Here is a 46,186-nt window from a genome sequence, read left to right as displayed (position 1 = left end):
CTTGATCTCCGCCGTGGTGCCGGACTGCACGCCGACGCGGCGGCCGCACAGTTCGTGGACAGCCAGCTTCTGCGGGTTGCCCTTGGGGACCGCGACGCCGGTGCCGTTCTGGAAGTAGTTGATCATGTCGAGCACCTTGAGGCGTTCCTCGGTGGCGCCCATGGTGGTCGCGGTGAAGTCGAACCTGTTGCCCTGCAGGCCGGGGATGATGGTGTCGAACTTGACGTTGTCGATCTGCAGCTTCACCCCGAGCTTGGCCGCGATGAGTCGCGCCATGTCCGGGTTGAACCCGATCGGCGTCTTGTTGTCCGTCGCCATGAACGTGGTCGGTGGACTCGACAGGTCCATCGCCACCGAGATCCGGCCCTTGGCCTTCACCGCTTCGGGCAACAGCTTCACCGCCGCCGGATCCGGCTGCACGCCCGCCGAGATGTCGTCGGTGTGCTCGACCTGATCGGACTCCTTGGGCTGAGTGGCGTCGACCGACCCGCACGCGACCAGCGCGAGTGTCAGGGACGTCGCGGCGAACGCGGCACGCAGTGGTGTGGTGACTCGCATGGTGGCCGTCCTTCTTCAGACTGGGAACGTGGTGCGGGACGAGGCGGCGGCCCGCTTACTTCATGAGGTCCTTGAACTTGTAGTAGGCGCCTGCGAAAGGCAGGAACCAGGGCGGTCCGAAGTGCCCGGGGATGCGGGTGAACTTCAAGTCGCGCCAAGGGTTCGCGCTCATCGTCCCGGTCAGGTGCTCGGCCATCTGCTGACCCATGTGGGTGGCCATCTGGACGCCGTGACCGGAGTAGCCCAGCGAGTAGAACAACCCGTCGCGCTCACCGGCGTGCACCATGCGGTCCATGCTCATGTCGACCAGGCCGCCCCAGCAGTAGTCCACTCGCGCGTTCGCGAGCTGCGGGAAGACCTCGACCATCGACTTTTGCAGGATGCGCCCGCACTTCTCGTCCGACTGCGGGTTGGACATGGTGAACCGGGCGCGACCGCCGAACAGCAACCGGTGGTCCGGGGTGATCCTGAAGTAGTTCAACAGGTTCTTCGACGTCGACGCCATCCGCCTGGTCGGCAGCAGCTCGTCGCAGACGTCCTCGCCCAGCGGCTCGGTCACGATGATGAAGCTGCCGACGGGCGCGATCCTGACCTGCTGCCAGCGGAACGGCCGGCCGGTGTAGCCGCTGGTCGCGACGAGGACCTGGTCGGCCCGGACGGTGCCGCGCGCGGTGACCAGCTCGTGTTTGGTGCCGCCCAGCCGCCGGAACTGCTCGACCGGCGCCTTCTCGTGGATCGTGGCGCCTGCCCGCACGGCCGCCTCGGCGAGTCCCTTCGTGAACTTGCCGACGTGCAGCCCCGAGCTCTTGGTGTCGGTCACCGCACCGTGGAACCGGTCGGAGCCGATCTCCGCACGGAGCTCGTTCCTGCTCACCAGGCGGTGGTCGAAGCCGAGCCCGGCCAGCATCTCGGTCGTCTCGCGCATGCCGTCGAGGTGAGCGGGCTTGGACGCGAGGTTCAGCTTGCCGGTGCGGGCGAAGTCGCAGTCGATGCCCTCGTCGCCGACGAGCTTCTCCACCGTGTCGACCGCGTCGTGGTAGGCCAGGAGGTACGCCTTCGCGGTGTCGAGCCCATAGCGGCCGACCGCGTCGCGGAAGCCGATCGACAGTCCAGTCGTGGCCATACCGCCGTTGCGGCCAGACGCGCCCCAACCCACCGTCTCCTTCTCGAAGACGTGCGCGTTGACGCCCTTGCGGGCCAGGTGCAAAGCCGTTGACAGACCGGTGAGACCCGCTCCGACGATCGCGACGTCGACGTGGCCGCCGATGTCGGTGCGCGACCGGTCAGGGCCCTTCGGGGCGGTGTCGAGCCAGTACGGGGTGAACTTCATCGGTGCTCTCCTGCCTCGCGATCAGTCGTCAACGCATCAAGGGCGGGGCAGGCCGAAGAGGACGGGCAGGTCGGCGATGTCGGTGATCCGCCTGCAGCCGAGCCACGGGTGATCCGGCTCGAAGCCGCGGTCCATGTACACCTTCTTGTCGAAGCCCATGACCGTCGCGGAGCGGAGGTCGTACTTCGGGCTCGCCGAGACCCACGCGATCTCGTCGGGCGTCGCGCCGAGCTTGTCCAGCGTGTACTCCCACGCGTGCAGCCGCGGCTTGTAGCAGCCCATCTGCTCGGCGGTGATGACGACCTCGAACGGGGCCTTGAGGTTCTCCACGAGGCTCGGCGCGTGGACGTCGTCGGTGTTCGTCACGATGACCAGCGGAATCTCCTCGGCCAGGCGGTTCAGGGCCTCGGTGACACCGGGGTAGGGCGTGAACGTGGGGATCTGTTCGTACACCGCCTCAGCGTCACCGGCGCGGTACTCCAGGCCGAAGTGGCGCAGGGTGCGCTCCAGCGAGTTGGCGATGATCTGGTGAAACGGCTTGTAGTCGCCCAGGGTCTCGTCGTACCGGAACTCGTTGCCCGTCAGCCGGAACTTCTCGGCGATCTCGGCCGGGAGCCGGTCGCCCAGGACCTGGCGGATCACGTCGTTGATGCGGAAGTGGATCAGCGTCCCGTTCATGTCGAACGCGACGAACTTCGGCTTGCTCTCGAACTCCACTGGTCCTCCTCTGTTCGACCGTCGTTTGTCGATTGTCGACCATCTCTAGGTGGCTGTCAACGGCGGTGGTTGTGGTCATCTCATCTGCATCGTTCCGGATGACGACGTGCTGCCCGCGCGATGGCGGGCAGCACGCCTCGTCTCCCTCTCAGAGCCGCTGCAGCAGGAACCGCTGGTTCGTGCCGCTGCCCACCGTCCACTGCGAGATGCGGGCACCGTCGGCGGTCGACTGCTCCCACACGTCCATGGCCAGGCCGCTCTGCCGGTTCACCAGGCTGACCACGCCGAGCCCCTGGTCGACGACCTGCCACTGCTGAGCGGGCGAGTTGGTGTCGGCCTGCTGGGTGATGTCGGCGCCGGTGCTGGAGCTCGCGACCTGGAGCACGAGACCGCTGTGCCGGGCGCGGATCCGGTAGTGGCCGGCACCGGAGTCGAGGAAGTCGAACACCTGGTTCAGCCCTCCCGTGCCGGACCACTGGATCGCCGTGGCACCGGCCGAGGTGGACGCACCGTTGATGTCGACCATCTTGTTGCTGTGCTGGGCGACGAGCCGGTAGTCGATGCCCGGTTGCACCGGACCGGTGCCGCCGCCCGCCGTGCCGACCGGCTTGCGGGACAACGCGAGTGCCTGGCCGACATCGGGCAGTGGCTTCAGGCGGTACGTGTAGCTGTAGTCGCGGTTGGGGAACAGCTTGTAGGTGTCGAGCGGGTGCGCACCCCAGCTGTCGTTGCCGCCCACGCCGGTCTGCCGCAGGTTGAGCCGCAGCACCACGTCCTGCCGCCGGGTCAGCTGGTAGTCGTGCCGGACGCCCTTCGAGAGGTCCTCGGGGGTGAAGTAGGACGCGTTCACCTCCAGCAGCGGTTCGGCGGACGCGAGCAGGCCGCGGCCACTGCCGTTGACCAGGGCGACCCAGCGGACGTCGGTCTTGTTGCCGTTCTCCTGCGGCCGGAGGTAGCCGGTCCACTGCTCGGCGACGGTCGAGGAGTACAGGCCGACGTCCGAACCGGTCTTGCGGTCCCACTGGTTCTCGTGCGGGCCACGGCCGTAGTAGCGGAGCTGGGAGAGCTCGCCCGGCAGGAACAGCATCGTGCCGACCTCGGGGATGTAGGGCAGGCTCGACGATCCCGGGTGCAGGAAGTTGTCGACCTTGATCTCGCCGTTGCCGTAGATGGTGTACGTCGTCGAGAACGTCGACGCGGTGCTGGTCGGCAACGTGCCGCTGACGGTGATCCGCGCCGCGCGGTCGGACGGGCGGTCGAGGGCCACGCGCGAGATCGTCCGGTTCGAGCCGGCGTTGCGCCACGTGCCGTTGCGGTTCGGGTGGCCGTTGCCGACGTCGTTGTCGGTGGGCGCGCGCCAGAAGTTGGGCATCGGGCCCGAGTTCAGCAGCCGCATGCCCATCGCGTCGTAGGAGATGATCAGGCCCGTGGCCTTCGCGACGACCACGCTGAAGTCCTGGCCGGTGACGGTGAACCGGTCGCCGGTCTCGGTCACGGTCACCGCCGGCACCGACGTGACCGGCGTCGGCACGATCGGCGGGCTGCTGAAGTTGACCGGCAGCTGTTGCTTGGCCACCTCGAATCCCGCTGCGGCCCAAGGCGTTGCCGTCCGCAGCTTGAACGACAGCTGCAGGAAGTGCTCCTCACCGGGCGCCGGGTTGGCCGGACGCTCGACCGGCACCTGCACCGTCTTGTTCGACAGGGGCGCGATGTCGAGCTGCGCGGACGTGAGCTCTCCACTTTGGACGACCGCGCCGTCGGCGAGCAGCGCCCAGGTGCCGACGAACTCGTTGACGTTGGTGAACAGGTACTCGTTGGTGATCCGGACGGCTCCGGCGGCACCGGCGTTCGCGGCGTTGATCGCCTGGTAGACCTGCTTGACCTCGACGCCCTTGCCGCTGATCCGCCGGTCGGGCGTGACGATGCCGTCGCCGGAGAAGGCGCCGTCGTTCGGGTTGTCTCCCCAGTCGCCGCCGTAGGCGAGGAACGTCGCGCCGGTGGAGGACTTCCAGGTCAGGGCCTGGTCGACGAAGTCCCAGATCCAGCCGCCCTGCAGGATCGGGTTGGCGCGGATGATGTCCCAGTACTCCTTGAGGTTGCCGCCGGAGTTGCCCATGCAGTGGGTGTACTCGATCATCACGTACGGCCGGCTGTCCGAGGTGTTGCGCGCCCGGTTCTGCACCCCGGCGGGGCTTTCGTACATGGCGGAGCGGATGTCGCTCACCTCGGGGCGGTTGTCGCCCTCGTACTGGATGATGCGGGTGGGGTCGGCGGCCCGGATCCAGTTGCGCATCGTCACGAAGTTGCTGCCGCCGCCCGCCTCGTTGCCGAGCGACCACATGATCACCGACGGGTGGTTCTTGTCGCGGCCCACCATCTGGGCGGCGCGGTCGAGGACGTTCGAGGTCCAGTCCGACCGCGAAGCCGGGTAGTTGTCCCGGATGCCGTGCGTCTCCAGGTTGACCTCGTCCACGACGTAGATGCCGTACTCGTCGCACAGTTCGTAGAACACGGTGTTGTTGGGGTAGTGCGACGTGCGCACCGAGTTGATGTTGAGCTGCTTCATCACTGTGAGGTCGCGGATCTGGTCCGCGCGGGTCAGCGCTGTCCCGCGGTCCGGGTCCATCTCGTGGCGGTTGGTGCCGCGCAACGACACCGGCTGGCCGTTGATCCGCATGAGGCCGTTCTTGAGGGCGAACTCGCGGAAGCCGACCCGTGCCGACACCGTCTGGGTCACCGCGCCCGCCGGGTCGCGCAACGTGAGCACCGCGGTGTAGAGGTTGGGGTGCTCGGCCGACCAGAGTCGCGGTCCCTGCACCGCCTTCGAGCCGCGCGCGGTCGTCTCCTGACCCGGCGCCGGTGAGTTCACCGGGATCCGCAACGGTTCCGGCCACACGGGCTGGCGGTTGTGGTCGTACAGCTGGGTTTCCACGGTGAACGTGCCCGGCTGCTGGCCGCCGCTGTTGCGCACGACCACCGCCAGCGCGAGATCCGCGTTCATGTAGTTGTCCCGCAACGGCGTGGTGATCGTGAAGTCGCGCAGGTGCGCGGGCGGGAGCGAGTAGAGCCAGACCGGCCGGAAGATCCCGGACAGCCGGATCATGTCCTGGTCCTCGAGCCAGTCCCCGTCCGGGAACTTGAAGACCTCGACCGCGAGCAGGTTCGACCCCGCGCGGACGTGGTCGGTGATGTCGAACTCGGACGGCGTGTACGAGCCTTCGCGGTACCCGACCTTCGTGCCGTTGACCCACAGGTAGAACCCGGCTTTGACGCCCTCGAAGTGGATCTGCACCCGGCGCCCCTGCCACGTGGGCGGCAGCGTGAACGTCCTGCGGTACTGACCGACCGGGCTGACTCGTGACGGCGCGAACGGTGGCTGCGTGTTCTCGTTCTGGCCGTTGTTGCCCCACCACGGATACGTCACGTTGACGTAGATCGGGTTGTCGTAGCCGTGCAGCTGCCAGCTCGACGGCACCGGGAGGTTGGCCCAGGTGGTGTCGTTGTAGTCGGTGCGCCAGAAGTTCTGGTCGCGGTCCGCGTGCCGGTTGACGTGCTTGAACTTCCAGGTGCCGGTCAGGTCGAGCCGGAACGGCGAGTTCGTGCGGTCACCGGCCAGCGCCTGCTGGAGGTCGGCGTACGGCATGAACGTGGCGTGCGCCGGCTGGGAGTTGACCTGGAAGTAGGCGATGTTGTTGTTCCACTCGGGGTAGCCGTTGGGCGGGTCGACCCAGGCCGCGGCTTTGACTTCTCCTGGTGCGGCAGTGGTTTCTGCCGTCGCAGGCCTGCCGAGTGCGGGAGCGGCCAGCGCTGCCAGCCCGCTGCCGAGCAGCGTGCGCCGGCGGATGATGCGTCGGCGGGCCGGCTGAGGCGCGTCTGGTGTGCTGGACAACGTACGTCTCCTAGCCGGTCAGCGGGGGGAGTTGGTTTGCGTGGGGAGGTGGTGGTGACCACGGCACGCAGCACTCCACTGCCGCCACCACTGCCGCTGCCGTTCGGCGCGTCGAGCACTGCGGTGCACGCCTGCTTCTTGCTGTAGTTGCCGTCGGACGAGCACGGCGTCTGGTTCGGCGGATTCGCCGAGGTGCCGCTGGGCGACCGGCGTCGATCTGCGCCGCCGTCGCAGGGGTGGACTCCTGAACATCGCAACCCTCATTTCGTGAAGGCGAGTTCATCCGAGCTCTCCGGCGTGGGGGCACGCCGGCCGTGCGGGTACGCCCGGTGTGCCAGCGGCGGTGCGGCACCACGGTTGGTCCTCAGTGGACAGTCAGAGATTTCGCGCTCACGGCATTCCGGCACGTGTGCGACACATCACACCGAGCACCCGGAAGGTTGTAGCACACATCCGGAAGAGCGGTCCAGATCAGCCGAAGACGCGGCGCTGGATCTCCCGGCGGTAGTCCTCGAGGGTCCGGTCGACGTGCACGGCGGCGGCTGCGGCGGCCGCGTCCTCGTCGCCGTCGCGGATGGCCCGGTAGATCGCGGCGTGCTCCTGCACCGCCTCCGCGGCGTGGTCGCCGACGGAACCGTGCAGGCCGATGATGTTGGACTGGCGTTGCAGGCGACGGGCCTCGCGCACCGCCGCGACCAGGAACTGGTTGTGCGAGGCGGTGGCGATGGCCAGGTGGAAGTCGTCGTCGCCGCGGTCGAACAGCGGCGCCTGCTCCGTGACGTGGCCTTCCGCGCACAGGTCCGCGGCGACCTCGATGGCGCGCAGCTCGGCCGGGGTCGCGCGAGTCGCGGCGTACCGGGCCGCCGCGGTCTCCTGGACCCGGCGGAACTCGAAGAGCATGTAGACGTGATCGAGGTCGGTGGGCAGGAAGAAACCGCCCCACCGCGACGATCCGAGCATGCCCTCGTCGTCGGCCACGTAGAGGCCGCGGCCCTTGTGCGCGCGCACCCTGCCGAGCGCCGAGAGGATCTTCACCGCTTCCCGCACGACGGTCCGGCTGGTCCCCATCCGGCCGGCCAGCTCGTTCTCGGTCGGCATGCGGTCGCCGGGGCGCAGTTCGAGTTCGGCGATGAGCTGCAGGATCCGCTCGGCGACGAGTTCGTAGCCCGGCCGGTAGCCGGCGGGCGGCGCGTACGCGGCTTCGGCATCCACCGAGGCGGCTCCTTCATGAGTACGACTTTTGCGTCCGTCGAACCAGGATACATGCGCGTCGAACGAGCAGGACAAACCATCGAACGCCGAATCGAACCTGTCCAGGACGGTGATCAGGCCGGTGGGCGAACTGGCGGATAAGCATGCTCATCTGCTTGACGCCCGCTTTGCCCGGCTGCTCTCATGAACCGCCGGGCACGGCCCGCGTTCGACCGGTCACGATGAGCGACACACTGTAGTGGAGCATCCGATGAGTCGTCGATGGAAAGCGCTTACCGCGTTCATGGCCCCGGTGTTGCTCGTCGCCGGACTGATCACCGGCACCGCGCAGCCGGCACAGGCCTCCACCGCCCAGTTCCGGGGCGTGAACTGGGCCGACCAGCGGGACAACTTCGTCAACGGCGTGCTCTACCCGTCCGGGCTCACCGCGTCGGACACCTACTCGTCGGCGGCCGCCGTCGCGGACCGCGTGGTCGGCCAGCTGTACTCGATCACCGGCGCCAACACGGTGCGGATCCCGGTCAACGAGCCGACCGTGGCGAACTACTGGGGCACCTACACCGGCGCCATCGACACCGCGCTCGGCAAGGGCAACGTCATCTTCGCGTACTGGGCGCACACCGGTGGCAGGCCGCCGAACATGACCGCGTTCAACCAGATGTGGGACAAGGTCATCGCGAAGTACGGCGGACACCCGAACGCCTACTTCGAGGTCATCAACGAGCCGCACGGCTACAGCACGACCGACCTCAACAACATGTACTTCGGCTGGCTCAACAGGTACTCGACCGTGCCGCGCGGCAGGGTGATCCTCGACGGCGCCGGCCTCGCCCAGAACGTGCCGGCGGTCGGCAACGACAGCAGGCTGAACGGCACGCTGCTCGCGGTGCACGACTACTCGTTCTTCGCCGGCTACGAGAGCGAAACCGAGTGGGCGAACCACATCGCGAGCTACATCGGCAACCACGCCAGTCGCACGATCGCCACCGAGTGGGGCGGTGCCATGGGGCCGGGCACCAAGAACGGCGTGTACTTCGACGCGATCGACTACAGCATCCCGAGCGGGTCGTACATGGCCGACTACGTCCGGGGCGTGAGCGCGAAACTGCGCAGCCTCGGGATGGGCAGCGTGTACTGGCCCGGCCTGCGCGACGGCGACTGGTACAGCATGACGAGCAAGACGGGTACCGGAGCGAACATCGCGCTGTCACTGGTGAATCCGTCCGGCCTGCAGCAGTTGCGGTACGCGTGGGGCGTCGGCGACGGCGGCAGCACCGCGGTCGAGATCCGCAACATCGGCACCGGCTGGTACGTCGACGGCCTGGGCAGGACCACCGCCGCGCCGGCAGGCCAGGGCACCGGCGGCACCAGCACGAGCCAGCGGTGGCTCGTCGAGAACACCGGCTCCCACGTACGGCTCAAGAACGTGGTCACCGGCCTGTACCTCGACGGTCTCGGGAGCACGGCCAACGGCACCGACGTGGGCCAGCGCGCCGGCAGCGGGGCCACGAGCCAGCAGTGGATGGTCGTGACCGGCAAGAGCAGGGGCAACGACGTGCGCATCCGCAACCGCGCCACCGGCCTGTACCTGGACGGCATGGGCCGCACGTCGACGTCCGCGAACCTCGGTCAGTGGGGCGACAGCAACAGCGTCAACCAGCAGTGGCGGATCGTCGCGGCCGGCTGAGCCGCGTCAGCCGAGGGTCAGCCGAGCTTGCAGGCGTGTCCGTTGAGGCTGAAGGCGTTCGGGGCGGTGTTGGTGCCCGTGCTGGTGCCGGTGAACCCCATCAGCTGCGACTCGCCCTTGGCGATCGTCTGGTTGTACGGCATGGCGGTCGCGGAGATGTCCTGGCCGGACTGCTTCAGCGTCGCGTTCCACATCTCCGACACCTTCTGCCCGTTGGCGAACTTCCACTGCAACGTCCAGCCGGTGATCTCGGCGTCGCCGGTGTTGCGGATGGTGAGGTCGGTGCGGAACCCGCCCGGCCAGGTGTGCGTGACGCGGTAGTCGACGGAGCAGCCGGTGACCGGTTTCGGTGCAGGAGCGGGCGTCGGCGGCGCCGGGGTGGGGTTGGCCGGCTGCACGCAGGGTGGTCCCCAGCGGCCGAGCTTCTTGGCCGAGGCGGTCCGCTCGGCCTCCTGCAGCGCGCGGTCGTCGGCCGTTTCGCTGCGGACCATGCCGAGCTCGACGGCGAGCAGCGCGTAGTCGGTGCCGTCCGCGAGCCGCAGCGATCCCGCCGACGTGGGTTCCACCGGCTTCTCGAGCAGCATGGTCTTGGCGAACGCGGTGGCGGCTTCGGCCCAGCACCCGTCCGGTGCGGCAAGGCCTTTGACGGTCATGTCCGCGCCGTCGGAGAGCTGCACCGTTCGCACGTCGGTGACGCGTTGGACGGTGACGGGCTCCGTCTGGGCGGGAGGTTCGATGATCGGGACCTCGGGAGTTGACGTCGTCGGAGGTACCTGCGGTGGCCGGTCGTCGCCGGCGCACGAGCTCGCGGCACTGGCCACCACGACGACTGCGGCCACCAACCAGCTGACGGGTCTTGCACGTCTCATCGTTCCCCCGGCGGCGGCGATCGAACCAAGAGGTGTACGGCCGAACGGCTGATCTTGGTTTCGGCAGGCTACGACGCCGCGGAGCAATGCGGAAGCACTTTCGCGTAAACGTCACGGGGCGGCATTCGACGCCGTTCGAATCGAATGCAGTCGAACGCCGAGGGGAAATCGTTGTCAGCGGCGCGAGGTGCTGCCGCGATCGGTGAGCCGGGGCTGGAGCAACCGGACCTCCGGCGCGTGCTCCTCCGTCAGGCGGGCCATCACCATCTCGACGGCGATCGTCCCGAGCTCCTGCGCCGGCACGGCGATGGAGGTGAGGGGAACGGGCAGGCTCTCCGCCACGTCGTCCGGGCACAGCGTGATCACCGACAGGTCGGCGGGCACGTCGAGCGACCGGCGCCGCAGTTCGAGCAGCAGCGGGCCGAGGACGGCCTCGTTGTGCACGACCAGTCCGGTGGTGCCGTGCTCGGGAGCGAGCGCCTGGTCCAGGCACTTCGCGACCGCGTCGTAGCCGGGGGCGCACGGGTGCACCGAGGCGCGCACGTCCCGTTTGGCGGCCTCGCTGCGGAACCCCTCCAGCAGCCGGGCGGCGTAGCTGGTGCCGCGTTCGTACACGGCGGGCGGCGAGCCGATCAGCGCGATCGAACGGTGCCCGCGATCGGCGAGGTGACCCGCCATCTGCCGGCCGGCCGTGGCGAAGTCGAGGTCGACGCAGCTCAGTCCCTCGTGGTCGTCGGGCATGCCGAGCAGGACCACCGGCGCCTCGACCGTGCGCAGTTCGGGGATGCGCAGGTCGTCGCTCTCCACGTCCATCAGGATGATCGCGTCCGCCATGGACCTGGCGGTGACCCGGTGGGCCTCGCCGGGGCCGGCCTCCTTGGTCAGCAGCAGCACGTCGTAGTCGTAGTCGCGCGCGGCACTCACGATCGACGCCACGAACTGCATGATCACCGGCATGTTCACGCCGGAGCGCAGCGGTACGACCAGGCCGAGCACCTGCGATTTGCTGGAGGCGAGCGCACGCGCACCGGCGTTGGGGTGATAGCCGAGTGCGGCGATGCTCTGCTCGACGCGGCGTCTGGTCTCGCCCGAGATGCTGCGTTTTCCGCTGAGCACGTACGACACGGTGCTCATCGACACGCCGGCGTGGCGGGCGACCTCCTTGATTGTGATCATGCCCGCCCCTCGCGTCGCGCCTGCAGGTGGCGATCATCGTAGTGCGCGCGGGGTGCCTGAGAGTACGGCCAGATGAGCCTGGTCAGGGCACGGGCTCGTTGAAGCGTTTCGATTTCGATACTTCGGCGGCAAATGCGTCGAATTCCGGGCCCTGTTGCATTCGATTTGTTCGATGTTAGCTTCACTGTCAGCTTCATCAGGCGAACCGCTTCGACGCCGGGCGGCGCGGATTCCGTTCAACGACGTGCGGAAAGGGTGTGCAATGAACAGGTTCGTTCGTGCGCTGATTCTCGCGATGGCGGCCGTGCTGACGGTCTCGCTGGGAACCGGTCCGGCGCAGGCCGCGGCGTGGAGCTCCTCCGACAGGTGGGGTACCTGGTCGAACGGCGGCTACACGGTGCGCAACAACATCTGGGGCAACGGCTACGGCCCGCAGACGGTCTGGGCGAACTCCTACAGCAACTGGGGTGTCTGGGCGAACCACCCGAACACCGGCGGGATCAAGTCGTACCCGCACGCGGAGAAGATGGTGAACCGCAGGCTGAGCTCGATCGGCAGCCTGTCCAGCAGCTTCAACGTCTCCTACCCGAACGCCGGTGCCTACACGACCGCCTACGACATCTGGGCCGACAACAACGCCTACGAGATCATGCTGTGGATGAACAAGGTCGGCCCCGTCGGCCCGATCGGCCCCCAGGAGGCCACCGCGACCGTGGGCGGCCACACCTGGAACGTCCACCGCGGCTCCAACGGGCACAACGCGGTGTTCTCGTTCGTGCGCACGTCCAACACCGGGTCCGGCACCGTGGACATCAAGGCGGTGATGAACTGGATCCGCGCCCGCGGCTGGTTCGGTGACGTCACGGTGGGCGCGGTGCAGTTCGGCTACGAGATCACGTCGTCCAGTGGTGGCCTGAACTTCAACACCAACAGCTTCTCCGTCTCGGGCGGCTGACGTTTTGGGCACGCCGTCCGCCGGGGTCACCGGCGGGCGGCGCCGTTCGTCGGGCAAGGTGGAGGTGATCACCTACGACGAGAGGGCGTGACCGTGACGGTGCTGGACGGAATCCTGGCCGGTGTTCGCGAGGATCTGGCGCAAAGGCAGAGCGCGGTACCGCTCGCGGAACTGAAGGCACGCGCCGCGGACGCGCCGCCCGCACTGGATCCGGTGCCGGCGTTCCGCTCGCCCGGCGTATCGATCATCGCCGAGGTGAAGCGGAAGAGTCCCAGCAAGGGCGAGCTGGCCGCGATCGCCGACCCGGCCGCACTGGCCGCGGAGTACGCGGCCGGTGGCGCGGCGGCGATCAGTGTCCTCACCGAGCAGCGCCGGTTCGGCGGTTCGCTCGACGACCTGGCCGCCGTCCGCGCCCGAGTCGGCGTCCCGGTGCTGCGAAAGGACTTCATCGTCACGCCGTACCAGCTGTGGGAGGCACGGGCCTGGGGCGCCGATCTCGCGCTGCTGATGGTGGTCGCGCTGCCCGGCGGGCTGCTGGAGGAGCTGCACGGCCTGGCTCGCGAGCTCGGGCTCACCGCACTGGTCGAGGTGCACACCGAGGACGAGCTGGCCAGGGCGGCCGAGCTGGGCGCGGAGGTCATCGGGGTCAACGCCCGCGACCTGACCACGCTCGACGTCGACCGCGCGGTCTTCCAGAAGCTGGCTCCTCACCTGCCGGCTGGAGCTGTCCGGGTCGCCGAGTCGGGTGTGACAGGTCCGGAGGACGTCGCCGAGTACCGCGGGTGGGGCGCGGACGTCGTGCTCGTCGGTGAGGCGCTGGTCCGCTCCGGTGACCCGCGGTCGGCGATCGGCGAGTTCCTCAGGTGATCACCGCGCTTCCGGTGCCAGACCTCGCTCGCGCAGCCACTCCAGCTGCGCGACCGAGTTCGAACCGTGTCCGCCGCCGTGGTCGGCGAACGGCCACACCGTCATGGTCCGGTCCTCGCCCGCGTGGTGGTTGAAGGCTGCGTACACAGTGGACGGTGGGCAGATCGGGTCCATCAACCCGACGCTGTACAACGCGGGCGCGGTCGCCCGTTGCGCGAAGTGGACACCGTCGAAGTAGGACAGCGTGGCGAAGGCCGGTTCCACGCCGTGCCTGCTGTGCCAGCGCAGGTACTCCGCGAGCTCGACGTAGGGGCCTTCCCCGCACACCTCCGCCGCCCGCCGGAAGTGGCACAGGAACGGCACGTCCGGCAGGGCCGCCGCAACCCGCGTCAGTCCGGCGACGGCGATCGTCAGCCCGCCGCCCTGGCTGCCACCCGCGACGATCACCCGGTCCCGGTCGAGGCCGGGCAGTTCGGCGACCGCGTCCACGGCGCGGACGCAGTCGGTGATGAGCCGCCGGTAGTAGTAGTTCTCGGGGGAGTCGATGCCACGGGTCATGAAACCCTTGGCCCACTGCGTGCCGGCGCCCGCGTCCTGGTCCGGGGTGTCGTGGCCCTGGCCGCGGCTGTCGACGACGAGCTGGGCGTACCCGGCCGCGGACCAGAACAGGTGGTCGGTGGGCAGGCCGCGGCCGCCGGAGTAGCCGATGTAGGTGACGACGACGGGCAACGGGCCCTCGGCATCACGGGGCCGCAGCAGCCACGCGGCCACCGGTTCGCCGTTCCAGCCGGGGAAGCGGACGTCGTCCACCTCGACCGTGCGCAGCAGGTGCCGTTCGGTGACCCGGTCGGCCTTCACCGCACCGCCGGCGGCGCGGGACTCGGCGAGCGTCCGGTCCCAGAACGCGTCGAAGTCCTGCGGTGGCCGCAGGTCCGGGCGGTAGCCGGTGAGCTCGTCGAGGGGGAGGTCCGTCAGGGGCATCGAGGCGCTCCTTGGAGATGCGGGAGAAAGAGGTGGTGGCCCGCCTCCCGCCAGTGGCGGGCCACCGGTCTCAGCCAGACCCGGTGTGGCCTGGTGGCAAAGGTGGCGGCTCGTCCCCGCCGGTGGAGGGCTGCCGGTCTGAGCCAGGCGTGGTGCGGCTTGGCAGGAGGGTGGTGGCCCGTCTCCCGCCAGCGACGGGCCACCGGTCTCAGCCAGGCCGAACCAGGCCTGGCGGCAAAGGTGGTGGCCCGCCACCGCCGGAAGGCGGGCCACCGGTCTCAGACGGCCGACGAGAACCGGAAGGCGGTCAGCCGGAAACTGCCGTGCAAGGTCACCCGCAGGTCGTGCACCCCTGCGACCGGTGCCGCCAGCGCGGCTGACGCGGTCGTCCACGTGTAGCGGTGTCCGGTGACCGGTACCGGGATCGCGGCCAGCAGTTCCTCGCCGGTCCAGAACTCCAGTCGTGCCTCGGGATCAGCGCAGGCGAGGTCGGCCTCGACCTGAACCGCACCGGACAGGTCGACCGAGCGGAACCACAGCGTCGCCGGCGAGGCGGGGTCGGTCGGCGTGACCGCGTCACCGGTCGTGCGGGTGGCGTCGACGAGCGTCACGCCCTCGTAGTCGTCGAAGTCGACGGCGAGCACCTGGCGGTCGACACCGGCGCGTGGGGCCGGGGCCGGTCCGGTCACCGTCAGCGGTGCGGTGAGCACGACGTCTCCGGCGGACCGGCCGACGACCACCTCGTAGCCGCCGGGGTCGACGGTGAAGGCGCCGGTCGCGACGTCCCAGTGGGCGAGCTGGTCGGCAGTCAGCCGGAAGTCCAGCACCTGGCTCTCCCCGGCGGCGAGCCGGACCTTGCGGAAGTCCGCGAGCCGCAGCAGGGGCGCCTCGTAGCGGGCGTCCAGCGCGCGGACGTAGAGCTGGACGACCTCGCTGCCGCCGCGGGCTCCCGTGTTGGTCAGCGTCACCGACACGTCGACCGCGCCGTCCTGGGTCACGGTGGCCGAGGACAGGACGAGGTCGCGGCAGGCGAACTCGGTGTAGGACAGGCCGTGCCCGAACGGGTACAGCGGCGCGGCCCGGTGGTACTGGTACGTCCAGCCGGCCTTGATGACGTCGTAGTCGAGCGGGTGCGGCAGCTCGTCGTCGCCGCGGTACCACGTCTGCGGCAGCCGCCCGGCCGGTTCCGCCTCGCCGAACAGGACGGCGGCGACCGCCCTGCCTGTTTCCTGCCCGCCGTGGGAGGTCCACACCACGGCGGGCAGGTGCTCGTCGGCCCAGTCCAGGGCGTAGGGGTAGCTGCTCATGACGACCAGGGCGGTGTCCTTGCGGACGTTCGCGACGGCGCGCAGCAGCGACTCCTGGGCGTCGGGAAGCGCGATGCCGGCTCGGTCCTCGGTCTCGCGGCCGTGGATCAGCGGGTGGCTGCCGAGCACGACGACCGCGATGTCCGCCGAGATGGCGGCGGCCAGTGCCGCCTCGGTGCCGTCGCGCAGCAGTTCGCGCTCCCAGCGTTCGGCGGTCTCCGGCGTTTCCGCGGTGACGCTCACCCGGCCGTCGACGGGATCCACGACGGCGTACCGGCCCGTCAGCACGTTCTGGACCAGCACGGAGTCGCCCGCCGGCACCAGGCGGAACGTTTCGCAGACGTCCCAGCTCTTGATCTGCGCCTGGTCGGCGACCAGCGAGTCGTCCTCGCGCTTCAGGCTCAGGTACCGCCCGTTCTCGACCGACCGGAAGGTCAGCACGCTGTGACCCCAGTCGAAAACGTCGAACGGGGTCTTGCCCAGCAGCTCACCACTGGTGCGCGAGCGCAGTGCGATCCGGTCGGCGCCCTCCTCGACGATCACCTCGCCGTCGCGGTTGCCGAGCACCGCCTGCAACCCGTCGGCGACCGTGACCTGGTACGGCAGCGTGCCGCTGTACCAGTCCTCGCACAACGTGTCGGCGAGCGGGCCGATGACCGCGATCCGCCGGGTGCGTGCCGCGTCGAGCGGCAGCAGGCCGGTGTTGCGCAGCAGCACCACCGACTCGGTCGCGGACCGCAGCGCGAGCGCACGGTGCTCCGGGCAGTCGATGACCTCCTGGCCGATGCCGGCGTAGGGGTCGAGGTCGGGGTCGAACTCGCCGAGCCGGAACCGGATCTCGAGCTGCCTGCGCACCGCGCGGTCCACATCGGACTCGTCGATCAGGCCGCGGTCCAGTGCCTCGCGCAACCGGCCGACCGGGACGTCGCTGTCCTGGCCGTGGTCGGTGAAGCTGTCGATGCCGGCCTTCAAGGCGGTGGCGTGGGACTCGGCGTGGTCGTCGAAGTAGTGCTCCGGATCGACCAGGTTGGACGGTGCCTCGGCGTCGCTCACCACGAACAGCTCGTGGCCGGTCGCCTCGGCCCAGCGGCGCAGCTCCGTCTCGATGAGCGGACTGACGTGGCACGGACGCCCGTTGACCAGGTTGTAGCCGGCCATGGCGCCGGTGGCGGCACCCGACTCGACGACAGGCCGGAAGGCGGCGAGGTCGTACTCCTGGAGCACGCGCGGACGCAGCCCGGAGGAGGTGGTGCAGCGGTCGTCCTCGTTGTTGTAGGCCAGGAAGTGCTTGAGCACGGGGGCCGTGCGCAGGAAGCGGTCGTGCTCACCCATCAGACCGCGGCAGAACGCGACCCCGAGGCGCGCGGTGTGCACCGGGTCCTCGGAGTAGCCCTCCTCGTTGCGGCCCCAGCGCGGGTCGCGCAGCAGGTTCAGCACCGGCGCCCACGCCTGCAGGCTGTTGGTGCCCGTGCCGACGGCGGTCGGGCGGTGGTAGTGGAACGCCCGCAGCTCGACCGAGGTGGCCTCGGCGACCTCGCGGACCAGCTCCTCGTCCCAGGTCGCGCCCAGGCCGACCGCCTGGGGGAACACCGTGGCGACACCCAGCCACGAGACGCCGTGCAGCGCCTCGCTCCCGGTGCGGAACGCGGCGACGCCGAGCCGCGGCACGGCAGGGGAGTACTGGTGCAGCATCGCGACCCGCTCGTCGAGCGTGAGCCGCCCGAGCAGATCGTCGATGCGCTTCCGCAACGACAGCGCGGGGTCGCGGAACGGCAGCCGCTCGGCAGCGGACACGGACTCGGAAACCACGTGGTAACCCCTCAGGTCGGAGCTAGCGGCGAAGCGTTTCGACGGTGGCACGCCTGGGTTTCCGCTGTCAACGGTCTTGTTTCATGCGAGCTGCGTCACTAATCTGCCCGACATCTGTTTAAGCGCTTCGACACTTCGACGACGAAGGATCGGGTTCCGCCATGGGCAACGAGTTGAACCGCAGAAGCTTCCTGAACGCCGCCGTCTCGGCCGCAGGACTTGTCGCGATGGGGCCGCTGCTGTCGGCCTGCGGCGGGGGCGGTCCACAGCGGGCCGGCGTGAACTCGGAGTCCGGGCTGAAAGCCGTGCTGCCCGCCTACGTGCCGAACACCTCGATCAAGCCGGACATCCCCTCCGTGGCGGGTGGCCCCGACGTGCTGACGGACCCCGGCTTCCTCGGTTACCCGGCGAACAGGCCGGCCACCGTGTCCGGCGTGCCGGGCAAGGGCGGCAGGTACTCGGCGGTGACGCCGCTGTGGGGCACCATCCCGCCGGCCGACAACTCGTTCTACCAGGCCATGAACAAGGCCCTGGGTGTCACGCTCGACATGAAGCCCGCGGACGGCAACAACTACAACACGATCATCCCGACGATGACCGCGGCGAAGAAGCTGCCCGACTGGATCAATCTGCCGGGCTGGTGGAACCCGGCCTTCAACACCGCCGGCCTGGTCGGGAACCAGCTCGCGGACCTGACGCCCTACCTGTCCGGCGACAACATCAAGAAGTACCCCAACCTGGCGGCCATCCCGTCCGCCGCGTGGCGGGCCGGCGCGTGGGGCGACAAGCTGTATGGAATCCCGTCGTTCGCGACGGGCTGCGGGGTCGCCGGCGCCATCATGTACCGACGCGACATCCTCGACGCCAAGGGCATCACCGCCGACCAGGTGAAGTCCGCCGACGACCTGATGAACCTCGGCAAGGAGCTCACCGACGCCAAGGGCGGCGTCTGGGCGTTCGACGACGTGTACCGGTACTTCTACACCGCCTTCGGCGCACCGCTGAAGTGGAAGGTGGACAACGGGAAACTCATTCACTTGTTCGAGACGCAGGAGTTCCTGGACGCGGCCGACTGGCACCGCAAGCTCGCGGTCGCCGGCTACATCCACCCCGACGCGCTGGCGGGCGACAACGCCGGTGGCAACACCCGGTTCTACAGCGGCAAGACCCTGATCTCCGGCGGCGGACTGGGCGTGTGGAACCTCGCCGACCTCCAGTCGGGCCAGGCCGCGAACCCGAACTTCCGGCGCGGCGCGTTCAACTTCTTCGCCGCGGACGGGAAGAGCGCGCCTCGCGTCGACCTGAACCCGGCCACCAACATCGTCAGCTATCTCAACGCCAACCTGAAGCCCGAGCAGATCGAGGAACTGCTGTCCGTCGCCAACTACCTGGCCGCGCCGTTCGGCTCGGCCGAGTACACGATGGTCAACTTCGGCGTCGAGGGCACCCACTTCACGATGAAGGACGGCGTGCCGACGCCCACCGAGGCCGGCCAGAAGGAGGTCCAGGCGAAGACCTACCCGTTCCTGGCCTCGGCCCCTGCCGCCATCAACAACCCCAACGGGGACATCGTCACCAAGGACCTCGCCGCCTGGCAGGCCGCCAACGTGAAGGCGATGGCCAAGCCGGTCTTCTGGAGCATGAACATCAGCATGCCGTCGGCACAGGCCACGGCCGAGGCCGCGCAGCCCGTCGAGGACACGCTCAAGGACGTCATCCACGGCAAGAAGTCGATCCAGGACCTCAAGGACTCCGTCGCGAACTGGAAGTCCAGCGGCGGTGGTGACCGGCTGATCCAGTGGACGAACGACAACGTCCTGCAGAAGCACGGTACGGGACAGTGACCACCCTCCGATCAGATCGCGCGGGGCGACCGGCGAAGCTGAGCTGGCGGATCAGGCTGCGGCGTGACCGGTCGCTGATCCTGATGACGCTGCCCGCGGTCGTCCTCCTGGTGGTCTTCAACTACGTGCCGTTGTTCGGGCTCGCCACCGCGTTCCAGGAGTACGACCCGCTGGCCGGGGTCTGGCAGAGCACCTGGGCGGGCCTCTACCAGTTCGAGCGGCTGCTGGGCGACTCGCTGTTCTGGGGAGCGCTGAAGAACACGCTCTACCTGAGCTTCGTCCAGCTCATCCTGTTCTTCCCGGTCCCGATCGCGCTGGCGTTGCTGCTCAACTCGGTGCTGTCGCAGCGGATCCGCAACTTCTTCCAGTCGGTCGTGTACCTGCCGCACTTCTTCTCGTGGGTGCTGGCGATCACGATCTTCCAGCAGATGCTCGGCGGCGCCGGCGCTCTCAACCAGTTCCTGCGCAGCAACGACATCGGTACCTGGGACATCATGACCAACCCGGACACCTTCGCGTTGCTGGTCACCTCGCAGGTGATCTGGAAGGAAGCCGGTTGGGGGATCATCGTGTTCCTGGCGGCGCTCGCCGCCATCAACACCGACCTCTACGAGGCGGCGGCGGCCGACGGAGCGGGCCGGTGGCGACGGCTGTGGCACATCACGCTGCCCGGCCTGCGGGCCGTCATCGTGCTGATGCTGGTGCTGCGTCTGGGCAACGCGCTGACCGTCGGGTTCGAGCAGTTCCTCATCCAGCGCAACGCCGTCGGCCACGACACGGCCGAAGTGCTGGACACCTTCTCGTTCTACTACGGCATTGCCACCGGCGACTACAGCTACGGCGCGGCGGCAGGTCTGTTCAAGAGCGTCATCTCGTTGTTGCTCATCTGGGGTGCGAACAAGCTGGCGCACGCCTTCGGCGAAGACGGGTTGTACCGGAAATGACACTCGCAATCGAACGCACCAGTGGCGACACGGTCGCGAAACCTCTTGCGGTGCAAGCGGTTCGCCAGAAGCGGAAGAACGAGCGCCCGGCCTGGGAGGAACCACCGACTGTGGCCGGCCAGGCCGCCAAGGGCATCACCCTGGGCGGGGTCATGCTGGTCATGCTGGTGCCGTTGTGGATCATCGTGGTGACCAGCCTGTCCACCCAGGCCGCGATCAACCGTGCGGGCGGCCTCGTCATCTGGCCGACCGACATCACGTTCGAGGCTTACCGGGTGATGCTGGCGGACTCCACGGTGCGCAGCGCGTTGCTGGTGAGCCTCGGCATCACGGCGGTGGGCACGCTCGTGTCGATGGTGGTCTCGGTCATGTGCGCCTACGGCCTGTCGCGGTCGCGGTCGCTCGGCCACCGTTTCATCCTGATGCTGCTGATCATCACGATGTTCGTCAACGGCGGCCTCATCCCGACGTTCCTGGTGGTCACCGGGCTCGGTGGCTACGGGGAGTGGTGGGCGCTGATCCTGCCGACCGCGGTGTCGGTCTTCAACATCCTGATCCTGCGGGCGTTCTACTCGAGCACGTCGATCGACCTGATCGAGGCGGCGCGGATCGACGGCGCGGGGGACTGGCGGATCCTGTGGTCGATCGTGCTGCCGACCTCGCGGGCCGTGACCGCGGTGATGGCGCTGTTCTACGGCGTCGGCTACTGGAACTCGTTCTTCAACGTCATGTTGTACATGCCCACGGACAGCGAGAAGTGGCCGTTGCAGTACGTGCTCCTCACCTACGTCAACCGCGGCAACGGCATGCCGGGCTCGGTCAACAGCGGCTTCGGTGACCAGTTCTCGCAGACGGCACCGCTGGCGCTGCAGATGGCCGTGGTGGTGCTGACGCTCGTTCCGTTGCTCATCGTTTATCCGTTCGTGCAGAAGCATTTCCGCACGGGTGTCCTGACCGGCGCTATCAAGGGCTGAACATTCATGGTGACCATTGCCGACGTGGCCAGGCACGCGGGCGTGTCGTCCAGCACGGTGAGCTACGTGCTGAGCGGCAAGCGCGCGATCTCCGCCGAGACCAAGCGCCGGGTGGAGAGCTCCGTGCAGGAGCTCGGCTACCACCCCAACGCCGGCGCGCGGGCCCTGGCCGCGCGGCGATCGCACATCGTCGCGCTGATGGTGCCGCTGCGCACCGACGTGTACGTCCCGGTGATGATGGAGATCGCCATCGCGGTCACCACCGCCGCCCGGCAGCACGGCTACGACGTCCTGCTGATCACCAACGACGAGGGCCCTGCCGGGGTGCGCCGGATAGGAGCCAGCGGCCTGGCCGACGGCCTGATCCTGATGGACGTCGAGCTGGACGACCAGCGCATCCCGGTGTTGCAGTCGCGCGGGATCCAGGCCGCGCTCATCGGCCTGCCGGACGATCCCGGCGGACTGTCCTGTGTGGACCACGACTTCGCGGAGGCGGGCGCGTTGTGCGCGGACCACCTGGCCGATCTCGGCCACCGGGAGGTCGCGTTCATCGGCTACGGCACGGGTGTCTACACCCGGCACGCGGGCTACGCCGAACGCACGCTCACCGGCTTCGGCGAACGGGCGGAGCAGCGCGGCCTGCGGTTCGTGCACAGACCGTGCGACGGCACCTACGAAAGCACGGCGGGCACGCTCGCCCGCATCCTCGCCGACCGGCCGGAGACCACCGGGTTCGTGGTGCAGAACGAAGGCGCGATCGGCCCGTTGCTCACGCTGCTGCGCTCCAGCGGGCGGATCGTGCCCGAGGACGCGTCGGTGATCGCGCTCTGCCAGGCGCAGCTCGCCGAGCAGTTCGCGCCGCGGCTCACCTCGGTGACGGGGTCGGCGCAGGAGCTCGGCCGGGTCGCCGTCGAGCAGATCATGCGCCGGATCACGGCGGCCGGAGCCGGGGAGCGGCCGGTGGACGAGCGGGTCCTGCTCACGCCGGAGCTGACCGTGCGGGCCAGCACTGGACCCGCGCCGCGCACCGGTTCCCAGAACTGACCGCATCACGTTTTCGAGCCTTGCCATCTCCTGACCGCTGACAACCCGCGAGGAGCGGCCGCATGCCCACGTACTTCCGAGACCTCGGCACCGCGCTCGAATGGCGTGCCAAGGGCGAGACCCTGCGCGTCGAGCCGTGGGGCCCGGACGCCGTCCGGGTCCGAGCGAGTCCCGGTGGTCCGCTGCTCGAGGATCTGCCGGGCGCGTTGCTCGACGGTCCACCGGCCGGCGGCGACGCCGAGATCAAGATTGCCGAGCACCACGCGACGCTGGTCAACGGCAAGCTGACCGTGCGGATCGACGCGGGCACCGAAGGCCAGCTGACTCCCGAACTCGGGGCGTCCGCCGGCAGCCTGACGTTCCTGCGCACCGAGGACGGCACCGAGCTGCTGGCCGAGCAGCCCGCCCACTTCTGGTGGCCCGGACCGCGGCTCGCGACCGCCACCGGCAACGGCCATCACCGGCTGGAGCAGCGTTTCCGCGCCTACCCCGGCGAGCGGCTCTACGGCCTTGGTCAGCACACGCACGGCCTGCTGGACCAGAAGGGCGCGGTCATCGACCTCGTCCAGCGCAACGCCGAGGTCACCATCCCGTTGCTGATCTCCGACCGCGGCTACGGGTTGCTGTGGAACTCGCCCGCGATCGGCCGGGTCGAGCTGGCCGAGACCGGCACGCGCTGGGTCGCCGACAGTGCCCGCCAGATCGACTACTGGATCACCGCGGGCCAGCCGGCCGACGTGCTGCGCAACTACGCGGACGCGACGGGCCACGCGCCGGAACTGCCCGAGTGGGCCGCGGGGTTCTGGCAGTGCAAGCTTCGCTACCGCACCCAGGAGGAGCTGCTGGAGGTCGCCCGCGAGTACAAGAGGCGCGGGCTGCCGTTGTCCGTGATCGTCTGCGACTTCTTCCACTGGACGCACCTCGGCGAGTGGAAGTTCGACCCCGCCGAGTGGCCCGACCCGGCGGCGATGGTGCGCGAGCTGGACGAGCTGGGCGTCAAGCTGATGGTGTCGGTGTGGCCGTCGGTGAGCCCGGTCAGCGAGAACTACCACCCGATGCTGGACCAGGGCTTCTTCATCGGCACGGAGTTCGGGCCGATGGCGCACGCCGACTGGCCGGACAAGGGACTCGGCGCCTACTCCGCCCAGGTCGCGTTCTACGACGCCACCAACCCGGAGGCCCGCGAGTACGTGTGGGAACGCATCCGGCGCGGCTACCACGAGCTCGGCATCAAGGTCTTCTGGCTGGACGCCGGTGAACCCGAGCTCAAGCCGGGCCACCAGTACAACCTGCGCTACCACGCCGGTCCCGGGCTGGAGGTGGGCAACCTCTATCCCCGCGAGAACGCCCGGACCGTCCACGACGGACTGAAGGCGGCCGGCGAGACCGAGATCATCTCGCTCAACCGCTCCTCGTGGGCCGGCGCGCAGCGGTACGGCGCCGCGTTGTGGTCCGGTGACATCGCCACGGACTTCGCCTCGTTGCGCACGCAGATCAAGGCCGGCCTCAACGTGATGATGTCCGGCATCCCCTGGTGGACCACGGACATCGGCGGCTTCCACGGCGGTGACCCGGACGACCCCGCCTACCGCGAGGTCCTCGTGCGCTGGTTCCAGTACGGCACCTTCTGCCCGTTGTTCCGCCTGCACGGTTTCCGCGGCGACGAGCAGGTGCTGGAGCCCGCGATGACCGGGCTGGCCAACGAGGTCTGGTCGTACGGCGAGGAAGCCTACGAGATCCTCGCCGCGCACCTCCGCCTGCGAGAACGCCTGCGTCCGTACGTGCTGGAGCAGATGCGCACGACCGCCGAGACCGGTGTGCCGCCGATGCGGCCGGTGTTCCTGGAGTTCCCCGGCGACGCCGCGGCGTGGGAGGTCGAGGACGCGTTCCTGCTCGGCCCGGACCTGCTCGTGGCGCCGATCACCGAGACAGGTGCCCGTGAGCGCGAGGTCTACCTGCCCGCTGGTGCCCGGTGGACCGACGCGTGGACCGGTGAGGAGCACGAGGGCGGGCAGACCGTTGCCGTCGCGGCGCCGATCGAGCGCATCCCGCTCTTCCTGCGTGACGGCGTGACTCTGCCCGTGCGGGAGGAACCGTGATCGCAGACCGGTTGGGCGGCCTCGCGTTCGGCGGCGACTACAACCCCGAGCAATGGGACGAGCAGGTCTGGAAGGAGGACGACCAGCTGATGCGCGAGGCCGGGGTCAACCTGGCCACGGTCGGCGTGTTCTCCTGGGCACTGCTGGAGCCGGAGGAGGGCCGGTACGACTTCGCGTGGCTCGACGCGCACCTGGATCGCTTGCACGCCAACGGTGTCGCCGTCGACCTCGCCACGCCGACCGCGTCGCCGCCGCCGTGGTTCACCCTCGCGCACCCGGACGCCATGCCGGTCACGCCGCAGGGCACCAGGCTGATGCACGGCAGCCGGGACACCTACTGCATCAGCGCTCCTGCTTACCGCGCCGCGGCCAGGCGCATCGCGGCCGCGCTCGCGGAACGGTACGGCGACCACCCGGCGGTGGCGTTGTGGCACGTGCACAACGAGTACGTGACGTTGTGCTGGTGCGATCACACCGCCGCGGCGTTCCGGGTCTGGCTACGCGCGAAGTACGGCTCGCTGGACGCCCTCAACGAGTCGTGGGGCACCGCGTTCTGGAGCCAGCGGTACGGCAGCTGGGAGCAGATCCTGCCACCGCGCGCCACCCAGTGGCACCGCAACCCCGGCCTCACGGTGGACTTCAGCCGGTTCTGCTCCGACGAGGTGATCGCCGCCTACTCGGAGCAGCGGGACGCGATCCGCGCGCACAGCGACCGGCCCGTGACGACCAACATGATGCTGCCCGGCTACCAGAACATCGACCTGTGGGCGCTGGGACGCGAGGTCGACCTGGTCGCCATCGACTTCTACCCGTCCGCGCCCGGCCTGGACGCCGCCGCCCAGGCCGCCTTCACCGCCGACCGCGCCCGGTCGTTCGCGGGCGGCAGGCCGTGGCTGTTGATGGAACAGGGCACCAGCACCGTCTACGACCAGGGCCGGACGCTGGCCAAGGAACCGGGCGAGATCCTTCGTCACTCGATCGGCCACATCGCACGCGGCTCCGACGGGGCGCTGTTCTTCCAGTGGCGCCAGTCGAAAGCGGGTGCCGAGCAGTGGCATTCGGCGATGGTGCCGCACGCCGGGCCGGACAGCCGCGTCTTCCGCGAGGTGACCGCGACCGGCGAGGCCGTCGCCCGGCTCGCCGAGCTGGCGGGCTCGACCGTCACGGCGCACGTGGCCGTGCTGCACGACTCCGACGCGTGGTGGGCGTTGAACTCGGACGGCCTGCCATCGTCCGAACTGGACTATCACGCCGCACTGAGGGACGCACACCGTGCGCTGTGGGATGCGGGCGTGGTCGTGGACTTCGCGCATCCGGAAGAGGATCTGAGCAGGTTTCGGCTCGTCCTGGCACCGGCGCTGTACCTGCTGTCCGACCGCGGCGCGAAGAACCTGCGCCGCTACGTGACCGACGGCGGCACGTTGCTCGTCCAGCACTTCAGCGGCGTCGTGGACGACCGGCTGCACGCCAGGCTGGGTGGCTACCCGGCCGCGCCGCTGCGCGAGGCGCTGGGCATCAAGGTCGAGGAGTACCGGCCGTTGCGGCGCGACGAGCGGATCACGCTCTCCGACGGCTCGCACGGCACTGCCTGGAGCGAGTCGGTGCGGACGCTCGGTGCGGAAGCGGTCGTCGCCTACACCCACGGCGTGCTGGCCGGATCGCCTGCGCTCACCCGGTACGGCTTCGGCGGGGGAGAGGGCTGGTACCTGTCCACCAAGCTCGCCGAAGGTGACTACACCGCACTGGTCGCGCGGTTGCTGGACTCCGTCGGTGTGCGCCCGGTGCTGCCCGGACTGCCGGCCGGCGTTGAAGCCGTCACGCGCGAGGCGGCGGACGGCCGACGCTGGCACTTCGTGCTCAACCACCGCAGTGAACCCGTTTCCCTGTCCGGAGTCGACCTGCTCACGGGCGGGCCGCTGGAGGCACTGCCGGCCGGCGGGTGCGCCGTGCTGCGGGAAGGACCACGGTGACCACGATCCGTTGGGGCCACGACGCGCTGTCGTGGGAGTTCGACGTCGCTGACGGCAAGGTTCGCCGCCGCGGCAGCTCGTTGCCGCTGGCGGAGGTGACCGCCGCGAACCACGGCCGGCACTGGTCCAGCAACCGCCTCGTCGACACCATGATCGGCGCGCACTTGCGGTACCGGTCGCACCGGGCACTGTCCGAAAAGGACTGGCAGGTGCTCGTCATTGAGCTGCACGACGACGAGAGCGGCCTGGCCGTCGAGGTGACCTACCGTTCGCCGGACGGCATTCCCGTGGTGCGCGGCGAGGTCCTGGTGCGCAACGAGGGGAGTGGTCCGCTGCGGCTGGAGTCGGTCACCTCCCTCGTTCTGGGCGGTCTCACGGCGGGGCCGCCGGACAGCGCCGACGTGCTGTGGGCGGAGAACGACTGGAACGCCGAATGCCGATGGCGGCGTCAGCCGGTGCGGCTCAGCTCCCCGAACCGGGACGGACGGCTCGCCGACTATCGGCACAAGAGCGCGTTCACCGTCGCGGGACGAGGTGTGTGGTCCAGCTGCGGCCACCTGCCGATGGGCGGTCTGACAGACCGCGCGACCGGCCGGGCGTGGGCGTGGCAGATCGAGCACAACGGCGGTGGCTGGAGCTGGGAGTGCGGTGAGCTCGACGGCACGGGCTACGTGGCGCTGTCCGGGCCGGGCGACCTCGACCACGGCTGGAACCGCGTGCTGGCACCGGGTGCCGAGTTCCGCACCGTGCCCGTGGCGGTGGCGTTCAGCGCCGATGGCGGGCCGAACGACGCGTTCGCCGCGCTGACCCGCTACCGCCGCGCGAGCCGCAGGCCGCACCCGGACCACGAGGGCCTGCCGGTCATCTTCAACGACTACATGAACTGCCTGATGGGCGATCCCACCACGGCGAAGCTGCTGCCGTTGATCGACGCCGCGGCCGCCGCGGGCGCCGAGTACTTCGTCATCGACGCCGGCTGGTACGCCGAGGAGGGCGAGAGCTGGTGGGGCACCGTCGGCGCGTGGCAGCCGTCCCGCAGCCGCTTTCCCGGCGGTCTCGAGCAGGTGCTGGCGCGCATCCGGGAGCGCGGCATGGTTCCCGGTCTGTGGCTGGAGCCCGAGGTCATCGGCGTCGACAGCCCGCTCGCGCGGAGCCTGCCGGACGAGGCGTTCTTCCGCCGGGACGGGGTGCGGGTCTCCGACTGCGGACGGCACAACCTGGACCTGCGCCACCCGGCTGCCCGCGCCCACCTGGACGAGGTGGTGGACCGCCTGGTCGGGGAGTGGGGCGCCGGGTACCTGAAGCTCGACTACAACATCAACCCCGGCTCGGGCACGAGTGCTCATGACGGCGAGGCCCCGGCCGACGGCCTGCTCGGGCACAACCGGGCCCTGCTCGACTGGCTCGACGGCGTCCTGGACCGCTATCCGCACCTGGTGCTGGAGAGCTGCGCCTCCGGCGGCCTGCGCATGGACCACGCGATGCTGTCGCGGTTGCAGGTGCAGTCCACCAGCGACCAGCAGAACCTGGACCGCTACGCGGCGATCGCGGTCTCCGCGCCGGCCGCGGTCACCCCGGAACAGGGCGCGGTCTGGGCCTACCCGCAACCGGAGGACTCGCTCGACGAGGTCGCCTTCATCATGGCGAGCGCGTTGCTCGGCCGGATCCACCTGTCCGGGAAGATCGCGGATCTCCAATCGGAGGCGCGGGCGCTCGTGCACGAGGCTCTGGCCGTCTACAAGGAGATCCGCGCGGACCTGCCGCACGCGGTGCCCTCGTGGCCGCTCGGCCTGCCCGGCTGGGACGACCCGTGGCTCGCCCTAGCGATGAGCACCTCGTCCACCACCTATCTCACCGTCTGGCGCCGGGGCGGAGAGGACACCGTGACGCTGCCGTTGCCTGGTCTGTCCGATGTGGACGTCGAGGTGCTCTACCCGGCCGCCAGTCCCGCGGTCGCGCGGTGGGACGCCGGCGAACTGGTGGTGACCCTGCCGACGACGCCTTCTGCCGTGCTGTACCGCCTCACGACCAGAGGAGTTGCCCGGTGACCACCCCGGTGATCCCAGGAATGCACCCCGACCCGAGCGTGTGCCGGGTCGGGGAGGACTACTACCTGGTGTGCTCCAGTTTCGAGTACTTCCCCGGCATCCCCGTCTTCCACAGCAGGGACCTGGTGAACTGGACGCAGATCGGCAACGCGCTGGACCGCACCAGCCAGCTGCTGCTGACGGCGGAAACCCCGTCCTCGGCCGGGATCTACGCACCGACGCTGCGCCACCACGACGGCCGGTTCCACCTGATCGTCACGAGCGTCAGCCGCGGTGGCGGCAACATGGTGTTCACCGCCACCGACCCGGCCGGTGCGTGGTCCGACCCGGTCCTGCTGCCCGACGTGCACGGCATCGACCCCGACCTCGCCTGGGACGACGAGGGCAACTGCTGGTGCACGATGGCGGGGGTGCACCAGTACCGCGTCGACCTGGCCAGCGGTGAGGTTCTGCGTGAGTCGCAACGGCTCTGGTCCGGCTCGGACCGGGCCAAGGCGCCGGAGGCACCGCACCTGTACCACATCGGCGAGCACTGGTACCTGCTGATCGCGGAAGGCGGCACCGAACGCGGCCACGCGGTCTCGATCGCCCGCGGCCCGGCGCCGGACGGCCCGTTCGAACCGTGCCCGGCCAACCCGGTGCTGACCCACCGCAGCACCTACGAGCCCGTCCAGAACACCGGCCACGCCGACCTCGTGCAGGGTCCGGACGGGTCGTGGTGGATGGTGCTGCTCGGCGTGCGGCCCGGTGGCGGCACCCCCGGCTGGCACGTGCTCGGCCGGGAGACCTTTCTCGCGCCGGTGAGCTGGGTCGACGGCTGGCCGGTGGTCGGCCCGCTGACGGTCACGCCACCGTGGCCGCTGCAGCCCGGTCCCGTCGAGCCGCACCGGGACGACTTCGACGACAGCGAACTGCGGCCGAACTGGGTGTCCGTGCGCGACCGTGCCGAGGAGCACTGCACGACCAAGGAACGCTCCGGCTGGCTGACCCTGCACGCCCGCGGGCCGGGTCTGGACGACCCGGACGTCGTGTTCGCCGGCCGGCGTCAGCAGCACCTGTCGTGCCGGGCCCGCACGTTGCTCGACCCGTCGGCGGGCAGTGGCGGCCTGGCGGTCCGGTTCGACGAGGAACACCACTACGAGATCGAGGTCGCGTCCGGAACGGTGCGGGTGTTCGCCCGGATCGGTCCACTGCGGACGGTCGTGGCCTCCCGGCCGGCACCGGACGGACCGGTGGTCCTCGGTGTCCAGGTGGACGAGGCGAAGGAACTGAAGGACGCGCGTTCCGGCCCGGACACCATCTCCCTCGGCGTCGAGGAACCCGACGGCACGTTCACCGTCCTCGCCGCGCTCGACGGCCGCTACCTCTCGACCGAGGTCGCCGGCGGCTTCACCGGCCGGGTCATCGGCGTGTACGCCGCGACCGGCACCGTCCACTTCGACTGGTTCGACTACGAACCGCTCGGCGACTGATTGTGGGGCGCTTCATGCACAAGTCAATCGGCAGGGCAATCGCTGCGGCCGTGGCTCTCACGGCGAGCCTCGTGGTGCCGAACCAGGCCGTCGCCGCGGAGGCCGGCTGCCAGGTCACCTACACCGTGAGCGGACAGTGGGAGGGCGGCTTCAAGGCCGACGTCGCCGTCACCAACCTCGGCGCCGCCGTCGACGGGTGGAAACTGAGCTGGGAGTGGCCGACCGGTCAGCAGGCCGGGAACGCCTGGAACGCGAAGCTCACCGAGGCCGACGGCGTGGTCACCGCCGCGAACACCGGCAACAACGCCAAGATCGGCACGCAGGCGACCGCGAAGTTCGGCTTCATGGGCACCTGGGACCACGCCAACACGGCGCCGCTGGCGTTCTCGCTCAACGGTGTCACGTGCGTGCACGGCGGCCCGAGCCGCACCGCGATGGAACACACCGCGGCGATGCAGCCGGGCTGGAACCTCGGCAACACGCTCGACGCGACGGGCCCGGACGAGACGTCGTGGGGCAACCCGCGCGTCACGGAAGGGTTGCTGGACAACGTCAAGGCGCAGGGCTTCAAGAGCATCCGCGTCCCGGTCACGTGGAACGCGCACCTGGCACCGGACGGCACGATCGAGGCGGAGTACCTCGCGCGCGTCAAGGAGGTCGTGCGCTGGGCGCTGGCGCGTGATCTGTACGTCATGCTCAACATCCACCACGACTCGTGGCTGTGGATGTCGAAGATGCCGACCGAGCACGACAGCGTGCTCAACAGGTTCAACAAGATGTGGACGCAGCTTTCCGGCGCCTTCACCGAGTTCGGGCCCAAGCTGACGTTCGAGAGCTGGAACGAGCCGCAGTTCGCCGGGAGCACCGGCAAGCCCCAGGAGATCGCGCTCAACGCCGAGCTGAACGCGTCGTTCCACGGCATCGTGCGCAAGTCGGGCGGCAACAACGCCACCCGCCTGCTGGTCCTGCCGACTCTGCACACCTCGACCGAACAGCAGTACGTCGACCCGCTCGTGCAGCAGATCCAGGGGCTGAACGACCCCAACCTGATCGCGACCGTGCACTCCTACGGCTACTGGCCCTTCAGCGTGAACGTCGCGGGCGGCATGCGTTATGACGCCACCGCCCAGAAGTTCGACACCGACGCGTTCGACCGCGTGCACGACAGCTTCATCGCGAAGGGCATCCCGGTGATCCTCGGTGAGTACGGGCTGCTCGGGTTCGACCGGCACACCGGCACCGTCGAGCAGGGCGAGAAGCTGAAGTTCTTCGAGTACATCGGCCACTACGCCAAGGCCAAGAAGATCACCACCATGCTGTGGGACAACGGCCAGCACTTCGACCGCCTCATGTTCCAGTGGAAGGATCCCGAGCTCTACGCGCACGTCAAGTCGAGCTGGACGATCCGCTCCGGCACGGCCTACACCGACCAGGTGTTCAACGCGAAGTCCAGCCCGATCACCGCGAAGACGATCGAGCTGAACCTCAACGGCACGTCGTTCTCCGGGCTGTACAACGGAAACATCGCCCTGACCCGCGGCAGTGACTACACGATCGACGGCGACCAGCTGACGCTGACCGCCTCGGCGCTGACCAGGTTGAGCGGCTCGCGCACGTACGGCGTGAACGCGGTGCTGACGGCCCGGTTCTCGCAGGGCGTGCCGTGGCGGTTCTACGTGATCACTTACGACACGCCGGTGCTGTCCAACGTCACGGGCACGACCGACGAGTTCGAGATCCCGACGAACTACCGCGGCGACCAGCTCGCCATGATGGAGGCCAAGTACGACGACGGCACCTTCGCCGGGCCGCACGACTGGACGGCCTTCAAGGAGTTCGACCAGGCGTTCGCGCCCAACTACACCGACCGTTTCACCGCCTTGAAGCCCGCCTTCTTCGCCAATGTCAAGGACAACCAGCGAGTGACCCTCACGTTCCACTACTGGAGCGGCGCCAAGGTCAGCTACTACGTCACCAAGTCCGGCACCGCGGTCACCGGCACGACCGCCTGATTCGAGAGTCCATTTCGGACGAAACCGCCGAAGGCCTTTTCAGGCCCTCGGCGGTTTCGTTTTGCGGGCGTGGCCGCTGCGGTTCCCTCTGTGGCCGCGTCGGCCAGTTCCAGGGGCGTCGCGCTCAAATAACTTCGTGACAACGAGATGAACGGCCGTCACGAAGGGCACCCACCATGAGCTACGACTTCCGCGACAAGGTCATCGCCGTCACGGGAGGCGCGGGCGGCATCGGCAGCGCCATGTGCCACCGGTTCGCCTCCGGAGGCGCCCGGTGCGTCGTGGTCGACATCGACGAGGCCCGCGCGAAGAAGGTCGCGGGCGAGCTGCCGGGTGGCGGCCACGTCGGCATCGGGTGCGACCTGCTGGACTGGGGCCAGATCGAGCAGCTGTTCGAGCAGGTCGGCGAGGAGTTCGGCCGGCTCGACGTGCTGGTCAACAACGTCGGCATGACCAGCACCGAGCGGTTCGACGAGCGGGACATCCCCAGCATCGAGCGCGAGATCGCGCTCAACATGACCTCGCCGCTCGTCACCACGCGGCTCGCGATCGGGCTGCTGTGGAAGTCGCGCGACCCGCGGGTGATCAGCACCGTGTCACTCGCCGGCCTCTTCCCGCAGGGCGAGACGCCGGTGTACTGCGCGTCCAAGTTCGGCCTGCGCGGCGCGATGTTGTCGATCGGGCTCGACCTGCGGGAGAAGGGCATCCTGGCCGGCTCGGTGCTGCCGTCCGCGACCGACACGCCGATGCTGCGCCGCGAGGCCGTCGAGGGTGGCAACTCCATGCAGTTCCAGGAGCCGCCGCAGCAGCCGTCCGACGTCGTGGCCGCCGTGGTCAGCATGCTCGACAAGCCGCGGCTGGAGGCCTACGCCCGGCCGAGCGAGTCGCTGGGCGCACGACTGGCGATGCTCGTGCCCAACCTGCTGCCGAAGATCCTTCCCTTCTTCCGCAAGCGCGGCGACGCCGGAATGGTCCGCTACCTCGAGGACCTGGAGCGCCGCGGGCTCGCCCGTCGCAACGGCGGCAGCTGGGAGCTCGTGCACGAGCGCTGAGCCCCGCACGCCCTCACGAACCTGAACCACCACAGCGCGAAAGGCACAACCCGATGACGCACGTCCCCGCCACCGAGCCGATTCCCGAGCGTCCGTCCTGGCCACTGGTCGGCCATGCCCTCGACATCCCCAGTGGCGTCGACGGTCTGCTGCACGTCATGGAGGAGGCCAAGGAGCTCGGCCCGCTGTTCAAGCTCCGCGTGTTCGACCGGGAGATCAACTTCGTCTCCGGGCTCGACCTCGTCACCGAGCTGTCGGACGAGACCCGGTTCCGCAAGAACCTGCACCCCGATCTGGTGCTGCTGCGTGACATCGGCGGAGACGGGCTCTTCACCGCGTACAACGACGAGCCGAACTGGCAGAAGGCACACGACGTCCTGATGCCCGCCTTCTCGCTGGGCGCCATGCGCGGCTACCACTCGACGATGCTCGACGTGGCCAAGACGTTGATCGAGAAGTGGGACAACGCTCCTGACGCCGTCGACGTCGCCGAGGACATGACCCGGCTGACCTTCGACACGATCGGGCTGTGCGGCTTCGGCTACGACTTCGAGTCGTTCGCCCGCACCGAGCCGCACCCGTTCGTGACGGCGTTGACGCGGGCGCTCGACTTCGCCCAGGCCAAGGGCGAGGCACTGCCGTGGAGCGGGTTGTTCCAGTGGGGCAAGGCCGAGCAGTTCCGCGAGGACCTGGCCTGCATGCAGGACCTCGTGGACGACGTCATCCGCCGCCGCCGGGCCTCCGGTGACACCAGCACCGACGACCTGCTCGGCCGGATGCTGCACACGCGTGACGAGCGGACCGGTGAGCCGCTGGACGACGTGAACATCCGCCATCAGGCGATCACGTTCATCATCGCCGGTCACGAGACGACCAGTGGCGCGCTGTCGTTCGCGCTGCACTACCTGACCAAGCACCCGGAGGCACTGGCGCGGGCCCAGGCCGAGGTGGACGCGCTGTGGGGCGACGCCGAACCCGAGCCGGAGTACGGCGACATCGGCAAGCTGACCTACCTCCGGCAGGTGCTCAACGAGAGCCTGCGGCTGTGGCCGACCGCGCCGGTGTACGGCGTCGAACCGGTCGAGGACACGGTGATCGGCGGCAAGTACGCGGTGCGCAAGGGCGAGGGTCTGCTGGTGCTGATCCCGCAGCTGCACCGCGACCCGGCGTGGGGCGACAACGTCGAACTGTTCGACCCGGAGCGGTTCGCGCCGGAGCGCGAGGAGTCGCGGCCGGTGCACCTGTTCAAGCCGTTCGGCAGCGGTGAGCGTGCCTGCATCGGCCGTCAGTTCGCGCTGCACGAGGCGACGCTGGTGCTCGCGTTGCTGGTGCACCGCTACCGGTTCATCGACCACACCAACTACCAGCTGAAGATCAAGCAGTCGCTGACGCTCAAGCCGGACGCCTTGACGCTGCGCCTGGCCCGGCGTTCCCGCGCCGAGCGGCGCCGTCCCACCACCGTGAGCACCGACCGGACCGCGGCCGGTGCCACCACAGTCAGCCGTGCAGCAGGTACCGCGCTGGCCTTGCTGCACGGCTCCAACCTCGGCACCTGCACGGGCATCGCCGGGGACCTCGCCGTCGACGGTGACGAACGCGGTTTCGCCACGACGGTGGCGCCGTTGAACGACGTCGCGGGCGAGCTCGGTCCGGACAGCGGCCCGGTGGTGATCGTGGCCGCCTCCTACAACGGCCGTCCCACCGACGACGCCGCGCGGTTCCTCGCGTGGACCGAGTCGTTGGAACCCGGTTCGCTGCAAGGACTTCCTTACGCCGTGCTGGGTGTCGGCGACCGCAACTGGGCCGCCACCTACCAGCGGGTGCCGCAGCTGATCGACGAACGGCTGGCGGCGGCGGGTGCGGTCCGGCTGCTGGAACGCGGTGCCGCGGACGCCGCCGGTGACTTCGCCGGCACCGTCGACCGCTGGACCGCGGACCTGTGGGCCGCGCTGCTGGAGCGGTACGGCACCGCTCAAGCCGTTGCCGCGGTCGAGTCCAGCCCCGTGGGCTACGAGCTGGAGGACGCCTCCGAGTCGGTCACCGGTGAGCTCGCCGCGCGGCACGGGGTCCAGCCGATGCAGGTGCTGGAGGCCTACGAGCTGGTCGACGTGGACCACCCGCTCGGCCGGTCCAAGCGGTTCCTGCGCGTGCGGCTGCCCGAAGGCGTCACCTACCGCACCGGCGACCACTTCGCGGTGCTCCCGCACAACCCGGACGACCTGGTGCAGCGCGTCGCCGCCCGGTTCGGGCTCGACCTCGACCGCACGGTGCGGGTGAAGTCCGGCCGCCGCGGCCGCAGCAGCCTGCCGGTCGACCGTCCGCTGACGCTGCGCCGCCTGCTGACCGACCTCGTCGAGCTGCAGGATCCCGCCACTGCGGAGCAGATCGCGCTGCTGGCATCGCACACCGCGTGCCCGCCGGAACGCGCGCCGCTCGCCGCGACCCCGGCCGGCCACGACAGCGTGCTCGACCTGCTGGAGCGGTACCGCGCCTGCGAGCTGCCCTTCGAGCGCTACCTGGAACTGCTGCCGGTCATGCGCGCCCGGCACTACTCGATCTCGTCGTCCGCTGCCGCGTCGCCGGGGGAGGTGGACCTGATGGTGTCGCTGCTGTCCGCACCGCACCGAGGCGGTGACGGCACGTTCGAGGGCATCGCCTCGCGCTACCTGCAGACGGTTGACGCGGGCGACGTCATCCAGGCCAGGGTGCTCGCCGCCGGCGACTCGTTCCGCCTGCCGATCGACCCGTCGGTGCCGGTGATCCTGGTCAGCGCCGGCACGGGTGTCGCGCCGTTCCGCGGTGTGGTGCTCGACCGGATGCACACCGGCTCGCGCGGTCCGCTGCTGTCCTACTTCGGTTGCGACCACCCGGATGTCGACTACCTGCACCGCGCGGAGATGGAGGCGGCGCAGGAAGCCGGTGCGGTGAGCATGCGCCCGGCCTTCTCACAGGCACCCGTCGCCGGCGTCACGTTCGTGCAGGACCGCATCGCCGCCGAGGGTGAAGAGGTCTGGGACCTGCTGTCACGCGGCGGCCGGGTGTACGTCTGCGGTGACGGCCGCCGGATGGCACCGGCCGTGCGGGAGGCGTTCATGGAGCTCTACCGCAAGCACACCGGCGGCGACGAGCGCCAGGCCGCCCTGTGGCTCGCCGGCATGCAGGAGTCGGACCGCTACGTCGAAGACGTCTGGGCGGGCTGACCGATGTGGTCTTTCGGCGTCGCGGTGGCGTTGATCGCCGGGATCGCGATGGGCAGCGCGGGCACGAACGTGATGCCGGTGTTCATCGACGACTTCGCGTCCCGCGCCGGCTTGTCCGGCGCGGGCGCGGGCCTGGTGGGCGCGGCCCAGCTGACGGCGACCGCCGTCGTGACCCTCCTGCTGGCGTCCCGCGCGGCCAGTCCGGGCCGGGTCGCGATGGCCCGCCTCGGCCTGGCGCTGACGGCGTTCGCAGCGCTGTGGGTGGCCCTGGCCGGCGACCCGGTCACGCTGCTGCTGACCAACCTGCTGCTCGGTGCCGCACTCGGCATCGTCTACGCGGCGGCCACGGCGGCACTGGCGGCGACGGAGGACTCCGACCGCGCGTCCGCCGTCGCGGTGGCGGGCACGGTGGTGGTCGCGGCGCTGATGATCGTGGCGGTGCCGCTGGTGAACGAGCAGTGGGGCGGGGCCGGGTTCTTGCTGCTCGCGGTGTGCTGCGCGCCTGCCTGGTTCCTGGTGGGGAAGCTGCCGGAAAGCCCTGCCACGGCAACGAAAGCCGGTCGTTCAACGAAAGCCGCGACCAGCCGCCCCTCCGCCGTCCTCCTGATCGGGACCGCGTGTCTCTGGACGATCACCCAGGGCACCTGGGCCTACGCCTCCGTCCTCGGCCGCGAGCACACCGGCCTGGACGCCACCACGGTGTCGCTGATCCTCGCGGTGTCGAGCGTCGTGGCCCTGGCCGGCGCGGTGGCGGGCACACCGGCGGCCCGCCGGTTCGGGCGGCTCCGGTCGATGGTGGTGTTCGTCGTCGTGGAGGCCGTCGCGATGGCCGTGGTCGTGATCAGCGACGAACCGGTGCTCTTCACCGCGGCGGCGGTGGTCTGGCAGGCCTGTCAGCTGGCGGTGCTGGTGCAGATGGTGGCAGCCGCGGCGGTGCTCGACCCGTCCGGCCGGTGGGTCGCCTCGCTCAGCGGCGCCTCGGCGTTGGGCACCGGCGCTGGGCCGTTGGCCGTGGGGCTGCTGCTGGAGCACACGGGGCCGGAGGTGCTGGGCGTGCTGTTCGCGCTCGGCATGGTCGTCGCGTCGCTGCCGTTGCTGCGGATGACGACGGCGGCGGACAGCCGGTTGGCCGCTGGAGTCCCCATCCCGGCCGGTGACGCCAGTTCTCAGTAGGCGCGGCATCCCTACGTTCAGTCGCAGAGTCGAAGCAGAAAGGCGGGGTCCGTGGACATCAAACCCGACACGTGCGTCATCGGAGCCGGGCCGGCCGGACTCGCGGTGGCCCGCGCACTGGCCGACCGGGGGCTGCCGTACACCCACGTCGAGCGGCACACTGCCGCCGGCGGCATCTGGGACATCGACAACCCCGGCAGCCCGATGTACTCCTCGGCGCACTTCATCTCCAGCAAGACCCGGTCGGGCTTCGGCGGCTGGCCGATGCCGGACCACTTCCCCGACTACCCGTCACATCGGCAGGTGCTGAGCTACCTGCGGTCGTTCGCCGACGCGTACGGGCTGACCGAGCGCATCGAGTTCGGGGTTGAGGTGCGTGACGTCCGCAAGAACACCGACGGCACCTGGACGGTCACGCGGGCAGACGGCCGCGACACCGTGCACTCGCAGGTGGTGGTGTGCACCGGTTCCCAGTGGCACCCCAACATCCCCGAGTTGCCGGGTGCCTTCACCGGCGAGGTCCGCCACACGATGGGCTACCGCGACGCCGCCGAACTGCGCGGCAAGCGCGTGCTCGTCGTGGGCGCGGGCAACTCGGGCTGCGACATCGCCTGCGACGCGGCCCGCGCCGCCGACCACGCGGTGATCAGCATGCGGCGCGGCTACTGGTTCATCCCGAAGCACCTGTTCGGCCGCCCGGTCGACACGTTGTCCGACGGCGGACCCCACCTGCCGAAGTGGTTGGAGCAGAAGGTCTTCGGTGCGCTGCTGAGGATGTTCGACGGCGACCCCGCCCGGCTCGGCCTGCCCGCGCCGGACCACCGGCTGTTCGAGACGCACCCGGTCATCAACTCGATGCTGATCCACCACCTGCGGCACGGCGACATCACCGCCAAGCCCGGCATCGCGCACACCGACGGCACGACCGTGCACTTCGCCGACGGCACCTCGGACGACTTCGACCTCGTCCTGTTCGCGACCGGCTACCGGCACGCGGTACCGGTGGCGCAACGGTACTTCGGCGACGAGCAGCACCCGGACCTGTACCTGTCGGTGTTCTCCCGCGAGCACGAAGGGTTGTGCGGCGTCGGCTTCATCGAGACGAACTCGGGCGCCTACAAGCTCTTCGACCTGCAGGCGCAGCTGATCGCCGCGTACGTCCAAGATGGACCGGAACGGTTCGCGCGCATGATCCGCGAGGATCGGCCCGACCTCACCGCGGGGCTGAAGTTCGTCGCTTCGCCGCGGCACACCGGGTACGTCGACAGCGGCGCGTACCTCAAGTACGTCACGAAGCTCGCCAAGGAGATGGGGTGGCCCACCGAGGGCAGGGCTCCGGTGCCGGCCGTTTTCCGGTACGAGGAGGCGGTGTGAGCACAGCGTTGGAAGTCCGCAATCCCGCCACCGGCGAGCTGATCACCACCGTGCCGGCCGCAGACGAGGCTGAAGTCGCCGAAGCCGCCAGACGAGCCGCGAAGGTGTACGAGAGCGGCGTCTGGTCCCAACTGCCGCCAAGAGAACGAGCAGCGACCCTGCTCCGCCTGGCCGACCTGATGCAACGCGACGCCGAAATCCTGGCCCGCCTCGACAGCGAAGACGCGGGCAAGCCGATCACCGAGTGCCGCACCGGCGACGTGCCCGGCGCGATCGAGTCGCTGCGCTGGTTCGCCGAGGCGGCGGACAAGGTCTTCGGCCGCGTCGCACCCACCGGCCCCGGCCATCTCGGCGTGATCACCCGCGAACCCGTCGGCGTGGCCGCCGCCATCCTGCCGTGGAACTACCCGCTCGCCATGGCCGCGTGGAAGATCGGTCCCGCGCTCGCCGCCGGTAACTGCCTGCTGCTCAAACCCGCGGAGCAGACCCCGCGCTCGGTGCTGCACGTGGCGCGGCTGGCCGCAGAAGCAGGGTTGCCGCAAGGTGTGCTGACGGTGCTGACGGGACGAGGTGACGTCACCGGCGCCGCGCTCGCACGGGATCCGGTGGTCGGCGCGTTGTCGTTCACGGGTTCCACCGCCACTGGGCGCAAGGTGCTCGCCACGGCGGCACTCACCAACTTCAAGCGCGTGTCGCTGGAGATGGGTGGCAAGAGCCCACAGGTGCTGATGCCCGACGCGCTCGAGTTCGACGACCTGATCGACAACATGATCGAGGCTGCCTTCCTCACCTCGGGCCAGAACTGCACGGCGGGCTCCCGCATCCTGGTCCACCAGGACATCGCGGACGAAGTGACAAAGCGATTCACTGCCGCAGCACGCGAGCTCGTGATCGGCGACCCGTCCAATCCGGACACCAGGATCGGCCCGTTGATCAGCCACGCCGCAGTCGCCCGTGTCACGCAAGCGGTCGACGACGCGCAACGAACGGGAGCACACGTGCACGCCGCCGAACTGCCGGAAGGCCTGCACCCCAACGGTTCCTACTACCCGCCGACGGTCGTCACCGACGTGCCACCCGGAACCGGGCTGCTCACCACCGAGCTGTTCGGACCGGTGGTCAGCGTGCAGACCTTCGCCACCGAGCAGGAAGCGGTCAGCCTCGCCAACGCCACCGACTACGGCCTCGCCGCCTCGGTGTGGACACGGGGCATCGACGTCGCGTGGCGGCTGGCGCGCGGGATCCACGCGGGCGTCGTGTCCGTCAACTCCTACAGCGAAGGCGACCTCACCACGCCGTTCGGCGGCTGGAAGCAGTCGGGGTTCGGCGGCGCGGAGAAGTCCACCACCGCGTTCGACCAGTGGAGCAGGGAGAAGACCGTCTGGGTCCGCACCAGATGATCAGGAGTGGTGGACCGTCTCGCGCAGTTCCACCGCGGTCATGTCGTGCCAGCGGCGGATCGCCCGCCGCAGTGCGCGGACGTCGGAGAAGCCGGCCTGGCGGGCGATGTCGGTCAACGTCACGTCCGGGCGGCGCAGCAGCAGCTCGACCCGCTCCCGCCGCACGCCGTCGACGAGTGCCTCGTAGGTCGTCCCGCACTCGGCGAGGCGGCGGCGCAGCGTGCGTTCGCCCGTCGCGTGCTTCCGGGCCTGCTCGGCGAAGGTGGGCACGTCCGGCAGGCTCTGCGCGATCGAGATCTCCAGCACCTCCAACAGGTCCTGCCGGGTGCGCCGGGACGCCAGCTGTTCGTCCAGCAACGTCGTCAGCGACGCGAAGGTGACGGGGTCGCGGCCGGGCATCTCGGTGCGCACCCACGCGGCGGGGAACACCAGACCGTTGCGGTCAGCGGAGAAGCGGACCGGGCAGCCGAACAGCTCGGTGTACGGCGCGGGGTCGGGCGCGGCGAAGGTGAAGTCCACCTGGCGCGGGCGGAACTCGGCACCGAGCGCGTGCCGGGTGACCGTGACGACGCTCGCGAACGCCTCCTGGACCAGGAACGTGCCGACGCCCGCGTCCACCACCGGATCGGGCTGGTCGGCCCACAGCGTGAAACCCGCGTCCGCCTGCCCCGCCGACCACACCACCATCGCGCCGGACAGGTTCTGGAACCGCACCCCGGTCTCGACGGCGTCGCGCAACGTGCCGGCCGCCATGAGCGCGAACCCCATCAGGCCCCACGCCGTCGGGTGCTGCCGCGCGCCCACCCGCAGCCCCAGGTCGTCACTCCCGGTGAGCTGCAGGGCGCAGTGGATGACCTCGCTGCCCTGGCGGTAGGACACCCGCAGGTCGGCCGACTGCAGCATCTGCTCGTCGAGCCCGACTCCGGCCAGCGCCGGCCGCAGGTCGGCGCCGAGCTCGTCGGTCACCGCGGTGAGGTACCGCAGGATGTTCGGCGAGATCGTCGCGGACGTGCTGCGGCTGGTCGCGTCGGCGGACATCGAACAGGTCCTTTCTGGGGCAGGACGCCGATGATGCCCTTTCACCCGTTCGCAGTACCAGTTGAGTCACGTCGCGAGCGGTTTTTCCGCAGGCGGCGGAAAAACTTCGTCGCTTTGTGGACACCGTGTTGTCATGTCCAAGATATATGAAAGTTCTTCGTGTTGTCCTAACGTCGCCAGCGTCGTGCTCGTATCTGAACTTAGGAGCCGTGCGGTGCAAATGGTCAAGTTGACCAGATTTGTCGCTGTTGTCGCCTTGTCGGCCGGAACGACCGGGGCCGCGCTCCCCGCCGCAGCCGCACCGCCGGCCGCCGGGACGTTCTCCGTGCTGAGCTACAACGTCGCCGGGCTGCCGGAAGGGCTGTCCAGTGGCAACCCGAAGGCCAACACGCCGATCATCGGTCAGCGGATCAGGCCGTACGACATCGTGCACGTGCAGGAGGACTTCAACTTCCACGCGTCGCTCTACGCCAACAACACCCACCCGTTCCGCACGCCCACCAGCGGCGGCGTCCCGTTCGGTGACGGACTCAACACGCTGGCCAACCACCCGTACTCGGACCTCGTCCGAGACAAGTGGGACAAGTGCAACGGCACGGACTGCCTGACCCCCAAGGGGTTCACGTGGTCGCGGACCCGCGTCGCCGAGGGCGTGCTGATCGACTTCTACAACGTGCACGCCAACGCGGGCTCGAACGAGGCCGACCTCGCCGCCCGGCGCGCCAACATCAGCGAGCTCTCCCGGTTCATCGCCGCCAACTCGGCGGGCAACGCGGTGGTGGTCGCCGGCGACACCAACACCCGTTACACCCGCACCGGTGACAACATCCGGGAACTGGTCTCCGCCAACGGACTCACCGACGCCTGGGTACAGGAGGAGCGCGGTGGCGTGCCGCCCGCCGCGGGCGACCCCGCCCTGGTGTGCAACGACGCCGCCATCACCGACGCGTGCGAGGTCGTCGACAAGATCCTGTTCCGCGGCAACAGGTACATCACGCTGAACCTGACCCGGTACGCCAACGAGAACGCGGCGTTCCGCACGGCCGACAACAAGATGCTGTCCGACCACTACCCGATCGCGGCGGACTTCCGGTGGACGCTGAACCCGGCCCTGTCGCTCAGCGACACCTGGGGCGGACCGCACGGCAGCCCGTTCACCGACGTCGCCACGGTTCCGCTGGCGCAGCGGGTCACCAAGGTCTCGATGCGCGCCGGTTCGCGGGTCGACCAGGTCGGGCTCACCCTCGCCGACGGCACGTCCTTCACCCACGGCGGCAACGGCGGCTCGGCGCGCGAACTGACGCTGGCAGCGGGCGAGCACCTCACGTCGGTGACCCTGCACTCGGCCCAGCGCGACGGTCACACCAGAATCTTCTTCGCCCGCTTCACGACGAACACGGGCCGAACGCTGTCCGGTGGCTCCGAGACGCCGAACGCCGTCACCTACACCGCACCGGCGGGCTGGCAGATCGCGGGCTTCCACGGCCGTTCCGGTGACGAGGTCGACGCGCTCGGCGTCGTCTTCACCAGGGTCCCGTGATGGCGGGACAGACCGACCGGCGCGGATTTCTGATCGGCACCGGGCTGGTGGCCGGTGCCGCGCTCGGCAGCACACCCGCGCGTGCGGAGAGCAGCAGCGGTGGCTACACCTGGCTCGCCGGTGATCACCACACCCACAGCCAGTACAGCAACGACGCCATGTACCCGGTGGCCACACAGGTCGAGCGCGCGGCGCGACACGGCCTGAGCTGGCTGACGATCACGGACCACGGCAACGTCCCGTTCGCGAAGCACAGCGTGACGCCGTTGGTGGCGGACATCGTGGCGGCCCGGCAGAAGTACAGCGACATGCTCGTCTTCACCGGCCTGGAGTGGAACATCCCGGCCGGCGAGCACACCACGCTGATGCTCGCGCCCGGCCGCAACGAGGCGAGCCTGCTGCAGGAGTTCGTCACCCGGTTCGACGCACGCGTGAACGGCACCCGCGACGGCACCCCGGCCAACGAGGCGATCGCGGTGCAGGCGTTGAAGTTCCTGCAGAACGCGGTGGCGTCCGGCCGGATCGCCGACGCGCTGGTGCTGCCCAACCACCCGTCGCGGCTGGGCATCAACTCGCCGGGGGAGACCCGCACCTGGCGCGACACGGCGCCGGGCATCGTGATCGGCATGGAGGGCGCGCCCGGCCACCAGGCGGCCGGTCTGCCGGCACCGGGCATGGCGCGGGGCCGCGGCTTGTACGACTCGGCTCCGGGCAAGTTCTCCTTCCCCGGTTATCCGGCCGAGAGCTACCGCACGTGGGGCGGTTTCGACTGGACGACCGCCACGGTCGGCGGCTTCTGGGACAGCCTGCTCGCCGAGGGCAAACCGTGGTGGATCACCACCACCTCGGACGGCCACCAGGGTTGCGGGGACTGGATGAAGAACCCGGTGGACCGCCTCGACCAGCAAGGTTACGACGACATCCCGTACGACAGCGAGGGCCGCACCTTCAACAACACCGGCCGGTTCCCTGACCCGGTCAACGCGGGCCGCCCGGTCGTCGAGTACAGCTCGTTCCCGCCCGGCGCCTACAACAAGACCTGGGTCGGCGTCACCGGCCGCGGTCACCGCGAGGTGATGCGGGCGATGCGGGCCGGCCGGATGTGGGTCTGCCTCGGCGATCTCGTGGCAGGTCTGGACGTGCGGCTGCGCCCGCGCGGATCACGTGGGCCGGGGACGGCGATGGGCGGCACGCTGCGGGCGCGCCGCGGTGACGTGGTCGAGGTGGTGGTCCGGATCGACCTGGCCGACCGCCCGAACTTCGCCGGTTTCGTGCCGGAGCTGGCGCGGGTCGACCTGATCGTCGGCGCGGTCACCGGCCCGGCAGCCGACCGGTCGGTCCTGCGCGCCCCGCAGACGAAGGTCGCGCGGTCGTGGGACGTCCGGGCCCGCTCCGGCACCGTCGAACTGGTCCACCGGATCACCGTCGACGGACCGTTCTACGTGCGGGTCAGGGGCACCGACGGCAAGCGCACCGCACCCGGCTACCACGGCGCCGCCGTCGATCCGGCCGGTCCGGCGATCGACGTCGTCGGCAAGGCGGACCCGTGGGAAGACCTGTGGTGCTACTCGAACCCGGTGTTCGCCGCCGTACCGCGCTGAGAGGAGACGGGTACCGCGCCGAGGGTGGCGTGGCTTGGCACGGTACCCGTCCGTGCCGCGGTCGGTGCAGGGTTCCGGTCCCGCGGCGTCTGGCAGTCCCTTCGTCGCTTTAGGATCTGCGCGTCCAGCACACCGCAGCGGTCGCACCGGCCGCACTCCGCCGACTGTCGGGAACCACCCCGCCACCCGGCGGTGATCTCCGGGCCGGTCAGACAGGATGAACGAGCACATGAGCAGGTCCGAACTGGACGCGCGCAAGACAGAGCAGTGGTTTCGCCGCAGGGGACTGCCCGCCGTCGTGCGCGGGCTGGAGAAGAACCTCACGGTCCGCATCGTTCCCGCGGTGGTCTGGCTCGCGCTGGCCGAGCTGCTGTACAAGGTGGTGACCATCATCGACGGGGACGCGGCGTTCTCCGAGCGGATCGAGAACGGTCTCTTCCTGCTGCTCTACACCGTCACGTTGGTCGGAACGGTGGTCTTTCCCGCCATCGCCGCGTGGCTCGCCGCGGGCTGGGCCCGTGACCGCGTCCTGGACGACCGCGGGTTCGTGCCGGCCCTAGCGGTTGTCGTCGGCTACGTGGTGGTGGGCACGGCCGCGGACACGGTGCTCGACAACACCGAGCCGTGGGCAGAACTCCTGGCCTACCTGATCGAGGTGGGGCTGCTGTACGGCCTGACGGCGATCGGCGTGGGGTCGATCCTCGGCTGGGCGTTGCGGGCGGCACTGCGTCAGCTGCGCAGCGTCGGGACGATGACCAGCCGCGCCATGCCGTTGTTGTTGCTGGTGACGACGTTCGGTTTCTTCACCGCCGAGATCTGGCAGAGCGCCGGGCAGATCCCGCGTGGCCAGATGGCGTTGATCCTGGGGTTCTTCGCCGTCCTGAGCGGGCTCTTCCTGTGCTCGGTGTTCGCCGCGGAGGTGCGCGCACTGCGCACCGGGCTCGCGTCGGTCGACCACTTCAGCGCGTTGCCCGACGAACCTTTCGCGGGGCTGCGCGCAGGGGTGGATGAGACGTCCCAGCCGCTCACGCCGCTGGAACGCGCGAACGTGGTGCTGATCCTGCTGCTCACCATGATGCTGCAGGCACTGGTGTTCGCGATGGTGGTCTTCGCGGCCTTCGTGGTGCTGGGCAAGCTCGCGATTCCCGACTCCGCCATCAAGTCGTGGGTGAGCCACGATCCGACGCCCGGCCAGCTGTTCGGCGTTCAGGTGCCGTTGTCGAACGAGCTGGTGCAGGTCTGCCTGTTCGTCGCCGCGTTCTCGACGCTGTACTTCATCGCCACGATCGTCACCGACTCCGCTCACCGCAAGACGTTCTTCGATCCAGTGGTGGACCACCTCGAGGTCAGCCTCGCGGGCCGCGCGGTCTACCTGGCCCGCTTCGGGCGACGGTCGGCCACGCGCGGTGCCGACCGTGGTGATCGGCAGCCGCAGCTGTAGCTGGAAGTGGCGGTCGGGTGTGGGTGCGGTGTGGAGCCTGCTGCCCGGCCTGGGCTGCGCGGTGTACCTGGCGCGGGCGACGGTCAGCCTCGCGCGGCGCCCGCCGGCAGCCGCAGCTGTAGCTGGAAGCCGCCGTCGGGCGTGGGTCCGGTGTGGAGCCTCCCGCCCAGCAGCGCCGCCCGTTCGTGCAGCCCGACGAGCCCGTGGCGGGCGCTGGGCAGGGCGAGGTTCGGCCGGGTGGGCGGGGTGTTGGTGACGGTGACGGTCAGATCGGTGTCGTCGTGGCTGATGTCGATCGTGGCGCTGGCGCCGGGGGCGTGCTTGCGCACGTTGGTGAGCGCTTCCTGGATGGTGCGGTAGATCGCGCGCTGCACCGGCGGCTCCAGGTCGTCCGGGGCGGCGCCGACGAGGCGTGCGTCGATCGCGCTGTTGCCGATGAGCCGGTCCAGGTCGGTCAGCGTCGGCTGCGGGGTCAGCTCGGTCGCCGGGCTGCCCGACGCACGCAGCAGGTTCACCATGTGGCGCAGCTCGTCGAGCGTGTTCACCGACAGCTGGCGGACGTTCTCGGCCGCCAGCGAGGCGTTGGGGTCGGTGGTGCTGACC

Annotated in this window: 31 protein-coding genes (1 of these 31 running past the window's edge); 20 read left to right on the top strand and 11 right to left on the bottom strand. The window is 69.6% G+C overall.

The features are described from left to right. The 5 genes from DI276_RS50950 to DI276_RS17415 all read right to left on the bottom strand — a co-directional run. Nucleotides 1–558, bottom strand: a 558-nt coding sequence (locus tag DI276_RS50950) for a transporter substrate-binding domain-containing protein (protein WP_198680712.1), incomplete at its 3' end; no start/stop codon positions are given. A 55-nt stretch (nucleotides 559–613) separates the two neighbouring features. Beyond that, the gene (locus DI276_RS17430) at nucleotides 614–1,888 is read right to left on the bottom strand and encodes an NAD(P)/FAD-dependent oxidoreductase (protein WP_112264542.1); all 1,275 of its coding nucleotides are present in this window, start codon (nucleotides 1,886–1,888) and stop codon (nucleotides 614–616) included. A gap of 36 nt (nucleotides 1,889–1,924) precedes the next feature. Next, complete coding sequence (locus DI276_RS17425) at nucleotides 1,925–2,605, bottom strand: haloacid dehalogenase type II (RefSeq protein ID WP_112264540.1); 681 nt, start codon at nucleotides 2,603–2,605, stop codon at nucleotides 1,925–1,927. Between the two features lie 148 nt (nucleotides 2,606–2,753). Next, entirely contained in the window at nucleotides 2,754–6,494 is a 3,741-nt protein-coding gene (locus DI276_RS17420; protein ID WP_112264538.1) for a glycoside hydrolase family 2 TIM barrel-domain containing protein, read from the bottom strand. Nucleotides 6,495–6,965: 471 nt separating this feature from the next. Then, a complete protein-coding gene (locus tag DI276_RS17415) occupies nucleotides 6,966–7,706 on the bottom strand; it encodes a FadR/GntR family transcriptional regulator (protein WP_112264536.1) in 741 nt (246 codons plus the stop codon). Nucleotides 7,707–7,956: 250 nt separating this feature from the next. Here DI276_RS17415 and DI276_RS17410 point away from each other — a divergent pair, with 250 nt between their 5' ends. Beyond that, a complete protein-coding gene (locus DI276_RS17410; RefSeq protein WP_112264588.1) occupies nucleotides 7,957–9,393 on the top strand; it encodes an RICIN domain-containing protein in 1,437 nt (478 codons plus the stop codon). Nucleotides 9,394–9,410: 17 nt separating this feature from the next. On the opposite strand, the gene DI276_RS17405 is transcribed toward DI276_RS17410, so the two are convergent. Then, nucleotides 9,411–10,262, bottom strand: coding sequence for a cellulose binding domain-containing protein (locus DI276_RS17405; RefSeq protein ID WP_157984765.1), 852 nt, complete (start codon nucleotides 10,260–10,262; stop codon nucleotides 9,411–9,413). 174 nt (nucleotides 10,263–10,436) lie between these two features. Continuing rightward, nucleotides 10,437–11,438, bottom strand: a complete 1,002-nt coding sequence (locus tag DI276_RS17400; RefSeq protein WP_112264532.1) for a LacI family DNA-binding transcriptional regulator — start codon at nucleotides 11,436–11,438, stop codon at nucleotides 10,437–10,439. A gap of 262 nt (nucleotides 11,439–11,700) precedes the next feature. Here DI276_RS17400 and DI276_RS17395 point away from each other — a divergent pair, with 262 nt between their 5' ends. Further along, the gene (locus DI276_RS17395; protein ID WP_112264530.1) at nucleotides 11,701–12,393 is read left to right on the top strand and encodes a glycoside hydrolase family 12 protein; all 693 of its coding nucleotides are present in this window, start codon (nucleotides 11,701–11,703) and stop codon (nucleotides 12,391–12,393) included. Between the two features lie 93 nt (nucleotides 12,394–12,486). After that, a complete protein-coding gene (trpC, locus tag DI276_RS17390) occupies nucleotides 12,487–13,260 on the top strand; it encodes an indole-3-glycerol phosphate synthase TrpC (RefSeq protein WP_112264586.1) in 774 nt (257 codons plus the stop codon). On the opposite strand, the gene DI276_RS17385 is transcribed toward trpC, so the two are convergent. Next, nucleotides 13,261–14,241 (bottom strand): acetylxylan esterase, encoded by a 981-nt coding sequence (locus tag DI276_RS17385; RefSeq protein WP_112264528.1) that lies wholly within the window; start codon nucleotides 14,239–14,241, stop codon nucleotides 13,261–13,263. It lies immediately after the preceding gene. A gap of 278 nt (nucleotides 14,242–14,519) precedes the next feature. Continuing rightward, complete coding sequence (locus tag DI276_RS17380) at nucleotides 14,520–17,357, bottom strand: glycoside hydrolase family 3 C-terminal domain-containing protein (protein WP_112264584.1); 2,838 nt, start codon at nucleotides 17,355–17,357, stop codon at nucleotides 14,520–14,522. Between the two features lie 161 nt (nucleotides 17,358–17,518). On the opposite strand from DI276_RS17380, the gene DI276_RS17375 reads away from it, so the two are divergent. From DI276_RS17375 to DI276_RS17310, 14 genes are all read left to right on the top strand, one after another. Further along, complete coding sequence (locus DI276_RS17375; RefSeq protein WP_112264526.1) at nucleotides 17,519–19,201, top strand: type 2 periplasmic-binding domain-containing protein; 1,683 nt, start codon at nucleotides 17,519–17,521, stop codon at nucleotides 19,199–19,201. Next, nucleotides 19,198–20,145, top strand: a complete 948-nt coding sequence (locus DI276_RS17370) for an ABC transporter permease (RefSeq protein ID WP_232836724.1) — start codon at nucleotides 19,198–19,200, stop codon at nucleotides 20,143–20,145. Before DI276_RS17375 ends, DI276_RS17370 begins: the two co-directional genes overlap by 4 nt. Next, on the top strand, nucleotides 20,142–21,119 hold the full coding sequence (locus tag DI276_RS17365; protein ID WP_112264524.1) for a carbohydrate ABC transporter permease: 978 nt from the start codon (nucleotides 20,142–20,144) through the stop codon (nucleotides 21,117–21,119). Before DI276_RS17370 ends, DI276_RS17365 begins: the two co-directional genes overlap by 4 nt. A 6-nt stretch (nucleotides 21,120–21,125) precedes the next feature. Beyond that, nucleotides 21,126–22,163 carry a LacI family DNA-binding transcriptional regulator gene (locus DI276_RS17360; protein WP_112264522.1) on the top strand — a complete coding sequence of 346 codons (1,038 nt, stop codon included), beginning with the start codon at nucleotides 21,126–21,128 and terminating at the stop codon, nucleotides 22,161–22,163. A gap of 62 nt (nucleotides 22,164–22,225) precedes the next feature. Then, the gene (locus DI276_RS17355) at nucleotides 22,226–24,262 is read left to right on the top strand and encodes a glycoside hydrolase family 31 protein (protein WP_112264520.1); all 2,037 of its coding nucleotides are present in this window, start codon (nucleotides 22,226–22,228) and stop codon (nucleotides 24,260–24,262) included. After that, complete coding sequence (locus tag DI276_RS17350) at nucleotides 24,259–26,232, top strand: beta-galactosidase (protein ID WP_232836723.1); 1,974 nt, start codon at nucleotides 24,259–24,261, stop codon at nucleotides 26,230–26,232. Before DI276_RS17355 ends, DI276_RS17350 begins: the two co-directional genes overlap by 4 nt. Beyond that, nucleotides 26,229–28,280: an alpha-galactosidase gene (locus tag DI276_RS17345; RefSeq protein WP_198680711.1), complete on the top strand. Its 2,052-nt coding sequence runs from the start codon at nucleotides 26,229–26,231 to the stop codon at nucleotides 28,278–28,280. The genes DI276_RS17350 and DI276_RS17345 overlap by 4 nt, the downstream gene beginning before the upstream one ends. After that, complete coding sequence (locus DI276_RS17340; protein WP_198680710.1) at nucleotides 28,277–29,752, top strand: glycoside hydrolase family 43 protein; 1,476 nt, start codon at nucleotides 28,277–28,279, stop codon at nucleotides 29,750–29,752. Before DI276_RS17345 ends, DI276_RS17340 begins: the two co-directional genes overlap by 4 nt. A 14-nt stretch (nucleotides 29,753–29,766) precedes the next feature. After that, entirely contained in the window at nucleotides 29,767–31,764 is a 1,998-nt protein-coding gene (locus tag DI276_RS17335) for a cellulase family glycosylhydrolase (protein WP_112264573.1), read from the top strand. A 176-nt stretch (nucleotides 31,765–31,940) separates the two neighbouring features. After that, nucleotides 31,941–32,816, top strand: coding sequence for an SDR family NAD(P)-dependent oxidoreductase (locus DI276_RS17330; protein ID WP_112264513.1), 876 nt, complete (start codon nucleotides 31,941–31,943; stop codon nucleotides 32,814–32,816). Between the two features lie 53 nt (nucleotides 32,817–32,869). Further along, nucleotides 32,870–36,016, top strand: coding sequence for a cytochrome P450 (locus tag DI276_RS17325; protein ID WP_112264511.1), 3,147 nt, complete (start codon nucleotides 32,870–32,872; stop codon nucleotides 36,014–36,016). Nucleotides 36,017–36,019: 3 nt separating this feature from the next. Continuing rightward, complete coding sequence (locus DI276_RS17320; RefSeq protein WP_112264510.1) at nucleotides 36,020–37,189, top strand: MFS transporter; 1,170 nt, start codon at nucleotides 36,020–36,022, stop codon at nucleotides 37,187–37,189. 51 nt (nucleotides 37,190–37,240) lie between these two features. After that, nucleotides 37,241–38,563: a flavin-containing monooxygenase gene (locus DI276_RS17315; RefSeq protein WP_198680709.1), complete on the top strand. Its 1,323-nt coding sequence runs from the start codon at nucleotides 37,241–37,243 to the stop codon at nucleotides 38,561–38,563. Further along, nucleotides 38,560–39,963, top strand: a complete 1,404-nt coding sequence (locus DI276_RS17310) for an aldehyde dehydrogenase family protein (protein ID WP_112264508.1) — start codon at nucleotides 38,560–38,562, stop codon at nucleotides 39,961–39,963. Before DI276_RS17315 ends, DI276_RS17310 begins: the two co-directional genes overlap by 4 nt. Here DI276_RS17310 and DI276_RS17305 read toward each other — a convergent pair whose 3' ends face one another. After that, a complete protein-coding gene (locus DI276_RS17305; RefSeq protein ID WP_112264506.1) occupies nucleotides 39,964–41,001 on the bottom strand; it encodes an AraC family transcriptional regulator in 1,038 nt (345 codons plus the stop codon). A 220-nt stretch (nucleotides 41,002–41,221) separates the two neighbouring features. Between DI276_RS17305 and DI276_RS17300 the strand changes: the two genes are divergently transcribed. The 3 genes from DI276_RS17300 to DI276_RS17290 all read left to right on the top strand — a co-directional run bounded on the left by DI276_RS17300 (nucleotide 41,222) and on the right by DI276_RS17290 (nucleotide 45,583). Then, complete coding sequence (locus DI276_RS17300) at nucleotides 41,222–42,541, top strand: jacalin-like lectin (RefSeq protein ID WP_112264504.1); 1,320 nt, start codon at nucleotides 41,222–41,224, stop codon at nucleotides 42,539–42,541. Then, nucleotides 42,541–44,142 carry a PHP domain-containing protein gene (locus tag DI276_RS17295; protein ID WP_112264502.1) on the top strand — a complete coding sequence of 534 codons (1,602 nt, stop codon included), beginning with the start codon at nucleotides 42,541–42,543 and terminating at the stop codon, nucleotides 44,140–44,142. The genes DI276_RS17300 and DI276_RS17295 overlap by 1 nt, the downstream gene beginning before the upstream one ends. A 229-nt stretch (nucleotides 44,143–44,371) precedes the next feature. Next, entirely contained in the window at nucleotides 44,372–45,583 is a 1,212-nt protein-coding gene (locus DI276_RS17290; protein ID WP_157984764.1) for a hypothetical protein, read from the top strand. Between the two features lie 83 nt (nucleotides 45,584–45,666). On the opposite strand, the gene DI276_RS17285 is transcribed toward DI276_RS17290, so the two are convergent. Further along, nucleotides 45,667–46,186, bottom strand: the end of a protein-coding gene (locus DI276_RS17285; RefSeq protein ID WP_112264498.1) for a sensor histidine kinase. Its footprint extends 587 nt past the window's final position; only the last 520 of its 1,107 coding nucleotides appear in the window; its start codon lies off the right edge, out of view; its stop codon occupies nucleotides 45,667–45,669.

Source organism: Lentzea terrae (assembly GCF_003265345.1).
In the GTDB taxonomy this organism is placed as follows: domain Bacteria; phylum Actinomycetota; class Actinomycetes; order Mycobacteriales; family Pseudonocardiaceae; genus Lentzea; species Lentzea terrae.
This window is presented reverse-complemented; position numbering and strand designations above follow the sequence as displayed.

What these genes read in the sequence shown, in the direction of transcription:
- DI276_RS17430 (WP_112264542.1), bottom strand. Translation starts at nt 1,888, where the DNA reads ATGAAGTTCACCCCGTACTGGCTCGACACCGCCCCGAAGGGCCCTGAC.
- DI276_RS17410 (WP_112264588.1), top strand. Translation starts at nt 7,957, where the DNA reads ATGAGTCGTCGATGGAAAGCGCTTACCGCGTTCATGGCCCCGGTGTTG.
- DI276_RS17405 (WP_157984765.1), bottom strand. Translation starts at nt 10,262, where the DNA reads ATGAGACGTGCAAGACCCGTCAGCTGGTTGGTGGCCGCAGTCGTCGTG.
- DI276_RS17400 (WP_112264532.1), bottom strand. Translation starts at nt 11,438, where the DNA reads ATGATCACAATCAAGGAGGTCGCCCGCCACGCCGGCGTGTCGATGAGC.
- DI276_RS17395 (WP_112264530.1), top strand. Translation starts at nt 11,701, where the DNA reads ATGAACAGGTTCGTTCGTGCGCTGATTCTCGCGATGGCGGCCGTGCTG.
- DI276_RS17385 (WP_112264528.1), bottom strand. Translation starts at nt 14,241, where the DNA reads ATGCCCCTGACGGACCTCCCCCTCGACGAGCTCACCGGCTACCGCCCG.
- DI276_RS17375 (WP_112264526.1), top strand. Translation starts at nt 17,519, where the DNA reads ATGGGCAACGAGTTGAACCGCAGAAGCTTCCTGAACGCCGCCGTCTCG.
- DI276_RS17365 (WP_112264524.1), top strand. Translation starts at nt 20,142, where the DNA reads ATGACACTCGCAATCGAACGCACCAGTGGCGACACGGTCGCGAAACCT.
- DI276_RS17360 (WP_112264522.1), top strand. Translation starts at nt 21,126, where the DNA reads ATGGTGACCATTGCCGACGTGGCCAGGCACGCGGGCGTGTCGTCCAGC.
- DI276_RS17355 (WP_112264520.1), top strand. Translation starts at nt 22,226, where the DNA reads ATGCCCACGTACTTCCGAGACCTCGGCACCGCGCTCGAATGGCGTGCC.
- DI276_RS17335 (WP_112264573.1), top strand. Translation starts at nt 29,767, where the DNA reads ATGCACAAGTCAATCGGCAGGGCAATCGCTGCGGCCGTGGCTCTCACG.
- DI276_RS17330 (WP_112264513.1), top strand. Translation starts at nt 31,941, where the DNA reads ATGAGCTACGACTTCCGCGACAAGGTCATCGCCGTCACGGGAGGCGCG.
- DI276_RS17325 (WP_112264511.1), top strand. Translation starts at nt 32,870, where the DNA reads ATGACGCACGTCCCCGCCACCGAGCCGATTCCCGAGCGTCCGTCCTGG.
- DI276_RS17320 (WP_112264510.1), top strand. Translation starts at nt 36,020, where the DNA reads ATGTGGTCTTTCGGCGTCGCGGTGGCGTTGATCGCCGGGATCGCGATG.
- DI276_RS17305 (WP_112264506.1), bottom strand. Translation starts at nt 41,001, where the DNA reads ATGTCCGCCGACGCGACCAGCCGCAGCACGTCCGCGACGATCTCGCCG.
- DI276_RS17300 (WP_112264504.1), top strand. Translation starts at nt 41,222, where the DNA reads ATGGTCAAGTTGACCAGATTTGTCGCTGTTGTCGCCTTGTCGGCCGGA.
- DI276_RS17295 (WP_112264502.1), top strand. Translation starts at nt 42,541, where the DNA reads ATGGCGGGACAGACCGACCGGCGCGGATTTCTGATCGGCACCGGGCTG.
- DI276_RS17290 (WP_157984764.1), top strand. Translation starts at nt 44,372, where the DNA reads ATGAGCAGGTCCGAACTGGACGCGCGCAAGACAGAGCAGTGGTTTCGC.